Raw genomic sequence first — 42,003 nt, forward strand, 5'->3', positions numbered from 1 at the left:
TTTCAAACTATTCTTTTTTCTAGGTTCAGTTTTTTGCCTTAAGTCCGCGGTGTCAACCGCCTTCTCTTTGGCGCTTTATTAATATATCAACTCTCCCCTGAGTTGTCAAGCTTTTTTGCAAAGTTTTCTGCCTGCCTTGAAAACCATATACAGCAAAGCTTTCCACTGCTGAGTCAAATCAATTTTATTATTGCCGGGCTCTGGTTCTCGGGATATCGCTTCTTTCGATCAGTATTAGTAAGGTTTTTTCAGGGGACTCTTCCGCCAATGGGTAGAATATCTGTACAGACAGATGTTCTATATATATATGTGTTCGATCGCCCGCTCATGAAAAAACCTGCCCCTCGCCCTAGTGCCTTGTTCGTTACCTGCGCTTCACTGCTGATGGCTTGCACTCAGACGAACACTCCCCAGACATCGACTACAGTATCTCCAGGTACTTCGCCCTCTCCGCGAACTTCGCTACAAGGTTCGGCTGCGGGGAACTCTACCGCTATTCCCGTTGGGGTTGGGGTGGCGCAAACTAGCAATGTGGCTTTGCTCGGTCAGGAACAGGTGGCTGGGGCGAAAATTGCTGAGAAGTATTTCAACGATAAGGGCGGTGTGGATGGGACGCCGATTAAACTGGTGTTCCAAGATACGGGTGGAGATGAACAAGGGGCGATCAATGCCTTCAATACTCTGATTAATCAGGATAAGGTGGTGGGTATTGTGGGCCCAACTTTGTCGCAGCAGGCTTTTAGTGCCGATCCGATCGCCGATCGCGCCAAAATTCCCGTACTCGGACCATCCAACACCGCTAAAGGCATTCCCCAGATTGGTGATTATGTGGCCAGAGTCTCCGCGCCTGTCGCCGTGGTAGCACCTAATGCAGTTAAAGCGGCCCTGAAGCAAAATCCCAATATTAAGAAAGTAGCCGTGTTTTTTGCTCAGAATGATGCTTTTAGCAAATCTGAAACTGAAACTTTTCAGGCAACGGTTAAAGATATGGGACTGGAATTGGCAACAGTCCAAAAATTCTTGACTACTGATACAGATTTCCAATCTCAAGCCACTAATGGGATAAATGTCAAGCCCGATTTGATAATTATTTCTGGGTTGGCCGCCGATGGAGGCAATTTAATTAAGCAGTTGCGGGAGTTGGGCTACAAAGGCGTTATCATTGGGGGCAACGGTCTGAATACTTCCAATGTATTTTCGGTTTGCAAGGCTCTTTGCGAGGGGGTCTTAATTGCCCAAGCATACAGCCCGGAATATCAGAATGAGATTAATAAGGCTTTTCGTGATGCTTATCGCGCTCAATTTAAGAAGGAACCTCCTCAGTTTAGCGCTCAAGCTTTTACTGGCGTACAAGTTTTTGTTGAGTCATTAAAAGAAATTAATGCTAAGTCTAAGGTTAGCCAAAAGCCTTTGGCAGAATTGCGTACAAATTTGAATCAGCAGTTGTTGAGTGGAAAGTACGATACGCCTTTGGGGGAAATTTCTTTTACGCCTGAAGGTGAAATCAATCAGAAAGAGTTTTATGTGGCACAGATAAAAATGGATGCTGATGGTAATAACGGTAAATTTGAGTTTTTGAAATGAAGTCAGCCACGACACGGATACACGGATGATTTATTGAGTGTGACTCTGAAGTCTCCCCCCGCCCCCCCAAGGGGGGAAGTCAGAAGTCAGAGTAAAAATTGTATGTTTTTTGTTGTTGAATGATTTCGATGTGAGGCTCAATTCTTAACTGGTGATGGACTTAACTCTGTTTCTGCAACAATTTTTGAATGGTTTGTCGATCGGCAGCGTGTATGCTATTTTTGCCCTGGGATACACCCTAGTGTTTTCTATTCTCGGAATTATTAATTTTGCTCACGGTGCAGTGTTTACTTTGGGTGCTTATTTCACTTATGCGCTGATGGGCGGTGCTTTTGGTTTTAACGGGTTGTTGGCTAATGCGAGAATTCCCGTACAGTTTCCTTTTGCTGTGGCCATAATTTTGGGCAGTACGCTGGCTGGTTTGGTGGGAGTAATTGTTGAAAGAGTTGCTTTTTTGCCTTTGCGCCGCAGAAACTCAGATCCTCTGCTGACGGTGGTTTCTAGTTTGGGGGCGGCGGTGGCGATCGCTAATATCATCCAGTATCTTGTCGGTGCTGAAATTTACACTTTTCCTACTAATACTTACGGCAATTTGCCGGCAGCTATTAACTTTGGTACGGCAGATAAACAGATTCCTATTCGCACTGTTCAAATACTGATTTTTGGCGTAGCTATTGCGGTTGTTAGTCTTCTAACTTACTTAATAAATTTCACTAAATTTGGTAAAGCAATGCAGGCGGTGGCTGAAGATGCTACTACTTCTAGTCTGTTGGGTATTGATACTGACAGATATATTGTTTTGACGTTTTTTGTGAGCAGTTTTCTGGCTGGTTTGGCGGGGAGTTTGGTGGGTTCTAGTGTGAGTATTGCTGGGCCGTATTTTGGTATTGCTTTTGGTTTGAAGGGTTTGGCGGTGATTGTACTTGGTGGATTAGGGAGTATTCCTGGGGCTGTTTTGGGTGGGTTTTTAATTGGTTTAGTGGAGGCTTTCGTACCGGGGGATTTTTCGGCTTATAAGGATGCTGTGGCTTTTGCTATATTGTTTATTATGCTGTTGGTTAGGCCGCAGGGTTTGTTTGGACGACGTTTGATTCAAAAAGTGTAGAATTATTTGCCATAACTCTAGTGCCTCAGTTGCTAAATGGATATTATATGAAATTAGAAGTTCCATTAATTGTAAGCGATCGCCTTTTGTTGCGATTAGCAAATCAAGACGATATCTGCGAAATTATTAAATTTTATAGTGAAAATCAAAAGTTTTTTACTCCCTGGCACCGACATTGGGCGGAGAATTTTTTAACGGAAAGTTATTGGCAAAAACAAGTAGAGAAAGATTTCCAAGGATTTGAGTCTGACAAATCTTTAAAGCTGTGGATTTTTGATAAGGCTAATCCTGAGTATATTCTCGGCAACGTTAACTTTGATAATTTTGTACGAGGTGCCGGTCAGTTTTGCTTTTTGGGATATAATCTGGCAGAAGCGCAACAAGGTAAAGGTTATATGACGGAAGCTGTGCGAGTTGCAATTCAATATGTTTTTGGAGAGTTAAATTTACATCGCATTATAGCAAATTATATACCTCACAATCAGCGTAGCGGTAATCTACTTAAAAGATTAGGATTTATGGTAGAAGGTTACTCTAGAGACTATTTGTTGATAAATGGTCGGTGGGAAGACCATATTCAGACTAGCTTAATCAATCCAAATTGGAAACCAAGCTAACCCGATTTTCCTTAATAAATTCTAATCTAAAATATCTAAAATCAAATGGCTACATTTTTTACTACTTATGGGTTTCTGATTGTCTCGATGTTGCTGGGTGCAATGTTGGGAATGTCACTGTATTTGCCTCTAATGACTGGACAGTTGTCTCTGGCTAGCCCTGGTTTTTATGCTTTAGGCGGGTATATTGCGGCGATTTTGTCTACAACGGTGTTTCAACAGACAGGGGGTTTGTTTCCTCTGCCATTGTTGTTATTGGAGATGATAATTGCAGGGGCTGTTTCGGGGTTGCTGGGGATTTTAGTGGGAATTCCGGCCCTGCGGTTAAGTGGCATTTATTTGGCGATCGCAACTATTGCTTTTGTGGAAATTTTGCGGGTTTTATCGCTGAATTTAGATATCACTGGCGGGGCTGTGGGGATTTTTGGGATTCCGCAACCGTTTGCGACGCCGATCGAGTATTTGTGGATTGTACTACCTTTACTGTTGGTAAGTATGGCGATTGTGTATCGGCTGGAACGGATTCGGGTGGGGCGGGCTTTTGCTGCAATCCGCGCTGATGAGTTGGCGGCTGATGCGATCGGCATTAACCCAACTTTTTATAAGGTTTTGGCTTTCACGTTAGGTGCTGTTTTAGCTGGGGTTGTGGGTGCAGTTAGCGCTCATTTCCTGAATACTTGGAACGCCCGTCAAGGTACTTTTGATGCTAGTATTATTTACTTGACTTCTGTGTTGATTGGTGGTAGCCGAACGTTTCTGGGAGCAGTTTTGGGTGGGATGGTGTTTACTGCTTTGCCGGAGGTTTTGAGGGGAATGGCGACTATTCAGGGATTGCCGCTTTGGTTGGCACAATTTCTGCGGGATGGACGGTTAATTATTTTTGGGTTGCTAATTGTTTTGGGGACGATATTTTTTCCGCAAGGTTTGGTGACGCCGGAGTTGTTGAAGAGGTGGAGGAAGGGCGATCGTACTTCTGTTTAAAAACAGATAGTATTACGATTTTGCCCCATCCTCATCAATGGCTATATCAATGATGTACAATTATTAAGAATTTTATTATTTAGGTGAGAAGAATCATATTACTTTTGCTTGACTAGGGCGTTATTGTTGGTGGAATCCTTACCTTCTGCTTTGAACCGATCGCATAAGTTTTGTGCCATAAGTTGAGCAACTTGTTCATGACCTTGACTATTCCAGTGACCGTCACAGCGCATAGCATTGGGAAAGCCATGTACGCAAGTTTTATTTTTTTCTGCATACTCTCGCAATCGCGGGACTGTATCCAATGTCGTAATATTGAGGCGATCGCCAAGGGCTTTGATCCTCTGATTCGGATAATACAAGTCCTTAATCCTAAATCGTTTCACATAGCTTTGACGCATCATAGGCTCAGGATTGACTTGAACTCCCGAACTGACAATCAAAATCATAAAATCTGCTTTTTGGGTCTTGACTTCCCGATTCATTAGTGTAATTAATCCTTCTGTTACTTGCCAAGCCTCTTTCCATACTGGATCGATAGGTTCTTGAAAGTTATGACCTGAGCGCTTTCTGTCTATCGTCTCAACTAGACGTTTCTTATTATTTAAATCAATTTGTCTGACTAACCGCAAGATGCGTGAATGATTGACCAACCAAGTCGGAAGATAATCAACAGATGAAAACTCTAAATAGTTATGTTGTCTTTGTGAAATGTTCAACCCAGAATCATCTAGAACTAATTCGCCATTATTATAGACAAAAAATGGCTTACGTTTAGAAAATTCAAGTTTTTTTGAATTATTAATGATATCGTTGCCAGGAAGAAAAGCTAAGAGCACTAAATCTGGAGAATATTGCCAGACTTTATGGCGCAGAGTGATTAGTTCTTGATCCGTCCCATAGCCCTGAACGCCAAAATTAATTACCTCTACTTTGCGATCGCCTAAAGCAGTACATTGTTTATTGAGTTGCTTTCTCATTTTCCACCAAAAAGTATTTTCCATCGGTACTTGTAAAGATTCGGCAAAGGAATCTCCCAACACTGCGATCCGAAAAGTTTTTGGTGGTTTTTCTTTAGTATGTTCGCGATCGCGCAAACCATCTTTATTTGCGCGAATTAAGGAGCGAGCGCCTTCCCCCTGCCACTCGAAAGACGCACCCGGTTTCAATGACCAACCAGCGGGATCGTCTAATGTGTAACTTGCAAAAGAAGCAAGATCGCTTGGTTTTTCTATACCTTTAATTCCCCCCAGATGCAGAGCTAATTCTCCCATAAAAACACCAGCCATAATTCCTCCCAAAATTAGGCTGAGTTTTTTCGCCCATAAACTTAGTTTTTTCATTTTAGTTTTTTTATAGATAAAAATCTCGTCTAAATCGCCGTGACTATCTCAAAAAGACAATCCCTATAGACAATTAATGTTTGTCTTACGAAGCTAATTTTATACTTTTGAGTATCATATATCGATCGCCCAAAACTGAAAAGAGAAAAAAGACGGAAAAAGACGGGTCTTTATAAAATGTGGATGCAGGGCGGAAAAAGACGGAAAAAGACGGAAAAAGTCGGCTATACTAACCGTAGTTCTCTGACAACCCTACTGATGGACACTGCCCATATATTGCAATTTGTAGATGAAGTGCTCAGCGCGAAGACAGGCAAACGTCTAAATGACTTGCAGCGTAAAATTATAGAGGGAATACTTAAGCGACAAAAGTATTATTATATTGCAGATACTTATGGCTGTACGGCTGGTCATGCTAAGGATGTAGGTTATAAGCTTTTACAAATGTTATCTAATGTTTTTGGTGAACCAGTTGACAAAGGTAATCTGGAATCTGTTTTAGAACGGCAATTAAATCTGAAGAGCAATTTGGTCGATCGCACTACTAATTTTGGTCATAGCAACACAATTAACTATATCAATGGTTGCTCAGAACTACCCACTCCTACGCCATATAAAAGTCAGCCTGCGACTCCCGACTACCATGACGGCACGAATCAAGGTAAAACTGAAATGGTTGGTAAATTACGGGAGTTGGGCTTGAAGGATGAGCAAATTGCAGGGGTGCTAGGACTAGCCTTGGAGGTGGTGAAGCAGGTAGATTGAAAAGAATGAGTTTATTTGTAGTCTCAAACCCTTTATCTGAAACAGTGACAACTCTGGGTTGAAACACATATAATTCAGTCAGGAGGTATAAGTTTTATGTTCGCAGTCGTCACCCCAGAAAAGATTCATTTACCACCAGGAACACTGATAAAATTTCCCGGTAGTTGGCAGGATTACCAAGCGCTTGTAGAACAATTGGGCGATCGTTCAATTCCGCGCATCAAATATCGACCAGGAGAGATTTTATTAATGTCCCCTTTACCCGTACACGGAAAACAAGCAAATATCATTGCTGATGTCGTCAAAGTTTTGCTAGATTTCTTGGGCAGAGATTATGAAGCGTTTACACCAATTACGATGGATTTGCCGGAAGAAAGAGGAATTGAACCCGATTATTGTTTTTATATCGATAATTGCGCCGCCATTCTGGGTAAAGATCGGATTGCTTGGGGTGTTGAACCGCCACCCGATTTAGTAATTGAAGTAGATGTAACTAGCTACACGGACGTAGATGATTACTTGCCTTATCAAGTGCCGGAGGTGTGGCTGTTTAAGCAAAATAGGCTCATAATTTACTGCTTGCAAAATGGTCGATATGTCGAAAGTTCAGTTAGCCGTTATTTTCCCAATTTTAATGTATCAGAAATTGTGGAGGAATGCTGGCAAATGTCGCGCGATCGCCATACAAGTACAATAATTCGGGAGTTACGGCAAAAAATCGAAAGGGAGAACGGTTGAATCATCGTGTCCGGTGAATGGATTGTAATTCCTGTAGGGGCAGGCGATGCCCTGAACGTAGCCGAAGGGTTCACCAACAATAATGGCCTAAAACAGAAAATTATCATAAACCTGCCCCCGCCCAACGACTATAAATAATTTTGATTGTGGGTCATCAAACAAACATCATATTCTGCCAAATCTTAATAGTTTTGTCACTACTGCCGCTAGCCAAAAACTCTCCTTCCGGGGTGAAATTTACGGAATAAACAGAATTTGTATGACCTAAAATATTACAAAGTTCTTGACCATTTTTTACCCGCCAAATCTTGATAATTTGATTGCTACTGCTGGCAATTACTTCGCCATCGGGACTAAACGCGATCGAATCTACATACCAAGAATGACCTGCAATTGTTAAAATTTCTTGCCAATCTTTGACCCACCAAATTTTGATAGTATTGTCGTGACTGCCACTCGCCAGAAACTCTCCGTTGGGACTAAAAGCTACACAACGCACGCAGTCTGTATGACCAGTCAGCGTGCGAATTAGCTTGCCATCTTTGACTCGCCAAATCTTAATAGTTCTGTCCCAACTGCTGCTAGCCAGAGTTTCTCCGTCAGGACTGAAGGCGACGCAGTAAACTAAGTTACTGTGACCGCTAAATGTGCGGATTTCTTGCCCGTCTTTCACGCGCCAAAGCTTAATTGTTTTGTCCCAACTGCTGCTAGCCACAGTTTCGCCGTCGGGACTGAAAACTAAGCCATAAACTGAGTTGCTGTGACCTGCAAGCGTGCGTATTTCTTGCCCGTCTTTCATCCGCCAAAATTTGATTGTTTTGTCGTGGCTACTGCTGGCAAGTATCTTTCCATCGGGGCTAAAAACTACTGTATGAACTGAGTTGGTGTGTCCGGCGAGAGTTACTATTTCTTGCCCCTCTTGTACTTGCCAAAGCTTGATTGTTTTGTCATCGCTACCGCTGGCGATAACTTCTCCGTTTGGGCTGAAATCTACAGAGGAAATTAAATTTTTGTGTCCGGTTAAGGTGTGAATACATTGCCAGTTATGAGTTGGCTGAGGAGGCGGATTGGGATTGGCGGCAGGCTTGACTGCTTTGGTAATTGTTTGAGGAATGGTGAGTTTACTAGCTGCTTCTGGATTCAGTTGTGTTAAGACTTCAACAGCCGTTTGATAGCGATGGTTCGTAGCATTTTCAATCATTTTGTCTAAGATTTTGCCCGTTTCTTCACTCACCGGGTTGTTTGCCAAATATTGCCGCCAAATCCAGGCATCTTCGCCCGGATCGAAGAGATCAAAGGGAGAAACTTGAGTTAGCAAATACAGGCAAGTTACGCCTAAACTGTATAAATCGCTGGTAAAAAATGCTTTACCTCTGGCTTGTTCGGGGGCGATGTATTCGGGGCTGCCGATGCTGGTTCCTGTTTTGAGTAAAGCCGTACCTGTAGCTATTTTTGCTGCACCAAAGTCTACTAAAACTAATTGTTTGTCGGCGCGGCGGATGATGTTTTCGGGTTTGATATCTCGGTGAATTACGTTGTGGGAGTGGATGAAGTGAAGTACGGGTAATAAGCTGTTGAGTAAGTCTTGAATTTGAGTTTGTGTAAATGTGCCTTCTGTTGCTACAATTTGTGCTAGATTTTGTCCATCGATAAATTCTTGGACTACATATTGTCGGTTGTCTTGGATGGAATATGCCAAGAGTTCGGGAATTTGAGGATGTTTCCCTAATTCGTCTAATCGCATTGCTTCTTGTTCAAAAAGTTCGGCTGCTTTTTTGCTATTGCGATTGCTGGCTGATGGGATGAGTGGAGTTTCTGGGGGTAAGAATTGTTTGATGACGCAGCGGGGTTTTGATGGTTTGTCTTCGTCAACGGCGAGTAATGTTCTGCCAAAGCCTCCTTGTCCGATCGCCTTTATGGCCCGATATCTGTCGCGCAACAGCAGTTTTGACCGGCAATTTCGGCAAATTTTGGCTGTATCCGGGTTTTCGGGCTTGGAACAGTTGGGGTTTAGGCAATAACTCATTCGATTTTAGATGGTGGATTTTAGATTATTTGTATCAGGCAGTAAATATTATACCTGTTTCCAGAGTCTAGATAATTTAGTTTGTAGTGAGGACTTTAATCCTTCTATCTTAGATAAAGAAAGACTTCAGTCCTCATTACGAACATTTAAAAATTAACATAAAATACCAAATTTGGTTTGTAGTGAGGACTTTAGTCTTATTTTTTGAGTTGAGAAAAGAAGGACTTCAGTCCTCACTGTCAACAGCGAGAAATTAACTATTTTAGAAGTTCCACATGACTGGGTTGTCATCTAAACTATCGGTGACTGTTCGCCCGATCGCGTCTATTGCTTTTAAGTCCTCTTGACTCAGCTTTACTTCGGCAGCTTTGGCATTAGCGGTGGCTTGTTCGGCATTGCGCGCGCCAACAATTGCGTTGGTTTGCGGCTGGGCGATTAACCAGGCTAATGCTAAATTGCCCAAGCTTGTTTGGTGGCGATCGGCAATTGGCCGGAGTTGATTTAATGCTGTTTGCACTCTGGCGTAATTTTCCTTGATAAACAGCTTGCTTTTGGCGCGGTGATCGCCTTCTTCAAATTTGTGTTCTGGCCCAAATTTACCTGTTAATATTCCTTGAGCTAGAGATGAGTAGGCAACGATTGAGATATTATTTTCTACACAGTAGGACATGGCCTCTTTTTCTACCCAGCGCCAAAACAGAGAATAGGGCGGTTGCAAGCTGTCGATGCGTCCGTATTGGGCGGCTTCTGCTATTTGGGCGCGGGAGAAGTTGGAAACGCCGATCGCCCGAATCTTCCCCTGTTCTTTTAATTTGTTCAGCGCGTCCATTGTTTCTGCAACGGGCACTAATTCGGAATTCCAAGTCCCGGCGGGCCAGTGGATTTGGTAAAGGTCGATATAATCGGTGTTGAGGTTTTTTAGCGATCGATCGCACGCCTCGACTACCAAATCGGGTTTGAGATGATTGGCAAAAACTTTGCTAGCATAAACTACTTGCGATCGCACATCTGAAAGCGCTTTGCCGATAATTTGTTCCGAATGTCCTTCTCCGTAGACCTCCGCCGTATCAAAGGTGGTAATACCGGCCTCAAAAGCGGCGCGCATTGCTTTGACAGTTTCGGCATCCTCAATTCCCACCCACATCCGCTTTCCAGCTTGCCAAGTCCCCATAATTATCGGGCTAATTTGAATTCCCGATGTTCCCAATTGTCGCTTTTCCATAGCTATAGCCCTAATTTGAATTTTTACTATTTACCCTCAAACCATCTAATTTTAACAGAAAAAAGTTGTTATAATTGCTGTAAATTACCGATTTTGTTACTTTGGTTAAAACCAAACTAAATTCTATGAAATCAACTACTCGCGCGCTGAAAGAATGGAATGTAGCGGTTAATGCTTTGGAAGAGGGCAAAACGATTGTACTGTTGCGAAAGGGAGGCATTCGCGAGCAAGCAGGACAGTTTAATGTTGCTGACAAGCAGGTTTTGCTTTATCCAACTTTTGAACACCAACAGCCGGATTTATTAAAGCCAGATTTTGCGAGTCAGGTGAAAACGGTAGAATCTGGTTGGCATCCAGAATTTATTAAAATTAGCAGTTGGGCTGAGATTACCGATGTTTTTTTGGTAGCTTGTAAACCTGCAATTACGGCGCTTTTTCCTTACCATATCTGGAATGAAAAATTTGTCGGCGACCGCCTGAAATGGCAACAAAATCAGCCAATTTATATTTTACTACTGCGGGCTTATCGGTTAGCCCAAAATCTAGAAATTCCGTACATTTCTGCCTACGGCGGTTGCCGTTCTTGGATAGATTTGGCTAGTCCTATTTCCCTGGAGGGAAGCGAAGCTGTTTTATGCAATCGAGAATACCTTGAACGTTCAAATGAAATCCGCAATCTGATGGCGAATCCTCCGAATGCTTCTGGTTCGCAGAAAATCACAAAACTGACAATTTGATCGTTCGCACTTCAGTCTTCATTAATACTTTTTAATGTACTTTTCGAGAGGCGTCCTTCTACTAAACCCAGCCCAAAATCTGCTGCTAATGCCATTAAAGCTGACGGAATTGCCCCAGCTAAAAGTAACTGATTGTTGACTGTAGCAACGCCGCGAAAAATAAACACGCCCAAGCCGCCGGCACCAATTGCAGCGGCAATAGTTGCTAGCCCGATCGCAATTACCGCAGCAACTCGTACTCCCGCCAAAATTACGCCCAGCGCTAGGGGAAGTTCTACTTGCCATAACAGTTGCAGATCCGTCATTCCCATACCTCTCCCGGCTGCTACGATCGCCGGATCGACACCGACAATCCCGGTATAAGTGTTGCGGATAATGGGCAGTAGGGAATAAAGTGTGAGGGCGATGATTGCCGTGCGATCGCCTATTCCTCCCACAACGGGCATCGGAATGAGCAAGCCAAACAAAGCTAAACTGGGAATTGTTTGCATAATATTTGCAAATCCCAAAATCGGCTTTTTCAAGTGGGGTTTTCTCGTTACTAAAATCCCTAGGGGAATCCCGACAATAATTGCGATCGAAATTGCGACAGTTACTAAATATAAGTGTTCGAGTACGCGCTGAATTATTTCAGCGCCATAGCGGTTGATAAAAATTATCATCGGGTTATTGGTTATTGCTGATTGCTGTCAATCTTATAAATCATTTTCCATTTCAGGACTTTCTTCACCAGGATAGAAGCGAAAGTCCAGAATTTCCTCTAAGCTGTAAAAGCAGTTTGGAGGAAATGTTTTAAGAGGTAAATCGGTTTCTCCTACTGCCAAATCTCTACCGTTTTGATAAGCTTCTTGGAAAGCTTCTTGCAAGTAAGGTTTCAGACTTGGGTTATCCTGTATCAGTCTCTGAGTGTCCCGCCGCTGCACTCGAATTGTAGACAGCCAGCTACGACTGCGCTGCTGGGGCTGATATTGCCACTTCAGCAAATGTCCCAGCAAAATGCTCAAACGATTTCTAAGTTCTTGACGTTCCTGTTTGCCCAAAGATTCAATCTCCTCAATTAAATTTGGCAAGTCAAGTTCACTCCACTGACACTTGCGAAGTAACTTGGCTTGTTCTTGCGTCCAAGCATAGAAGTCTGTCTCGTAAAGACTGTGCATCGTTTGATTATCAGCTTAGTTACTAAAACTATATTATAGAATTTTTGCGAAAATCATTCAAATCTAGCTACTTGCAAACATTCAATAAATGCCCTAGCTTCTGGATGCTGAGATTTTAAAAAATCGTCGGGCGATCCCAATTCAACCAATCGTCCATCCTGCATTAAACCAATTTTAGAAGCTAACAAAAAAGCTTCTTGAATGCCGTGAGTCACAAAAATCACAGTTTTGCCTAGTTGCTGCTGCAATTGACCGAATTCCCGCTGCAATTCCAGGCGAGTAATGGGGTCTAAAGCGCCAAACGGTTCGTCCATTAACAGCAGTGGAGGGTCAGCGGCCAGGGCTCTGGCGACACCCACGCGCTGCCGCTGTCCGCCAGATAACTGATGGGGATAACGTTTGGCGAAGTGCTGCGGATCGAGGTTGACTAATTCTAACAGTTGGCGGACGCGAGATTGAATGCGCGAGCCTTCCCAACCTTCCAATTTCGGGACTAAACCGACGTTTTGCTCGACGGTAAAATGGGGAAACAAACCGATTTCTTGAATTACATAGCCAATTTTTCGCCGCAGTTGAATGGGGTTCCATTCAGTTGTCGGTTTTCCCATGACGAGCACTTCGCCGCTAGTTGGCGCGAGTAAATTGTTAATCAATTTCATGGTAGTAGTTTTGCCGCTACCGCTGCGTCCCAGCAATACTAAAACTTCTCCTTGCAGCACTTGAAAATTGATTTTTTCTACTAAATACCTGCGGTTGAGACGGTATGTCACTTCAAGGCATTCAACAGCAACTTCATGATTATTGACAGCCATGATTAATTTCGGTGATGTTGGTTGTAATAAATCGTCAATCGGCTAGCGTCGCGAAACAATTTAAAATCTAAAATCCCAAATCTAAAATCTAAAATTGTCGTGGTTTTGCCATTCTAGCAACAAGGCTCGACATTGGAGGCAAGTTAATTTTTTGAGCAAGTCTCGAATTCCGTCGGGGGTGACAGGATATACAGCGCCGAGAAGTTCGGGGTTGACTGTGGCTGTCGGGTGCAATTCTGCCACAAAACCGTAGAGTTTTTGATTGGAGAATGAACTGTTGATTGCCCAGCCTGTGGTGTTGAGGGGTTGGATGCGGGCGATCGCACTTTCTGTCACGCCTAGTTCTTTTTTGATTATAGCTGGAACTGCCGCTTCTGGCGTTACTGCTTCTGGTACGCGACCGCCGGGAAAATCGAGGGTTGCGGATGCTACGCCGGGGCGATACGTCGGTGCGGGAAACAGTAATTTGTCAGCTTGAACAGTCAAAATTACAACTGAATCTGCTCTTTCTACTCGCCAATATTCTACTATTTTTCCTTCGGTTGTTTCGAGATGTTCGGCGATTAGCTTTACCCAATGAGAGTTGATTTCTACAAACCGATCTAGGGTTTTCCAGTGGGATTCTTGGTCTTGGTTCATGTTGTTAGTTGTTAGTTATTAGTTATTGGTTGTTAGTTATTGGTTATTAGTTATTGGTTATTAGTGCTGTCTCTCCGAGCTTTCCGTCCAACTTCATCAGGAAGAAGGCAGAAGGCAGAAGGCAGAAGGCAGAAGGCAGAAGGCAGAAGGAAGAAGGAACAGGCAAAAAATAATTAAGAATATCCTAAGCGTTGGCTATGGTTGCTATAAATCAGAGGTTGTTGGCTATGGTAGTCGAAAGGTCGATCGCCCAAATAGCCGATCGACCTTTCGACCTTAGAGCCACTTTTGCCCTCTCGATTGTAAATTTTTGCAACAAACTACACGTTCACCCTGATAATTCAGTAACATAGACTACATAATCAAAATTTATCTGCAGCTCTGGGTTGTTAAAACCCCGCAAGGAGTGCAGACTCTTAGCTCGACAGACAGGAATAATTATGCAACTTCAAACAGATATTCGTACTTCGCAACCACCAGCCGGCATCACGAGCGATCGCGATCGGGAAAGATTCGGCTGCGCCGTACCTGCACCAAAATTGGCTCCTGACCTGTGGGTAAGATTGTTCAATCCCCCAACAGCATTCAGTTTTGACGAAGCGCGGCTGTTGTGTCAGCACTCAGAGGACAAGTGGCTAGCTTGGATTCCCGATCATGGGGAAATTTTGCTGAATACGAATGAATTTTGCGCTACTTAATCAAAAATTAAAGTGTGGAAACCCATATCTTTCAGGCTTCAAAGCATATTTTTGGAAAAAACCAGGTCTTTTCGGAATTATCTCGTTTGTAGTGAAGACTTCAGTCCTCAAGGATTAAGCAGGACTACAGTCCTCACTACAAACCAATTAATTGAACTTTTTACAACAAAAAGAGCAGTAGAAAACCTATTGCTCTTTTTGTTTTGTGCAAAAACACTCTCTAGTTTTTGTCTTCAGACAGCGGAACTGACTCGCTTATTTGCAAACAGCACGGTTATTGGCGTTTCTGACAATGGTCCCTACTCTGCCATTAATCATAATGGGGTTTTTGGTGCTGGCTCGAATCAAGCGGGGCTGTTTACCCAGGCATTCTTTGATTGATTCTGACCAGGCGGTGAGAGCGCTGGTGTATTCTGTACGAGTCGCTGGTGCGCGAAACTGATCGGTAATTAGAAAATCCGAGGTGATGCTAGTGTCAGTAGCAACATTGGTAATAATTGGAAAGTCAAAGTTTTTCGGCAAGGTTCTGTCAGGTATTTTGCCCGGTACTATCTGGTAGTTCATCGAGCCACCCTTGTAGTCAATACTTGCTTCGGGGGTTGTTTGAGCGAAGGCTGGAATAGGTAAGCTAGCTACCAAGACGGTGCAGCAACTCCAAAATAATTTCGATTTCATCCGATTCATCTCCTCAACTGTATGACGATTAGCACTAATTAGATAGGCTCCAAAAACATTAGCTTATATTTATAAAAAATAGGATGCTAATGAGATTTTTATCGGGAGTTTGACCCACCTAATTTTTTAATATACATCCTCAAAAATGTGAAAACTGGTTTGCCTGACAAACTGTAAAATGGTTTCAGTTGAGTAAGACATTTACACATCTGAAGTTGTTACAGTATTGGAGACTCGATTTGACCAGAATGATTCATTTTAGATCGATGTCATTGGAACTTTATCAAATTTTGTCTCAGATATCAAGTTTTGTCGATCGCACATCACATCTTAACACTGTCCCAGCAGCTCGATCGCCCTTTGAGTGTTATGCGCTATACCAGGGCTTTGAAAGATGCTACAGTGCATCGATGGGCGTTTGAGTGTTTTCAAGCGACAATAGGCAGAGAAGGGGCTTGAAAATAGGTGAATTTAGTGGAAGATAGCAAGATTATAGACTTATCGGAAATCATGGGTGTTCCCGCGGCTCCTGCGGGTTACAAATCGGGCTTTGTGGGTATTATCGGGCGGCCGAATGTTGGCAAATCCACGCTGATGAATCAGTTGGTGGGGCAGAAAATTGCGATTACTTCGCCGGTGTCTCAGACGACGCGCAACAGGCTGCGGGGCATCCTGACGACACCTGAAGCACAAATTATTTTTGTCGATACTCCCGGAATTCACAAGCCGCACCACCAATTGGGCAAGGTTTTGGTGCAGAATGCGCGCACCGCGATTCAGTCTGTGGATGTGGTGCTGTTTGTGGTGGATGGTTCGGTGGAATCGGGTGGGGGCGATCGATATATCATCGAAATTCTCAGCAATTGCAAAATTCCGGTGATTTTGGGGATGAATAAGTTGGACGAACAACCGGAGGATTCCGTGTTGATCGATCGCACTTACGAGCAAATTGTCAATCCTGAGTGGCCAGTCGTCAAGTTTTCCGCTCTCACGGGCGAGGGTGTCGAACCGCTGCAACAATTGTTAATCGAACATCTGGAGGTTGGGCCCTATTATTATCCGCCCGATTTGGTGACTGACCAGCCGGAACGCTTTATTATGGGCGAATTGATTCGGGAACAGATTTTGCTGCTGACGCGGGAAGAAGTGCCGCATTCCGTAGCAATTGCGATCGACATCGTTCAAGAAGAAGCCAAAATTACGCGGATTCTGGCGACAATTCACGTCGAACGGGATTCCCAAAAAGGTATTTTAATCGGTAAGAGCGGCAGTATGCTGAAGTCGATCGGCAGTGCGGCCCGCGAACAGATTCAAAAATTAATTGAAGGCAAAGTATATTTGGAGTTATTTGTCAAGGTGCAGCCGAAATGGCGGCAGTCCCGCACTCGTTTAGCAGAATTGGGCTATCGCGTGGAAGAATAAAACTTTGGTGCTTTGCGGGATGTTCGCGATCGCATCCCTCTTTAAAAACTGTCCAAATTATTCTAAAAAGGCTTTCTGCAAAAAATGTTTGTGTGAGACTAAAATAGGGAATATAAATAAACTCCATTACCTATTACCTACCACTCATTACCTAAAACAATGATGGCCGGAAAAGAAAACTTTACTCAAATAACCCCAGAAAAATACTTTGCTTGGGAAGAAAAGCAGCTAGAAAAGCATGAGTATATCGACGGTCAAGTGTACGCTATGAGCGGCGGTAGCGTCAATCATGGTCGCCTTGCCATCAAACTTACTGCCATGTTTGATCGTCATTTAGAAAATAGTGGTTGTATAACGGGCAATTCTGACATCAGAATTAATATTGTCGAAACAACTAACTACACCTATCCTGATGCAAGTGTCACCTGCGACGATCGCGATAAAACCACAACCCAATACATTACTTACCCCTGCTTAATCGTGGAAGTTCTCTCTCCCAGCACTGAGGGATACGATCGCGGTGGCAAATTTAGAATGTACCGCAACAACCCTGTCTTACAAGATTACCTATTGGTTAGTTCCACCAGTATCGAAATGGATTTGTATCACAAAAATGATGCTGGTGAATGGCTCATCATTAACTACAAAGAAGGTGATACTATAGAACTAAAAAGCATCAATCTCAGTTTTGCGATCGAACAAGTCTATCGCAACCTCGACCTTACTCCAGAAACAACACCTTAAAATTGATAGAGCGATTAAATTAGGAGATTGTTATGATTGCAGCTAGAGAGCAGGAGCGGTACTTTACGCCTGAAGAGTATTTTGCTTGGGAGGAGCAACAATTAGAAAAACATGAGCTAATCGATGGTCGCGTATATGCGATGAGTGGGGGTACGCAAAATCATAGTGCGATCGCTATCAATTTCTTATTATCGATTAGATCTCACTTGCGAGGAAATCAATGTAGAGTTTTTAATTCGGATTTAAAGGTTAATATCCTCAATACTCGCAACTATACCTATCCCGATCTGAGTGTCACTTGCGATCGGCGAGATAATTCTAGCCCTCAATATATTACCTATCCCTGCTTAATCGTTGAGGTTTTATCGGATAGTACCGAGGCTTACGACCGAGGCAAGAAGTTTGAAAAATATCGCCGCAACCCGAATTTAATTGATTATGTTTTAGTGAGTTATGATGAGATGGCGATCGATATTTATCACAGAAATGATGCGGGGGATTGGTTGATTCTGAGCTATCGAGCGGGCGATCGCGTCGAGCTTAAAAGTATTGGGTTGAGTTTGGCGATCGAGCAATTCTATGAAGAAATTGTTTTCGAGCAGCAATCTTGAATTTATTATGCTTAAGTAATGTAGTCTAATCGTGGCGAGTAAGAACGGGTTGACATACATCATTAAGCTGCGGTATTATTCGATTAGATTCAGTATTATACTGCAACTGCGATACAATTATAAGTTAGGCTACCTTGAAAGTTTCTTTTGTCAGCAGAAAAATCCTGTTTATAGTGCAATACGGTTCACTTAACATATTTATGCCCCGGAGATCCCCCTAAATCCCCCTTAAGAAGGGGGACTTTGAGAGCATTCTTGTCCCCCCCTTTTTAAGGGGGGTTAGGGGGGATCGTCTTAAGTAAACCGTATTGGTTTATAGTGTAGTTATGCCCCTTTGTGGTAAGTGAAGAGAATTAGCTTTATGACAATAGACTTCGGCAGTATCAAAGGCTACAATCCTGATAGAGGATTTGGGTTTGTCGGTCATACTTTTTTTAATCCTGATGGAAAAGTTTTCTTCCATATTAAAAAAATCAGGAGAAAACATCCTGAATTAGCCCAAAAATTGGACAGTGGCGAAGCTTTTGAAACATTCAATTTCTGGTATGAAATTGAAACCACCGAAAAAGGCGAACAAGTTAGTAAGCTTTGGCTAAACGCAGACCATATCCCTCAAAGTTACACAAATGAATTATGTGGTTTGAACCAAAAAGTAGAGAGTATCTGGAAAAATATAGGCTCTCCAAAACCTAGTTGGCTTGACCTTGTAACGATAGAGTTGGTTGGAGTTTATCGCAAACATGAACTAAGTGTTGAGCGAGATAACTTAGAGAGTCAGCTTAGAGCGGCAGAGGAGGAGCAACGCAGGGAAGCAGAAGCTTTACTCCACAATGAAATTGTAAGAATAGCTAAGAAGTATGACTTAGATGCAGCGGAGGCTTATGAAATTGTAAGAATAGCTAAGAAGTATGACTTAGATACAGCGGAGGCTTATGAAATTGTAAGAATAGCTAAGAAGTATGACTTAGATACAGCGGAGGCTTGTGAAATTGTAAGAATAGCTAAGGAGTATGACTTAGATACAGCGGAGGCTTATGAAATTGTAAGAATAGTTAAAATAGCTAGGAGGTATGGCTTAGATACAGCGAAGGTTGATGAAATTCTAAGCATAGCTAAGAAGTATGACTTAGATGCAGCGGAGGTTGATGAAATTCTAAAAATAGTTAGGAGGTATCGCCGCTTACATACAACGATGGCTTATGAGTTATATCGACTACTAAAGGAGCTAGGTCCTTTAGGTTTTACACATAGTGGGCAACTCTCGATACATATTAGAAGATATCAGCTTGGTTATAGGTATCCAACTATCTCAGGTATTGTGACAATGGAAGATGGAGGTACAGGATGGGAGTTTACTGGGGGATTTCCTCCAGGAATTTATACAATTATTTGTCAGGAACTCCGTTTGGCAAACCAGGGGACGAGTGCTAGAGCAATACATTTTGAATCATTTCAAGAGATCTATTCAAGAAATCAAGAATAATGGAAAACTCAATCAACAGTAAATAGGATGAGACAGAAATGAGTAAACCCTTTTACAAAATTAAAGGTACAAACGATTATGGTGTTCTTGAAGGGCCGGTATGGCAAAATCCGTCTTTCTACCTCCAACTTAGGCTTGTAAGCGCTGTTGGCGGAGAGATTCAGTTGAGTTACCAGTACAAATCTGTCACGACTGAAAATCTAGTTGAAGTCTCACGGGAGGAAGTTCAAAAGGCTCTATTGGGTTTTTAGTTAAGTTGTTGAAGCCCGCCTAACACTGCGTTGGTGCGGACGGAACAGAGCTTATCGGTGGGTACTCTAACCTGTCTGCCGCCGCTCACTTTAGCCGTTATCTCGTAAACATTGCCTGACCTTGGAGATGATTCGGAATCTCGATCGAGAGCTTGACCTACAGAAAATTGGTAGAATAAATAGAGACGCTGGATCGGGCAATGGAGGAGAACGATCGAGTGATTCGGGGATTTTGTGAGGAGTTGGGGATTGACGTGCCGTTTTAGGGAATGGAGGAGTATTTTCAAAGATGGAGACTCAACTATACGAGAAATTTATTCAAAAGGTAATTATTTTAGGTCAACGAAAGGAATTTTCATTAACCTCTTCGATCGACAACTATTTAATGATGAATTATCGGCTTAAATTAGAACGAATTGATAAATTAAAAGCTTGGCTAGATGAGTTTAGACCGTTCGATTCCACCCTCGTAGCCGAACTCAAAAAGCTCTATGATGTTCGCTTTACTTATAACTCAAATGCCATTGAGGGTAATACTTTAACCCAAAGTGAAACGGAATTAGTTTTAACGAAGGGCATTACTGTGGGGGGCAAAACCCTTGACGAACATTTAGAAGTTATTGGACATAAGGAGGCGATCGATTATATTGAAAATTTAGCCCAAAAAGATACGGAGATTAATGAATGGGAAATTAAGCAAATTCACAATCTTATTCTTCGCAAAATTAACCCGGAGGAAGCGGGTAGTTATCGCACTCTGGACGTGATGGCGGCAGGAACTAATTATCGTTATCCTCCCCATTATTTATTGTCTCAATTAATGGGAGATTTTGCGAGCTGGCTGAATTCGGAATCTGCTTTAAGGCTCCATCCGGTTGAATATGCAACGATCGCTCATTATCGGTTTGTTTCGATTCATCCTTTTCGGGATGGGAATGGTCGAACGGCTAGGTTATTAATGAATTTACTTTTAATCCGTGCTGGCTATCCGATTGTGGTGATTAACAACAAAATTCGTAATGATTATATTAATGCTTTAGCCTACGGGCAACAAAACCAAGATGATTTAAGCCAGCTTTTTGCATTGATTTTTGATAGTACGATTAGTTCGCTTGTGGAAGTTTTAAGATTATTGGTGACTGCAAGTAGCAGCAGGGGAAAGGGACAGGCTTTTTATCAGGAGATTACTGATTTTCTCGCTCGCAGCGGTGGTTTAGGGAATGGGGAATAGCTAATGGTAGGATGTTAAACAAAAATGTTCGATCGTACCAACGCTATCTCGTAAACACTGCCTGACTTGGGAGATGATTCGGAAGCTCAATCGAGAGCTTGACCTACAGAAAATTGGTAGAATAAACAGAGCTGTAAGGCAATGGCAGCCGGTTGGACTTGTACGAATGAGAAAGGTAATGGCTTTTTCTTGAATCGTGAAACATGGCGGGCATTTTAAGCCTGCATAATATTTGCCAAAACTATCAATCGGACATACTCGCCAATGAAGAAATTCCTGACTATCCTCGCCAGTACGATCGCGATCGCGACACCCACCCTATTCTTAGAACACAGTACCCTACTCGCCCAAGCCCAAACCCAAGAATCACAGCTCAAAAACCACGCGATCGGCAATCTGACCTTCAAAGCACCCCGAAATTGGCTCGAAAATCCCAGGGGCGCAAGTGCGAATAGCCTTGAATTACACAACAAAAAGTTCCCCGACAGAGGCGGTGGATTTGCCCCCAAGGGTTTGATTCGCGTGGTTGCAACCATCAGTGAAGAAGACCTGGAAACCGCGACCGAGACAAAACCGAATTCTAGAGTTTGGCCTAAGACCACGACTAAAACCGAACGTCTAACGATTAACGGCAAAAAAGCAGTGCGCTTGTATGAAGACTATAACGACGGATTTCCCGCAGGCATTGTCACCTATGTTGCCACAGGGAAAAAAGAAACAATTATGCTAGGAACTTTCTACTCCGACAGTGATACAGAAAAACAAGTTCAGCAAATTCAAGATTCGATTCGCATTACTCAATAGCACTCAAGGACTTAAATTCGGCACGTTTAACAAAAAGGCTTTTTCCAACTGGTTGAGCCAACAATCCCCGTACCTTGATAGTCGGGGAGTGTCAACAACAACTATTAAGGCAACTCAACCGAATTCGGTTTGGCAATGTGAGGCAATCCCCAGCCTAATTTTTCCCGCAAAATGTGGAAAAACTCAAAAGACTGTATCCGAACAAAGCGGGCTGGGTAGGGCGATCGCTCGACTTGTACCCAATCCTCCGGCAAAACATAACATCCGCCGTTCCCATCTACCACCATTACCAGGCGGCTCGGACTCGCCGGCAAAATTTTGACCGGTTCAGTGTTGGAAAACACCAAAGCCCGCGAAGCCATCGAATGGGGGCAAATAGGGATCAATTGCAGCACCGGTATTCCGGGAATAATTACAGGCCCGCCGGCAGAAAGGGCGTAAGCTGTCGATCCTGTCGGAGTCGAGATAATTACTCCATCTGCGGCAATGTCAATAGAGGCGTGCTGACCGATCGCCACTTCAAAATGACACATACAAGTCAGCGGTTCGCGGTGCAGAACCATTTCATTGAGACAAAGGGCTTCCCAGAGGCAGTCATTGTCTCTAAACAGCCGCACGGCCAGCATTGACCTTTCTTCTATTTCGTATTCTCCGGCGATCGCCTTTTCCAAAGCTTGCGGGAGCAAGTTTAGGTAAGTTTCTGTTAAAAAGCCCATATGACCGGTATTGACAGTCAGCAGTGGCACTCCGATGGGAGCAACTTGGCGAAATGCAGACAGCACCGTACCGTCGCCACCCAAAACCACTGCAAACTCCATGTCACTGTCAAAACCGGGAGGGACAAGTTGGTCGATAGGAGTGTGGCACATGGGGCGATCGGGGCTAGAATAGCCCAAAATTCCCCCAGAACCGGAAACCGCGCAGACCTCCCAGCCGCGGGCAGTCAGCTTGTCTTTCAACTCTTCGGCGATGCGACAAGAGACTGGTTTAACGTCGTTGTATATAATCCCAGCTTTCGGCACTTTAAAATGTAAAGGGCATTTTTTGTTTACTCCGTTTTTTAGTTTTAAGCTGCTCGTACTCTATTTCCTTGAGCTTCTTCAGAATCAGATTAAAGTATTCTTCCAGATAAGACTCCAAAGTAGTAGTTTCTTTGGGGTCGATTCCGAAGACACTGTAAACATCATCCATTGGAGCTTTCAAGGGTTTTCCGGCGGCCAAAACTTCTGAAAAAGCCAATCTGTCAGCTACGTTCCAACTCCACTGAAAGAACTTAGCAAGTTGACGGGTGGCTTGCAACAAGGCATCTGGGGTGCGCGTAATTTTCGCTTGCTTCCCAGAAAGCCGCTCGCACAACCGCACGATTTCTTCAGCATCCCAAGCTCGATTTCCCACTACCGGAAAGGTTCTTTTCTCGGTTTCGGGAACCGAAAGCGCCCGGACGGCAAACTTCGCAACGTCCTGAGTGTTCATGTAGGCAAGGGCTGACGGCTTGTTAGGCAGCCAGACTGCCTGATTGTCCAAAATCGGCATGGCGTACAGGTTCACCAGTCCTTGCAAAAAGCCGCAAGGTCTCAAGATTGTGTAATCTAGACCGGATTCTGCTAAAAACAGCTCTGTACAGCGCTTAATTTCCAACAAAGGGACTTGCGGATATTTCTCGGCATCGAGAAAGGAAAAGAAGATGTAACGCTTGATACCTGCTGCTGCTGCTGCTTGGATCAGCGATACTTTTCCATCCCAGTCTACTCTTTTGATGCTGACAGAATCGCCTGCACTGGCTGTTGCTGCATCGATGATAGCACTGACGCCTTCTAGTGCAGGAATCAGGCTGTCGGGCTGGCAAAGGTTTCCCGGTACCAGTTCGGCGCCCCATTCTTTCAAAAATGCAGCTTTTCTGTAATTTCTAACTAAACAGCGCACCTGGTAGCCCTCGTCTAGGGCGCGGCGGGCTATTTGGCGGCCGAGAGTGCCGGTGGCACCTACAATCAATAAAGTCATCTAGGGATTTATTTATGAATCTTAAACTTTCTATACAATAGTATCAGGTCTTTCTCATTTTTTTATAAAAACTTAACAAAAACCTGAAATCGTCTCTATATATAACGATCGGTATCCGGCAGGCGAGAGAGTCCCAGAGTCCCAGACTCCCAGAGTTTGAGAGAAAGCGTTGCGTATTTATCGACTAATAAAAATTTTGCTTGTGGCTTGGATACTGATGTCTTGGTAACGATATGTTGTAATAACTCAGGACTCTGACACTAAATTTTAATAAACCGGGTTTTTCTAATCTTGCCAACGATCCTGCACGATTTTTATAGTAAAAAAACCCGGTTGCGGCGATCGGTACGATCGCCTATTCTTCGCCGCCGCCTTGGAGTTTGAGCAGCAAGAAGCCTCCACCGATACCGACGAAAATTAGGGAAAATGACAAAAAGGCTGCGCTGATAAATTCAGGGTTCATGTGTTTTAGAGTTCCTTGACGATCGCAAATTAAATAAACATACTTTGACACTCTCGGCTTTGTTAGAGTCGGAGATTCTCAATTCCTTGATTCACCGAAAAATTAGCTATCTCTTGCGAGCAATTTCCGAACAGTTCGATTCTACCCAAGTCACAACCAAACAGTCGAGTTTAGACAATCTTTGCCGGTTCATCTGAATCAAGCCTACTAGGATACTGACCTAGAGTTTGGGCGTGTCCCACCCTACTTTTGAATTGAAAATTTGAGTTTTGCTGGTCTCTGGGTCAAGTTTCGCCGTACTGTTTTGAGAGCGGCTGGGTATCTCACTTGAGATTGCTACTTCTGGTTGACCAATTGTTCCACTTGCCGATCGCGCTTTAACGTATCAACGGTGTTATGGCCTGTGTCATGGTGGTATTTTACTGTATCAAGTTACTTAGATCAACGATCGGTATCAAAGAACTTCACAGCCTGGGTTAATCCAGCAGCGAGTTTTCATCCGCAGTCGGGGATTTCCGGGATTTTCGGCTGGTCTCGGATAATTTTAGAAAATTAGCTACTTAAATGTTAAAATTTCATTGCCGAAATTCCTGTATTTTGTGGGAGAAAACTGCCTTGAGTCTGGATCGGGAATCAAAACTAGCTGTAACTCTCGGAGATCCGGCGGGAATAGGCCCGGAAGTGATTCTCAAGGCTTTGGCAGATCCGGCTGCTGCTTTGAAAGTGACGGTTTTTGGCGATCGGGCAATTTTGCAGCAAACTTACGATCGGTGGCGATCGATCCATCCTACTGCTGCTGCATCCTTAGCAAATCCCGAAACACTACACATTATTGATATAGCAGCAGACAGCAAATGGGGTTCCATTGTCCCCGGTGTTGGAAGTGCAGCTAGCGGGGCGGCTAGCTTTGCGTATATGGAAGAGGCGATCGCCCGTACCCTTGCAGGGGAATTTTGTGCGATCGTCACAGGCCCAATTTCCAAAACCAACTGGCAGGCTGCAGGTTACAATTATCCCGGACAAACAGAACTCCTGGCCGAAAAAGCCAAATCGCAGCGCTTCGGAATGCTGTTTGCCGCCACATCTCCCTACAGCGGTTGGACGCTAGTAACTTTACTCGCTACTACACATATTTCCCTGCGTCAAGTACCCGATGCTTTGACTCCAGAATTGCTGAGCGAAAAACTAGAATTGCTGGTAGAGTGTTTGCGGGAAGATTTTGGGATAGAAAGACCGAAAATTGCAATTTCTGGCTTAAATCCTCACAGCGGCGAAAATGGCAAACTGGGAAAGGAAGAGCAAGACTGGATGATACCTTGGTTGGAAACGCAGCGCGATCGCTTTCCTCAAGTGCAGTTAGACGGGCCAGTACCCCCGGATACCCTGTGGGTAAAACCGGCTAAAGTTTGGTACGGCTTAGCCAAGGAAGCTCACGACGGTTACTTGGCAATGTACCACGACCAAGGGTTGATTCCAGTAAAATTGATGGCTTTCGACAAAGCAGTCAATACAACAATTGGTTTGCCCTTTGTTCGCACATCTCCAGATCACGGCACGGCTTTTGATATTGTAGGTCAAGGGATTGCCGATGCTTCGAGCATGAAAGCAGCATTGCAGTTGGCTGGCGAGTTGGCCAGTCGCAGAACAGCAGTTAAGATAGGCCGATAGGCGCGAGATCGGCCCAGGGCGAAAAATTAATTGTGTCATTCCTATTAGACAAATCCTAAAAAGCCTGTAAACAGCAGGTATCCTGCCAGTTCCACAAGAATTATTGGAGATGTCTATTGATTTTCGCAGTAGTGAGGCGATAAACCAACAGGTCATTTTTGGCGATCGGTTAAAATCAGATTTTGGTAACAAAGTATGGCAGCATCTAATGATAATTTAGGCAAAGTATATCAGTCAGAACCAGAAGTTGCAGATGAAAATTTGGCAATCCCTAACGCTGGAGACCAACTTCAGGAATTGCTAACAATACTGACTGAATTGCAATTAGTAAAAAACTTTAAAAAAAGACCAAATGAGTTGAAATTACCGCTGTCATCTCAACAACAAATCGAGGATTTTGATCGACAGGAAACTCAGCGAAAGCGATTGTCTTTTATAATCGAATCCTCTGCTGTTGTACCGGAAGTATTGACTAACAATGAAGAAATTCCATCTCAAAGACGACAAATAAATAATGAAGAACCAGGTGTATCTAGTACGGCGAAGACAGCCAAAAATTATCGACCTTCGGAGGAAGAATTAGCACAAGCAGTGGAGGAGTTCAAAAGGTTGCAGCAATTGCTGTTTGAAAGGGATGTGCCGGAATTTTACAGTCATATTTTGAACGCGGAACAAAGGTTAGAAAATTTTGAAAATTTGATGTCTGAACCGAAGGAGTTGATGAATTTAGTCAGACCGTTAATTCCTGAGTTGGTGAGAGAAGAAGTAGAGGGGTTTAAGTTGGAATTAAAAAAGGCGATCGAACTCGCTACCAACGATGGAATTAATCCCCTCGAATTCCAGGCAAAATTAGCGGATTTGGAAAATCAAATTGCTAGTTTCAACCACCAGCAACTACCGAATCCCGAACAATTGATCCAACGGCTGATGCCTGTGGTGGGCGAGTTGCTCAACCGTCGGGTAGAGGAGTCTAAGTTAGAAGTAGCTTCGGCGATCGCACCGACAGTCAATCAAATAATTTACAATCACAACGGGCTGGAAGAGAAAGTAGTAACAATTGAAGATAAACTGGCGAACATTCAGCAGCGTTCCCAGCAGCAACCGGAAGATTTAATCAAGCAATTAGTTCCGGTAGTTAGCGACTTGCTGAACCGCAAAATTAGTGAATTAAAATTAGAGGTTGTCGAAGCTGTCGCACCGTCAGTACAGGTAAGAATAGCTTGGGTAGAAATAGAAGAAAAAGTATTAAACATCATCGAGGGCCGGCTGGCGGCCGGGCAGTCGCCAATTCAGAAGCCAGAAGAGATAATGGCGATGCTGATGCCAGCAATCACTGATTTGCTGAACCAAAAAATTGATCGATCAAAATTAGAAGTAGCAGCGGCGATCGAACCTTTGATAGAATCAGCAATTCTGCAAAGAGAAGTTCAAGGAAAATTGAGCGATGTTGAAAGTAGATTAAACAATCTTCAGCGACAGCAAAAGTCTCAGCCGGAAGAAATCATGGCGCGGTTGATGCCGCTAATGATTGAGTCGCTAAACCGGAAAATTGATGAGACAAAGTTAGAAGTCAGAGAGGCGATCGCCCCGGCTGTCAACACTGCCATTCAAAACAGCGGCATTGCAGCACAAATATTGCAAAATGAAAGTAGGATTGTCGAAGTTCAGCAGCAAGTTTTAGCGGAAATAGAAGGGTTGATGGGCAGAATCATGCCTGCGATCGTAGAGATGGTGTCGGGAAGCCTTCGGGAAGCGAAGCGAGAGATAGAATCTGCGATCGCCCCCGCTGTCGATGCCATCCTTCAGGATCAAAGAATCACTCTAAGACTCGCCAATATCGAAGAAAAGATTGTGGCGATCGAACACCGGATTTATGAATCCACAGACTTGTTTACAGATTTACTGAAACCTTTGATTGACGAGTTGATGGCTAACCATCACGCGCAACTACAAAAATCTGCGATCGAATCTATTTTACCATTGTTAGATGAAGTTGTAGGTTATAATTACAAACTCAACGGTAAAGTAGAGGAACTCGAACGCAAAATAACCGAGGCTCAATGGGGAGGCGATAGGGAAGAATTAGTGAGGCAAATTCAACTGATATTTCCCGAAATGATGCTCGAAACAATAAATAAGTCGAGACAATCATTTACAGAAAGCATAACTCCGATAATTGATGAAGTAATTAATACCAAAACCAGAGAAAATAAACACTCGATGGGAGTAGCCATAGCGCCTGCTCTTCCTGCGGGAATCCGTCACACAGTCGGTGAATCGCCCGATGCAATTGCAATGGCGATCGCACCGGAAATGGCCTCTGCTATCAAACAGCAAATTCATCTCAAACGAGAAGCAATGTCGGATGCACTTTATCCGATCGTCGGTAGCACGATTTTAAAGTACATCGCAGAGATGATGCACCAGATCAATGAAAAAGTCGAATCATCCTTAAGTACAGAGGGAATAACTCGCAAAATTCAATCCAAATTACAGGGAGTTTCTGAAGCAGAATTGCTGATGCAGCAAACAACACCGCTGACTGTTAAAGCTGTTTTTTTAATTCAGAAAGAATCAGGCTTAGTAATTTCAGCAGTACAGCATTCTGAACGCGAACAATTAGAATCAGAGATGGTAGCGGGAATGCTGACTGCTATTCGCGCTTTTGTCAACGATTGTATCTCTCAATCGGGAAACATGGCCGAAATTGATGCCATAGAATACGGCACATCTACAATTGTACTAGAAGTCGCTGGCTCATGTTATCTCGCAGTAGTAATGCAGGGAGAAACGAGGCAGTGGTTTAAGTACAAAATGCGAGCAATATTCAAAAATATTGTTCAAGAATACGGAGATATAATCCAATCATTTAACGGCGATCCCACCGCAGTGCCGCCCGAAATAAACACGAATTTGCAAAAGTTAATTGAGACAGATATAAAAGTCAAATCTCCTAAAAAGCCAATTTTACCAATTATCGGTTTAGCAGCGTTAGGTTTAATTGGCATACCTTGGGGAATTCATCAATACCGCAGCGGGATTGCAGCGAGCATAGAAGCAGATACAAATTTAGCTTTACAATCTAGTCCAGAGTTATCGGTTTATCGCCTCGCGGCAGATGTTAAAGATCGAATATTGGAGATTTCGGGACGAGTTCCGAATCAAAAACTGCGATTGAAAGCGGAAAAAATAGCTCAACAAACTGCTCCCAAATTAACAATTGACAATAAAATTATCGCCGTCGAAGTACCTCCCGATCCGGTTTTAGCTGCAGCCGATGTCAAGCGGACTGCGGAGCTTTTGAATAAATTAGAAAGCATTAATATTTCGGCTCGCTATGCAGAGGGAAAAGTCGCCGTTGCAGGTAGCGTGAGCAAGGCGGCAGATGCTGAGAAAATAACTCAAGCTTTTGAAAAAATTCCGGGGGTGAAGTCTGTAACAAATACAGTGGGAATAGGCACTCAACCTTCCTCACAAGCAATAGATGTTCGCCTTTATTTTGGTGTGGGTTCGGCAATTTTATCGCCAAAAGACATCACACAAAAACTGACAAAAGTCAAGGAATACATGAAGGAAAATAGTACGAAGAATTTAAGAATTATTGGCTACAGTGATTTTAAGAGCAGTCCGGCGGAAAATCAAAAATTGGCACTGGGAAGGGCGGCAAATGTGAAAAATGCTCTGGTTAAACAAGGGATAAGTGGTGACAGAATACAGGTGGCTTCTACTAAGGGCAGTCCTGAAGGTGTGGAGGCTAATCAACCGCTCTGGCTGAGAAGATTAGTAGTATTTGAGGTGGTTAATTAAATTTGGGAATTGTTGGCTGTTGGCTGTTGGCTGTTGACTGTTGACTGTTGGCTGTTGACTGTTGGCTGTTGGCTGTTGACTGTTGACTGTTGACTAATAACTAAGCTGTTGCGGCATTTAAACTGTATGTCAAAAAAAATAAAACTCTTGTGGGGTGGGCCGGAGAACCCGCCCTGAATATACAATGTAAATGCGCGACAACTTAATAACAAACAACAAACAACAAACAACAAATAACAAATAACTACTGACTACTGACTACTGACTACTGACTACTGACTATTAATTCAATCGAACTCGCCCGGAGGTAAAGGCTTGTATTCGATCGCCCGCCAAGCATACTAACAACCGGCCGCTTCCGTCAATGCCGGCGGCTTTTCCGCAGATGGTTTCCGACGCAAGCTCGATCGCCACATTACACCCAATCAACCCGTCGCGGCGGCGCAATTCTGGTAAAAGGGGCGCTAAACCCGACTTTTGGGCTGGCTTGTCTGTGGTGGAAAACATATCGGCTAGTTCGAGTAAATAGTGCCGCAGTCTCGCGAGCAAACAGAGTTCATCGGGCACATTACTCGCAATAGAATGCAAGCTTACCGCATTGCCGAGATCCCTTTCATCCAATCCCGCAGCCGCGAAATCTACGCAGCGGTTGATTCCAATTCCCACAACAGCGCGAGTGCCGAAAGTGTTATCAGAAGTGGCTTCGCAGAGAATTCCGGCTAATTTTTGGCGATGTATCCAAACATCGTTTGGCCATTTCAGGCGCAGCATATCGCGGCATTCGGGAACCAAATCTTCGATCGCGTAAATCGCCGCCAAACCGACTGCTAAACTGAGTCCGGGTAACAGATTGGGATTGAGATTGTCTAGGACAAAGCTAGCAGTAAAAACACCGGGCGGCGAATACCAAGTGCGTCCGTGTTGACCGCGCCCGCTGGTTTGCTGCTTAGTAAATATTACATCTCCGTGGTGGAGTTTGGCCGCGCGGGCGATCGCCCAACTGTTTGTACTCTCGCAGGTTTCTAACGAGTGCAGCCAGTGAGGGAAGTTTGGACTATCGGTTGATTCTGGTGGAATTAATGGCTGTTCAGACAAGGTTTGACTTGTAATATTTGATATCTCAAAGCTGATTATCGCAGGCAGATCGTTTTTTTTTAGATGATTTGGGCGATCGGCATTTTCCTCACTCATATCAAATCCGCTAGTATCAAAATTATTCATCTCTCTCCTCTCTTCCTCTGTGTTCTCTGCGTTCTCTGTGGTTAAATCATTCCCCTACAGCCGTAATTAATATCAATCTTGGACGCACAGAGAGTCAGAAACCCAGTTTCTTATCGTAGAAACCGGGTTTGTTTAGCCTTAGTATTACCCTCAAAAAAAGACAAGCAATCGCCCCACAACTTACGCTGATTGGTCTTGCATTTCCAGCAACTCAGGAACCGTCACAAATCGATATCCCTGCTTTTTCAAACCCGCAATCATCTCCGGTAAAGCCTTAACAGTACGAGATCGATCGCCCCCGCCATCGTGCATCAAAACAATCGCCCCCGGCTTCGCACCCTTCAACACATTATTAACAAAAGCCGACGGTTGAGCGTGCGGATCGGTATCTGCAGAAGTTAGCGACCACATCACGACAGCATAATTCTGTTGCTTGGCATACTTAGCCAAACCATTGTTCAAAAAACCCCCCGGCGGACGGAAAAAAGTAGTCTTAACTCCCGTCGTTTCGTAAATAAGTTTTGCCGTGCGATCTATTTCATCAGCCACCGTCGCCGCATCCATCGTATCGTACCAGTGATGCCACGTATGATTGCCGATCGCGTGACCGGCCGCCACAACTCGGCGAGCAATTTCAGGAGAATTCTTTAGAGATTCACCCATCCAAAAAAAGGTGGCTTTAACATCATTTTGCTGGAAAATATCGAGCATTTGTTCCGTCGTTTCCGGCCACGGCCCGTCATCAACAGTTAAAGCAATAACTTTCTCGGAATCTTTGACTTTTCCCTCAAAAACAGTTTTTCCCTGAAACTGTTCCGGCGGCACAAAAGTCAAAAGTTTTTCTTTTGATTCCAATACAGTGAGAAATTGCTCAATTGTGCGATCGACATTCAACGCTGTGCGATCGTCCGCTACCTGCTTTGCTGACGGATTTACCGTTAAAAATTGGTTGAGATTCTGCACCTGCACCTGAGCGGTTGCAGGATTGTTGCTTCCCTGTTGGTTTCCTGGCATCAGCGTACCGATGACAAAGCTAATCGCAGTCGCTGTCAGGGCGATCGCCACAAAACGCCATTTTTTTCGCAGTTGTTGAAACAGATGATTTCCGCTCACTTGAAATTCCTTTCACTCCACACTGCGGATAATGATAATGGGAATTCCAGGGAAAAAAACTAAATTTTTTATTATGTCTCAGCCGAGATTGACAGCGATCGAATGCGCGCCGACACAGACAAAACCGGCAAGAGTTAAGAGTTTCTTGAGTGCGCTAGGAGTGGACTTTGTTTGTATCGCGGCGATTTCTCATCAAAAGATATCTCAAACATCCCTACAGAAGGCATCGCAGTCCCCGCCACGACTTCCGCCAAAGAAAACTGTTCCGCCAGCAAACCCTCAAAAAACCTCAGCACGGTTAATATCTGTGTGTAGTACAGTCTCACCATCGGATTTATTACGGGCTGCACCACCGGGTTATCAGCCTAATGTCTTGATTTTTGGTAACTCTGGGATGTGAGAGTGTTGGTTTGGGCGATCGACACCCCATTCAAAAAACCAATTTCAAAAAAAGTTGTATTACCCCCTTGACACCCTTGTAGTACGTAATGTAGTATAAATGTAAGGTGAAAGGGAAGGAGCTTCAAAGCTTTACCCTAAGAGCAATACGAACCTTGAAAACCGAATAGAAAATCAATCGTGTCACATAATTGCGGACATCGGCGGTTTAGACTCCGGCAACAAAAGCCCGATCGGGTTGTAGTACGCGGAATCAACCGCCACCCGTCCAAACAGCAATTTCTTGAGGCTGTAGCTCAATTGGGAGAGCGTCGCTCTGTCACAGCGAAGGTAGCGGGATCGAAACCCGTCAGCCTCGTCTCCGTTTCCCGGAGTTGCGAGTAACAAATTATGAGTAACAAATTTATGAGTTTTGAATTAACAATTTTCTTTAACTCAAAACCCATAACTTAAAACTCAAAACTTTCAAAGTCCCGTAGGCAAATTAATTTAAGCCGTCACCCTCTCAAGGTGAAAATTGCGAGTTCAAACCTCGTCGGGACTCCCAGGTTAGGTGGCTGAGTGGCCCAAAGCGTCGGTCTGCAAAACCGAATTTCGCGGGTTCAAATCCCGCCCTAACCTCTGTTCTTACTAATTCGCAAGAGCAATCTCAAATCTCAAATAAATAGTGCTGTAGGCAAATGGTTTAAGCCGCTTGGTTTTCACCCAAGTGATTTGCGGGTTCAACTCCCGTCAGCACTTTGCGTGGGTCGTTGGCAGAATGGTTTTGCAGCCGCCTTTTAAGCGGATGGATCGAGGTTCAATTCCTCGGCGACCTACCAAATTTTCCATCTTGGGTCGGCCCTCCTATTGGCGTGGGTAGCTGTCTGTAAAACAGTAGCTTAAAGCGTTGCTGGTTCAATTCCAGCCCGACCCATTTGCAACTGTATTATGACTTATACAGAAAACCCAGTTTCTGAGAAAAATCTTGCATCTCTACGAGAGATATTAAGAGAAAAACCGGGTTGTTGACCCCCTTGGGTAAGTCCTGTGTATTTAATATGCAGTTGCAATCTTGAGAATGAGTTGTAACTGGACAACAATTCAGTTTGCGCGACTGAAAATTTGGGGGTTCAAATCCCTCCGTTCTCGTGCTCGGAGAAGTGGCCGAGCGGCTTATGGCGCTTTCCTGCTAAGAAAGAGCGGTTTAACACCCGTCGTAGGTTCAAATCCTACCTTCTCCGTTTCCCCCGATAGCTCAGTTGGTAGAGCGCTTGTTTGAAGAACAAGAAGTCGTCAGTTCGATACTGACTTGGGGGATTTCGTTGCCTTATAGCTCAATGGTAGAGCAAGCGGTTGTTAACCGCTAGGTTGTAGGTTCGAGTCCTACTGAGGCAGCCATTTTTCAAATTGCCGGGTAGACAAATTGGTAAAGTCGCCTATCTCTGAAATAGGAGTTTATGTAGGTTCAAAGCCTACCCCGGCATCCAATTATTGGGAAGTCGCCTAATTGGCATGGCACCGCTCTTTGAAAGCGGAACAATGTAGGTTCAAGTCCTACCTTCCCAGTTCTGCTGCAAAAGCAGATCGATCGTACTCCAGTAGCCCAATTGGCAGAGGCCGCAATTTCAAAAATTGTGTTGTGTGAGTTCAAATCTCACTCCCGAGTACCAAATTTTAAACTAAGTTTCTACTTGCTCCTGTGGCGGAATTGGCAGACGCGGCAGACTTAAAATCTGTTCTATTTTGATTGTGAGTTCGAGTCTCACCGGGAGCATGAACGGGATGTAATTCAGCGGCCAGAAGCCATGCTTTGGGAGCATGGAGTCGTTGGTTCAAATCCAACCATCCCGACTTTACCTCTGTGATGTAATTGGAAAACATCGCTCGCTTAGAACGAGTGTTTTGCTGGTTCGAGTCCAGTCAGGGGTATTGGGTATCAAAACCTAAAAGTGCGATCGGTTTTGCCCCTGTAGCCCAATCGGTAGAGGCGCTAGATTTAGGATCTAGTCAGTGCTGGTTCGATGCCAGTCAGGGGTATTTGGTGACATCGCGGGTGAAGTAGCCTGGGTAGGCTTGGAGGTCTCATAAGCCTCTTCATAGCAGGTTCAACTCCTGCCCCCGCTACCAAAAATGCAGGTGTGATGTAATTGGTAACATGAGGCTCTTGTAAAGCTTTCTTGCAGGTTCAAATCTCGCCATCTGCCATTAACAAAAAACATGGGAGCGTAACTCAACTGGATAGAGTGTCGAGCTTCTACCTCGAATGTTGTGGGTTCAAGTCCTACCGCTCCTGCTGTCTGGGGTTCGTAGCTTAATTGGTAAAGCATCTAACTGGCTGTTAGAAAGATATCGGTTCAAATCCGATCGCAATCCACCACACCAATTTTAGATTTTAGATTTTAGATTTACTCGACAGGTGAATCTTTTACGCGGGCTCATAGCTCAATTGGTAGAGCGCTTGCTTTGCACGCAAGAGGTTAGGAGTACCCTTCCCGAAGGCTTCGCCTACAATTCTCCTTGATTCCACTGCGGTGTCTGAAGCCAAAGCGGTAGCGGCGCCCTTTTGTGGAACCAGTAATAGCGGGTTCAATTCCCGTCAGACACCCCTCGGAAGATGCCGCTAAATGGTTGGCAACCAGTCTTGAAAACTGGGGTACAGTTAACTGTAAGGGTTCGATTCCTTCATCTTCCTTTTAATTAACCACCGGAAGTCGAAAAGCGAGAAACCGTGCTGATAACGCGGCGATAGGAGGGGCAGTACCTCCTCGGTGGATGGATTGGTTTATAATAAGTCTAAATTTGGTAGTTATTCAACCTAGAAACCATAAAAATTCAATTTCTTAAATTAGAAATAATTCAGTGTATCTTGTTATTAAAGGATACTCAACTTTTAAACGAAATTCACAAACTGAAAGAAAAGTCACCTGAAAAGACTGATGTCCTCAAACCTCGTCAATTTGGCTGCGGTCAAGGAATTTTTACTTACGTTGCGGATGATTTTGATGAAACACCTCCGGGTTTTGAAGAATAAAGGTTAAATATGAATTTAAAAGATTACACTTACTATCTAGTGCTTGACCTTGAAGCAACCTGCTGCGACAAACAAGGAAATATCAAACAGAGTGAGATGGAGATTATTGAGATTGGAGCCGTTATGCTAGAAGCAGAAACGCTAACTATTATTGACGAATTTCAAAGCTTTATTAAGCCAGTTCGCCATCCTATGCTGACTGAATTCTGCAAATCGCTAACATCTATTTCTCAGGCACAAGTCGAGGAAGCTCCCACTTACCCGGAGGCGATCGCACTTTTGAAAAAATGGCTGTCTGGTTACTCAAACGGCGTGTTTGGTTCTTGGGGTGATTTCGATCGCAAACAATTTCAACAAGACAGCAATTTTCACAAAGTACCTTTTCCGATTGCTTATCCTCATGTCAATCTCAAACAATTGTTTGCAGAAACACAAGGTTTGCGAAAACGGTATGGCATGGCGAAAGCTCTGCAAATCGTGGGTTTACCGCTAGAAGGAACTCATCACCGAGGCATAGATGATGCTATAAATATCGCCAAACTGTTGCCTTATATTCTGGAGCGAAAACAGTTGTCCTGATTTGCTATCATACATATAGCGAGCCAAATTATGGGGAGGTCGCCTAAGTGGAATGGCACCGTAAAAACTTTGGAAAAGCGGCTCCCAAAAGGACGATCGGGTTGGTTGAGTAGGGTAAAAAGTTGCTTCGCGACGTTCCCTGAAAGCGCAAACGGGCAACAGGTTGCAGATGCACTGAAAGGAATTAACAGTCCGAGATGGGGGCAGTTCCCGTCTGCTTGCGGGCAGTAAGGAAGCGCGTTTCCTGAAAGTTGCTGTCGATCGATGCGGGTTCGAGTCCCGTCCTCTCCATTTATTTTCTTTCATTTTAACAAAATAAAGGTGAAATATGAGAAAACTAAAATATTACATTGCTTGCACTGTTGACGGTTTTATTGCTCGCGAAGATGGCTCGTTTGATTGTTTTCCGATGTCAGGAGAGCATTTTGCTGATTTATTCGAGTTTTTTCCTGAAACTATTCCGGCTCACGTTCAGAAAGCACTAGGCATTAGTCCAGAGAACAAGCAGTTTGATGCTGTTTTGATGGGACGGAACACCTATGAGGTAGGGCTAAATGTCGGTCTGACTAATCCTTATCCCAGCTTGAAACAGTATGTCTTTTCGCGCACTATGGAAACAAGTCCCGATGAAAATGTTAAACTCGTTTCAGACAATCCAGTTGCATTCGTTAAAGAATTGAAAAAGGAAGCGGGTAAAGATATCTGGCTGTGCGGCGGTGGCAATTTAGCTGCAACTCTTGTTTCTGAGATTGACGAGATGATTGTGAAGTTGAACCCGGTAGTCATTGGGGCGGGAATTCCTGTGTTTGGGAGGGCGATCGAACCGACGAATCTGGAATTGGTCGATCGCAAAATCTACAGCAACGGTTTCATGTTGCTTCACTATCGATTGCATAAATGAGGTGTTTGGGCGCTAGCGTTAAAAGGGTTTTATCTGAGGATTTTTGAGGATTTTTTGATGAATGTCTCAACCGCTGATGTCAGGCAGATAAACGCAGATAAACGCAGATAAATTTTAAATACAGCCTATTCTATCTATATCCTGTAAGTCGAGATTTAGGTGGTTTTGGGTAAGTTTTAGAGAGCGGTTTAGCCTGCTGACGCGCCTTATTTATTTTGGGATTGAGTGAACTCGATCGCCCTTACAGAAAACTCGCACTAGGCGATCGCCACAAATTTTTACGAAAAAACTTGATTTTTCAGAAGAGTTGTGTTATAGTAACTCCGATGCGGGAGTATAGCTCAGTTGGTTAGAGCAGGTGACTCTTAATCTCAAGGTCGAAGGTTCAAGTCCTTCTACTCCCATCCCAAATCCTTAACCTGAATCGATCGAAACTCACGAGTGCAATCAACTGCTGTAGGGGTTGGATTACTGTGAGTGTTGGCGTTTTGGGATTTTTAATGTCGATCGACCCGATCGCGCGATCGCCCAAGCTATTTTTAAATTGAATAACAACAGGAAATGGTGATTAGCTATGATGGCAAATCTCTCGGGGCGCTGCTATGGAGGCGATCGCGATTTAAGTGCGATCGTCCATTTAATCGATACTTGCGAAGCAGTCGATCGGCTCGATCAAGGCACTTCCATCTCCCAATTGCAACAAAAAATCAACCAACCGTGCCGAGATTTAGCCCGCGATATCCGCCTTTGGGAAGATGCCGAAAACAAATTAATCGGTTTTGCCGAGTTGTCGATTGCGGAAACTGGAGAGCCGATCCAGGGTTTGCTGTCGTTTCGCGTCCACCCCGACGCCCGATCCAGGGGTGTGGAAGCGGTAGCCGTCGCTTGGGGCGAAACGCGGATGCGCGAAGTTGTAAAAGAGCGGGGCGCGCCTGTGAAGCTGCGATCCTGGGCTAGGGCACAGGATGCAGATCGCATTTCTGTGCTGGAAAGTTGCGGTTTTCGAGTCGATCGGCATTTTTGCCGCATGGCGCGATCGCTCTCAGAATCGATCGCACAACCCCAATTCCCAGAAGGTTTTGTGCTGCGTCTATTCCCCGGCGTGCAGGATTCGGAAGCTTGGGTAGAAATGTACAACCAATCGTTTATCGATCACTGGAACCACCGCGATTTAACAGTCGAAAAATTCAAATACGATTTAGCCCAACCCAATTATAGAAAAGATTTAGACTTGATTGCAGTTGCTGCTGACGGGACTTTTGCAGCTTTTTGTTATTGCGAAATTAGCCCGGAAGAGTGCGATCGCACAGGACGAAATGAAGGCTGGATTACTGTTCTCGGTACAAGGCGAGGTTTCCGCAAAATTGGATTGGGACGGGCTATGTTGCTGGCTGGTTTGCATCGACTAAAAGCTGCCGGTGTCGAGACTGCGATTATCGGCGTAGATGCTGCAAACCCTTCAGGTGCATTGCGACTTTACGAGTCAGCCGGCTTCCACAAAATTCGCGATAGCATTTTTTATGTGAAGGATGTTTGAGCGATTTGAGACTTACGCGCAGAATTTGACAAACCGGGTTTCTTCCTGTATCCCTAGTCGCCCAACCACATTTTTCAGAGAAATTGGGTTTCTTGATTTTGGATACAATTCGCGGCGGGCGCATCGAAGTTAGCAAACGTCTCGCTGCTATGATTTCGGGCATTTGCGAAGCTGTACTGTTCCTCTGGGCCTTTGACACGATGCCGTACCAAGTCCAAGCAAACGGCAGCGAATTGATTGATTGGGAACGCGCATTCGAGCACATTAGACCTCTTGCAAAAGTCAAATTTACCCCCCGCAAGTCCCTCCTCCCGCGGGGAGAAACAAGAATAATCTTGCTCCCTCCCCGCGGGAGGGGAGGGTTGGGGTGGGGTGCTTTGGATTTTTGCAAGAGTTCTATTAACGCAGGCTGCCGCACTAGCTGCTGTTGCGCGATCGGTGGAAGCAATGCGACTTAAAAAGCAGGTTGTCGAGCAGTTCATTATGGTAACAGATGAAGGCGAAAATTCTGCACCTTATTTTGTTGATGCCGATAGGAATTACTGTCGCAGTTGGGGCGTAATTCTGAATGTGGTGTCAGAACAAGTTATGCTAGAGGGAATGCGTCAACATCATCGACATTTGGCAGAAACAGAATGGTAATTTTCCGAGTGCAGTGCGATCGTCCCCGCTGGCGACAAATAATCGCGTTCGAGGACGATCGCACTACTGTATAATTCCCATCTAACCATATTTAAGATTACTCCCAAACATCTCCCTCAATATCCTCAAGCGATAAATTTTTCCCGCTTTTCAATTCTTCTCTAGTTTGCTCGACAATTGCTAGTAACTCTGGATTGGCGATGGATGAAATTAACTTTGAATCAGCAGCAGCCAAAGCCTCGCGCAACTGAGACGAAGTGAGTGCGGGATATTTTTCTAATACCTGTTGTTCCGTCCATCCCGCCGCAAACAGCCCCAACAAGAATTCTACAGACAATCGAGTTTCTGGCGCTGCTGGTGGACTTGTTGAAGTTTTCCGGTTGGGATGAATGAGCTTTCGCCAGTCCATTTTTTTACTTAAACGATTTGGGAAGATTTCGTCGATTATACTGCAATTTGGGCACAGTATAAATACGGGTATCCCTAACTGATTCTGTAACACTCCTACCCAATATCGGAGGATTTTAGATTTTATATTAAATAATTGAATAATTGGGAATCACTTATGAGTTAAGGGTTTGAAGCTTTGCTAAACTTACATTTTTTGTAAACTGGTGTCATTTCCCGATTTGGCAATTAAATTGTTATTACGATCGCACTGCAGCACTTTCTTGTAGACTACACTGATAGGGTGTTGACAAGGCGATTCCCTAGGGGACAAGCCCGCTTCACCACCTTTTTTTGTTCGTTGAAATACCAAATCGGGTTAGCGAAGCTTGGAGCTATGGGATCGCGCGTTAACCCCAAGCCACCGTGCAATCGACAGTACAACTACTTTAACTTCTTAAAACTATGGGAAAAAAGTCAAAAACCCAAAAATCCCTGGTCAAAAAATCCAGTTTGCTCTTCCAGCGACTGCAAGAAGCTCTCGATCGAGGCAGTAAAGTTTGGATTAAAACAAATAATAGTAGTTTCGGCGGCATCCCGATTAATTTGTTTGGAGAATTTATCGAACTTTTGGTAATTGTTCCCCCAAACGAACAAGGAGAAAATACTGATGCTTACGGACAAGTTACGTGGCTGATTCGACTCTCTGATATTATTGGACTCGCCTATCCTACTGAATACTGGTCAAAAGATAGATTAGAAAGTTTACTGCCACCCGATCCAGTTACTTCCGAAATAGGTGATTAACTGGGTAAGGTGCTTGTGGCGCACCCAAGTGGTTTGTAGTGAGAGCTTTAGTCATCAGATTGTCAGGACTAAAGTATTCACTACAAGCCTTTTTTTTGCATAACTGACCGGATATAATATAGATATTTTTTAAGCTGTTTTGCGATCGGAAATATACATCCCTCCGACCGATTTTTATCAATTCAATTACTTGTTGCAAGCCGAAAGCTGCACTTTGCAGTTGCCGCCTTCTAGTTCGCTGCAACCAGCCAGAGCTTGAGCTTCTGCTGCTGATTTATCCTCGCCCCAACCAGCCCCCGCTCCCCCTTTACCTACTGCGATCGCTCCACAGTTATTCGTATTAGATGTCAGGGGTTCGCAGTCGTTAGCCCCATCACTTTGCTTATTGCACGCGGCGACTGCTGCGTCTAGTGCTTCTTTCTCTGTAGCATGATCCCAACTAATACCCGTAGCGTCAGAAGTCGGAGAATAAGCAGTAGCTCCATGAGTATTTTCAGCTCGAACAACTGGGGCATAGCCCAAGATGGAAACTGTCAAAACTGTCACTCCAACCAACTTAAAAAAGAGATTTTGCAACATATTCGATTCAGAGCTTTACAAGATTTATCTTTGCGATGGCTCAATATTATATTAGGATATTTATTAATGTCAACAATCTTTATAAAAATTAATACTTGATTAATTTAAAAGTCGTTAGTTGGAGTAGTTGAAGATAGATAATGGGCATGGGAATGGGGCAAACAGGGCATGGGCCAAACAGGGCAGTGGGGCATGGGGGAACATCTAATAGTTAGTTGTTAGTTGTTAGTTGTTAGTTGTTAGTTGTTAGTTGTTAGTTGTTGGTTGTTAGTTGTTAGTTGTTGGTTGATCCTAGTTTTTATAATAACCAATGCCCAATGCCCAATCCCTCCGCAACGCTAGAGCCCAATGCCCCCATGCCCAATGCCCCATCCCTCCGCAACGCTAGAGCCCAATGCCCAATGCCCAATTAAGATGAGTATATTTTTTCACAAACAAGTTTACAGAAGTTCCGCAGTAATGTCGCTGCTAAAAAACTTTTCGGTAACGGTTTGCGGCGCGGGCGCTTTGGGTGCGAATATTGCCGAGAGTTTAGTGCGATCGGGCTTTGGACAGTTAAGAGTCATCGATCGCATCGAAGAGCGCAACCTTTCCACTCAACCTTATTATCGATCGGACATCGGCGCATTCAAAGCCAAAATTCTCGCCAACAACCAGTACCGCGCTTTATCCGTCAGCATTGACGCGCACTCCAAAGAATTGACACCCGCAAATGCCGATCGACTGCTTGCCAATAGCGCCGTCGCGATCGATACTTTTGATAACAGTATCGGGCGGCAAGCCCTGAAAGATTACTGCGCGAGTGTCTCCATGCCCTGCTTGCACGTCGGATTAGCAGCCGATTACTCCGAAATAATTTGGAACCAACACTATCGGGTTCCTTCCGCGACAAATGATGACGTTTGCGATTACCCCCTGGCGAGAAACTTGGTAATGCTGACGGTTGCAGTCGCCTGCGAAGTAATTGTTACCTTTGCTGCTACCAAACAGCAACAAAATTTAACTTGCACGATCGGAGATTTTGCAGTCAAGCCACTTATATTGTAGAATGTCGGTTGACTGCAGCCAGAAACCCGGTCGAGCGAGATTGGACACCTCCATTCCAGAAACCCGGTTTCTCACTCTCAAACAATCGTCAAAGTTGCAGAAAACGCTTGAGAAAATTAACAGGGAAACTATGTCCGCAAAAGTTTGTACTGGTACTATTGCACTAGAATGCAACCCAAAACCGCCCCCTACCC

41 protein-coding genes and 22 tRNA genes are annotated in these 42,003 nt (G+C 44.1%); 47 read left to right on the forward strand and 16 right to left on the reverse strand.

Annotated elements, in window-relative coordinates:
• Positions 1 to 267 precede the first annotated feature (267 nt).
• The 4 genes from AACV78_RS23225 (at position 268) to AACV78_RS23240 (ending at position 4,287) form a co-directional block, all read left to right on the forward strand.
• Positions 268 to 1,584 (forward strand): ABC transporter substrate-binding protein, encoded by a 1,317-nt coding sequence (locus tag AACV78_RS23225; protein WP_339383783.1) that lies wholly within the window; start codon positions 268 to 270, stop codon positions 1,582 to 1,584.
• 154 nt (positions 1,585 to 1,738) lie between these two features.
• Complete coding sequence (locus AACV78_RS23230; RefSeq protein WP_194009963.1) at positions 1,739 to 2,689, forward strand: branched-chain amino acid ABC transporter permease; 951 nt, start codon at positions 1,739 to 1,741, stop codon at positions 2,687 to 2,689.
• A 47-nt stretch (positions 2,690 to 2,736) separates the two neighbouring features.
• A complete protein-coding gene (locus AACV78_RS23235; protein WP_194009929.1) occupies positions 2,737 to 3,306 on the forward strand; it encodes a GNAT family N-acetyltransferase in 570 nt (189 codons plus the stop codon).
• A 45-nt stretch (positions 3,307 to 3,351) separates the two neighbouring features.
• Positions 3,352 to 4,287 (forward strand): branched-chain amino acid ABC transporter permease, encoded by a 936-nt coding sequence (locus AACV78_RS23240; protein WP_194009930.1) that lies wholly within the window; start codon positions 3,352 to 3,354, stop codon positions 4,285 to 4,287.
• A 98-nt stretch (positions 4,288 to 4,385) separates the two neighbouring features.
• On the opposite strand, the gene AACV78_RS23245 is transcribed toward AACV78_RS23240, so the two are convergent.
• Positions 4,386 to 5,630, reverse strand: coding sequence for an SGNH/GDSL hydrolase family protein (locus AACV78_RS23245; RefSeq protein ID WP_194009931.1), 1,245 nt, complete (start codon positions 5,628 to 5,630; stop codon positions 4,386 to 4,388).
• Positions 5,631 to 5,888: 258 nt separating this feature from the next.
• On the opposite strand from AACV78_RS23245, the gene AACV78_RS23250 reads away from it, so the two are divergent.
• Positions 5,889 to 6,395 (forward strand): helix-turn-helix domain-containing protein, encoded by a 507-nt coding sequence (locus AACV78_RS23250; protein ID WP_194009932.1) that lies wholly within the window; start codon positions 5,889 to 5,891, stop codon positions 6,393 to 6,395.
• Between the two features lie 96 nt (positions 6,396 to 6,491).
• Complete coding sequence (locus AACV78_RS23255) at positions 6,492 to 7,133, forward strand: Uma2 family endonuclease (RefSeq protein WP_194009933.1); 642 nt, start codon at positions 6,492 to 6,494, stop codon at positions 7,131 to 7,133.
• A gap of 154 nt (positions 7,134 to 7,287) precedes the next feature.
• On the opposite strand, the gene AACV78_RS23260 is transcribed toward AACV78_RS23255, so the two are convergent.
• On the reverse strand, positions 7,288 to 9,159 hold the full coding sequence (locus AACV78_RS23260) for a serine/threonine-protein kinase (RefSeq protein WP_194009934.1): 1,872 nt from the start codon (positions 9,157 to 9,159) through the stop codon (positions 7,288 to 7,290).
• Positions 9,160 to 9,421: 262 nt separating this feature from the next.
• Positions 9,422 to 10,381 carry an aldo/keto reductase gene (locus AACV78_RS23265; protein WP_194009935.1) on the reverse strand — a complete coding sequence of 320 codons (960 nt, stop codon included), beginning with the start codon at positions 10,379 to 10,381 and terminating at the stop codon, positions 9,422 to 9,424.
• A gap of 125 nt (positions 10,382 to 10,506) precedes the next feature.
• Between AACV78_RS23265 and AACV78_RS23270 the strand changes: the two genes are divergently transcribed.
• Positions 10,507 to 11,118 (forward strand): DUF1802 family protein, encoded by a 612-nt coding sequence (locus AACV78_RS23270; protein WP_194009936.1) that lies wholly within the window; start codon positions 10,507 to 10,509, stop codon positions 11,116 to 11,118.
• Positions 11,119 to 11,129: 11 nt separating this feature from the next.
• Here AACV78_RS23270 and AACV78_RS23275 read toward each other — a convergent pair whose 3' ends face one another.
• The 4 genes from AACV78_RS23275 to AACV78_RS23290 all read right to left on the reverse strand — a co-directional run bounded on the left by AACV78_RS23275 (position 11,130) and on the right by AACV78_RS23290 (position 13,726).
• Positions 11,130 to 11,780 carry an ABC transporter permease gene (locus tag AACV78_RS23275; protein WP_194009937.1) on the reverse strand — a complete coding sequence of 217 codons (651 nt, stop codon included), beginning with the start codon at positions 11,778 to 11,780 and terminating at the stop codon, positions 11,130 to 11,132.
• A 33-nt stretch (positions 11,781 to 11,813) separates the two neighbouring features.
• Positions 11,814 to 12,275 carry a DUF29 domain-containing protein gene (locus tag AACV78_RS23280; RefSeq protein WP_194009938.1) on the reverse strand — a complete coding sequence of 154 codons (462 nt, stop codon included), beginning with the start codon at positions 12,273 to 12,275 and terminating at the stop codon, positions 11,814 to 11,816.
• Between the two features lie 53 nt (positions 12,276 to 12,328).
• Complete coding sequence (locus tag AACV78_RS23285; protein ID WP_194009939.1) at positions 12,329 to 13,087, reverse strand: ATP-binding cassette domain-containing protein; 759 nt, start codon at positions 13,085 to 13,087, stop codon at positions 12,329 to 12,331.
• Positions 13,088 to 13,168: 81 nt separating this feature from the next.
• On the reverse strand, positions 13,169 to 13,726 hold the full coding sequence (locus AACV78_RS23290; protein ID WP_194009940.1) for an NUDIX hydrolase: 558 nt from the start codon (positions 13,724 to 13,726) through the stop codon (positions 13,169 to 13,171).
• 39 nt (positions 13,727 to 13,765) lie between these two features.
• Between AACV78_RS23290 and AACV78_RS23295 the strand changes: the two genes are divergently transcribed.
• The 3 genes from AACV78_RS23295 to AACV78_RS23305 all read left to right on the forward strand — a co-directional run bounded on the left by AACV78_RS23295 (position 13,766) and on the right by AACV78_RS23305 (position 14,424).
• Complete coding sequence (locus AACV78_RS23295) at positions 13,766 to 13,903, forward strand: hypothetical protein (protein ID WP_194009941.1); 138 nt, start codon at positions 13,766 to 13,768, stop codon at positions 13,901 to 13,903.
• Positions 13,904 to 13,923: 20 nt separating this feature from the next.
• Positions 13,924 to 14,079: a hypothetical protein gene (locus AACV78_RS23300; protein ID WP_194009942.1), complete on the forward strand. Its 156-nt coding sequence runs from the start codon at positions 13,924 to 13,926 to the stop codon at positions 14,077 to 14,079.
• A gap of 87 nt (positions 14,080 to 14,166) precedes the next feature.
• On the forward strand, positions 14,167 to 14,424 hold the full coding sequence (locus AACV78_RS23305) for a hypothetical protein (RefSeq protein WP_194009943.1): 258 nt from the start codon (positions 14,167 to 14,169) through the stop codon (positions 14,422 to 14,424).
• Positions 14,425 to 14,679: 255 nt separating this feature from the next.
• Here the strand turns inward: AACV78_RS23305 and AACV78_RS23310 are convergent, their stop codons facing one another.
• On the reverse strand, positions 14,680 to 15,099 hold the full coding sequence (locus AACV78_RS23310) for a hypothetical protein (protein WP_194009944.1): 420 nt from the start codon (positions 15,097 to 15,099) through the stop codon (positions 14,680 to 14,682).
• Between the two features lie 510 nt (positions 15,100 to 15,609).
• Between AACV78_RS23310 and era the strand changes: the two genes are divergently transcribed.
• The 6 genes from era (at position 15,610) to AACV78_RS23340 (ending at position 21,645) form a co-directional block, all read left to right on the forward strand.
• Positions 15,610 to 16,521 carry a GTPase Era gene (era, locus tag AACV78_RS23315; RefSeq protein WP_228042427.1) on the forward strand — a complete coding sequence of 304 codons (912 nt, stop codon included), beginning with the start codon at positions 15,610 to 15,612 and terminating at the stop codon, positions 16,519 to 16,521.
• Positions 16,522 to 16,680: 159 nt separating this feature from the next.
• Positions 16,681 to 17,265, forward strand: coding sequence for a Uma2 family endonuclease (locus AACV78_RS23320; protein ID WP_194009945.1), 585 nt, complete (start codon positions 16,681 to 16,683; stop codon positions 17,263 to 17,265).
• A 32-nt stretch (positions 17,266 to 17,297) separates the two neighbouring features.
• On the forward strand, positions 17,298 to 17,876 hold the full coding sequence (locus tag AACV78_RS23325; RefSeq protein WP_194009946.1) for a Uma2 family endonuclease: 579 nt from the start codon (positions 17,298 to 17,300) through the stop codon (positions 17,874 to 17,876).
• A gap of 361 nt (positions 17,877 to 18,237) precedes the next feature.
• Complete coding sequence (locus AACV78_RS23330; protein WP_194009947.1) at positions 18,238 to 19,359, forward strand: cold-shock protein; 1,122 nt, start codon at positions 18,238 to 18,240, stop codon at positions 19,357 to 19,359.
• Positions 19,360 to 19,899: 540 nt separating this feature from the next.
• Positions 19,900 to 20,841, forward strand: coding sequence for a Fic family protein (locus tag AACV78_RS23335; protein ID WP_194009948.1), 942 nt, complete (start codon positions 19,900 to 19,902; stop codon positions 20,839 to 20,841).
• Positions 20,842 to 21,105: 264 nt separating this feature from the next.
• Positions 21,106 to 21,645 carry a hypothetical protein gene (locus tag AACV78_RS23340; RefSeq protein WP_194009949.1) on the forward strand — a complete coding sequence of 180 codons (540 nt, stop codon included), beginning with the start codon at positions 21,106 to 21,108 and terminating at the stop codon, positions 21,643 to 21,645.
• A 104-nt stretch (positions 21,646 to 21,749) separates the two neighbouring features.
• Here AACV78_RS23340 and AACV78_RS23345 read toward each other — a convergent pair whose 3' ends face one another.
• The 3 genes from AACV78_RS23345 to petM all read right to left on the reverse strand — a co-directional run bounded on the left by AACV78_RS23345 (position 21,750) and on the right by petM (position 24,160).
• Positions 21,750 to 22,667: an NAD(+) kinase gene (locus AACV78_RS23345; RefSeq protein WP_194009950.1), complete on the reverse strand. Its 918-nt coding sequence runs from the start codon at positions 22,665 to 22,667 to the stop codon at positions 21,750 to 21,752.
• A gap of 1 nt (position 22,668) precedes the next feature.
• Positions 22,669 to 23,646 carry an SDR family oxidoreductase gene (locus tag AACV78_RS23350; protein WP_194009951.1) on the reverse strand — a complete coding sequence of 326 codons (978 nt, stop codon included), beginning with the start codon at positions 23,644 to 23,646 and terminating at the stop codon, positions 22,669 to 22,671.
• Between the two features lie 355 nt (positions 23,647 to 24,001).
• On the reverse strand, positions 24,002 to 24,160 hold the full coding sequence (gene petM, locus AACV78_RS23355; RefSeq protein WP_370528839.1) for a cytochrome b6-f complex subunit PetM: 159 nt from the start codon (positions 24,158 to 24,160) through the stop codon (positions 24,002 to 24,004).
• A 513-nt stretch (positions 24,161 to 24,673) separates the two neighbouring features.
• On the opposite strand from petM, the gene pdxA reads away from it, so the two are divergent.
• Together pdxA and AACV78_RS23365 are read left to right on the forward strand one after the other, a co-directional pair.
• A complete protein-coding gene (pdxA, locus tag AACV78_RS23360) occupies positions 24,674 to 25,777 on the forward strand; it encodes a 4-hydroxythreonine-4-phosphate dehydrogenase PdxA (protein ID WP_194009952.1) in 1,104 nt (367 codons plus the stop codon).
• 195 nt (positions 25,778 to 25,972) lie between these two features.
• The gene (locus AACV78_RS23365; protein ID WP_194009953.1) at positions 25,973 to 29,584 is read left to right on the forward strand and encodes an OmpA family protein; all 3,612 of its coding nucleotides are present in this window, start codon (positions 25,973 to 25,975) and stop codon (positions 29,582 to 29,584) included.
• 282 nt (positions 29,585 to 29,866) lie between these two features.
• Here AACV78_RS23365 and AACV78_RS23370 read toward each other — a convergent pair whose 3' ends face one another.
• From AACV78_RS23370 to AACV78_RS23380, 3 genes are all read right to left on the reverse strand, one after another.
• On the reverse strand, positions 29,867 to 30,805 hold the full coding sequence (locus AACV78_RS23370; RefSeq protein ID WP_228042424.1) for a biotin--[acetyl-CoA-carboxylase] ligase: 939 nt from the start codon (positions 30,803 to 30,805) through the stop codon (positions 29,867 to 29,869).
• A 180-nt stretch (positions 30,806 to 30,985) separates the two neighbouring features.
• Positions 30,986 to 31,918 carry a polysaccharide deacetylase family protein gene (locus AACV78_RS23375; RefSeq protein WP_339383784.1) on the reverse strand — a complete coding sequence of 311 codons (933 nt, stop codon included), beginning with the start codon at positions 31,916 to 31,918 and terminating at the stop codon, positions 30,986 to 30,988.
• Between the two features lie 134 nt (positions 31,919 to 32,052).
• A complete protein-coding gene (locus tag AACV78_RS23380; RefSeq protein WP_194009954.1) occupies positions 32,053 to 32,268 on the reverse strand; it encodes a hypothetical protein in 216 nt (71 codons plus the stop codon).
• A gap of 334 nt (positions 32,269 to 32,602) precedes the next feature.
• Here AACV78_RS23380 and AACV78_RS23385 point away from each other — a divergent pair.
• From AACV78_RS23385 to AACV78_RS23515, 27 genes are all read left to right on the forward strand, one after another.
• Positions 32,603 to 32,675, forward strand: a tRNA-Asp gene (locus tag AACV78_RS23385).
• A gap of 111 nt (positions 32,676 to 32,786) precedes the next feature.
• Positions 32,787 to 32,864, forward strand: a tRNA-Glu gene (locus AACV78_RS23390).
• A tRNA-Cys gene (locus AACV78_RS23395) sits at positions 32,865 to 32,938 on the forward strand. It abuts the tRNA gene before it with no gap.
• 45 nt (positions 32,939 to 32,983) lie between these two features.
• Positions 32,984 to 33,058, forward strand: a tRNA-Glu gene (locus AACV78_RS23400).
• 5 nt (positions 33,059 to 33,063) lie between these two features.
• Positions 33,064 to 33,138 (forward strand) — tRNA-Lys (locus AACV78_RS23405).
• 13 nt (positions 33,139 to 33,151) lie between these two features.
• A tRNA-Tyr gene (locus AACV78_RS23410) sits at positions 33,152 to 33,233 on the forward strand.
• Positions 33,234 to 33,453: 220 nt separating this feature from the next.
• Positions 33,454 to 33,540 (forward strand) — tRNA-Ser (locus AACV78_RS23415).
• Positions 33,541 to 33,543: 3 nt separating this feature from the next.
• Positions 33,544 to 33,616 (forward strand) — tRNA-Phe (locus AACV78_RS23420).
• A 6-nt stretch (positions 33,617 to 33,622) separates the two neighbouring features.
• Positions 33,623 to 33,697 (forward strand) — tRNA-Asn (locus AACV78_RS23425).
• A 10-nt stretch (positions 33,698 to 33,707) separates the two neighbouring features.
• Positions 33,708 to 33,786, forward strand: a tRNA-Gln gene (locus AACV78_RS23430).
• 5 nt (positions 33,787 to 33,791) lie between these two features.
• A tRNA-Gln gene (locus AACV78_RS23435) sits at positions 33,792 to 33,865 on the forward strand.
• 127 nt (positions 33,866 to 33,992) lie between these two features.
• Positions 33,993 to 34,073, forward strand: a tRNA-Leu gene (locus AACV78_RS23440).
• A gap of 4 nt (positions 34,074 to 34,077) precedes the next feature.
• Positions 34,078 to 34,150 (forward strand) — tRNA-Pro (locus tag AACV78_RS23445).
• A gap of 4 nt (positions 34,151 to 34,154) precedes the next feature.
• Positions 34,155 to 34,228 (forward strand) — tRNA-Leu (locus tag AACV78_RS23450).
• A gap of 34 nt (positions 34,229 to 34,262) precedes the next feature.
• Positions 34,263 to 34,336, forward strand: a tRNA-Leu gene (locus tag AACV78_RS23455).
• An 11-nt stretch (positions 34,337 to 34,347) separates the two neighbouring features.
• A tRNA-Met gene (locus AACV78_RS23460) sits at positions 34,348 to 34,426 on the forward strand.
• A 5-nt stretch (positions 34,427 to 34,431) separates the two neighbouring features.
• Positions 34,432 to 34,503: transfer RNA gene (locus AACV78_RS23465), tRNA-Thr, on the forward strand.
• 15 nt (positions 34,504 to 34,518) lie between these two features.
• Positions 34,519 to 34,592, forward strand: a tRNA-Arg gene (locus AACV78_RS23470).
• 7 nt (positions 34,593 to 34,599) lie between these two features.
• A tRNA-Ala gene (locus AACV78_RS23475) sits at positions 34,600 to 34,676 on the forward strand.
• Positions 34,677 to 34,730: 54 nt separating this feature from the next.
• Positions 34,731 to 34,825 (forward strand) — tRNA-Ala (locus AACV78_RS23480).
• Between the two features lie 83 nt (positions 34,826 to 34,908).
• Positions 34,909 to 34,991 (forward strand) — tRNA-Ser (locus tag AACV78_RS23485).
• Positions 34,992 to 35,165: 174 nt separating this feature from the next.
• On the forward strand, positions 35,166 to 35,330 hold the full coding sequence (locus AACV78_RS23490) for a hypothetical protein (protein ID WP_228042425.1): 165 nt from the start codon (positions 35,166 to 35,168) through the stop codon (positions 35,328 to 35,330).
• Positions 35,331 to 35,339: 9 nt separating this feature from the next.
• The gene (locus AACV78_RS23495) at positions 35,340 to 35,909 is read left to right on the forward strand and encodes a 3'-5' exonuclease (protein ID WP_194009955.1); all 570 of its coding nucleotides are present in this window, start codon (positions 35,340 to 35,342) and stop codon (positions 35,907 to 35,909) included.
• Between the two features lie 328 nt (positions 35,910 to 36,237).
• A complete protein-coding gene (locus tag AACV78_RS23500) occupies positions 36,238 to 36,810 on the forward strand; it encodes a dihydrofolate reductase family protein (RefSeq protein ID WP_194009956.1) in 573 nt (190 codons plus the stop codon).
• Positions 36,811 to 37,140: 330 nt separating this feature from the next.
• A tRNA-Lys gene (locus AACV78_RS23505) sits at positions 37,141 to 37,214 on the forward strand.
• 170 nt (positions 37,215 to 37,384) lie between these two features.
• The gene (locus AACV78_RS23510; protein ID WP_194009957.1) at positions 37,385 to 38,347 is read left to right on the forward strand and encodes a GNAT family N-acetyltransferase; all 963 of its coding nucleotides are present in this window, start codon (positions 37,385 to 37,387) and stop codon (positions 38,345 to 38,347) included.
• A gap of 372 nt (positions 38,348 to 38,719) precedes the next feature.
• A complete protein-coding gene (locus AACV78_RS23515; protein WP_228042426.1) occupies positions 38,720 to 38,989 on the forward strand; it encodes a hypothetical protein in 270 nt (89 codons plus the stop codon).
• Between the two features lie 97 nt (positions 38,990 to 39,086).
• Here the strand turns inward: AACV78_RS23515 and AACV78_RS23520 are convergent, their stop codons facing one another.
• A complete protein-coding gene (locus AACV78_RS23520; RefSeq protein WP_194009958.1) occupies positions 39,087 to 39,398 on the reverse strand; it encodes a DUF433 domain-containing protein in 312 nt (103 codons plus the stop codon).
• A gap of 443 nt (positions 39,399 to 39,841) precedes the next feature.
• Here AACV78_RS23520 and AACV78_RS23525 point away from each other — a divergent pair, with 443 nt between their 5' ends.
• Entirely contained in the window at positions 39,842 to 40,183 is a 342-nt protein-coding gene (locus AACV78_RS23525; RefSeq protein ID WP_194009959.1) for a hypothetical protein, read from the forward strand.
• Positions 40,184 to 40,369: 186 nt separating this feature from the next.
• Here AACV78_RS23525 and AACV78_RS23530 read toward each other — a convergent pair whose 3' ends face one another.
• A complete protein-coding gene (locus AACV78_RS23530; protein ID WP_339383785.1) occupies positions 40,370 to 40,729 on the reverse strand; it encodes a DUF4189 domain-containing protein in 360 nt (119 codons plus the stop codon).
• Between the two features lie 447 nt (positions 40,730 to 41,176).
• Between AACV78_RS23530 and AACV78_RS23535 the strand changes: the two genes are divergently transcribed.
• Entirely contained in the window at positions 41,177 to 41,809 is a 633-nt protein-coding gene (locus tag AACV78_RS23535) for a HesA/MoeB/ThiF family protein (RefSeq protein ID WP_194009961.1), read from the forward strand.
• Positions 41,810 to 42,003: the final 194 nt, after the last annotated feature.

Origin of the sequence: Tychonema sp. LEGE 07196, assembly GCF_963890365.1 — a bacterium.
GTDB lineage: Bacteria > Cyanobacteriota > Cyanobacteriia > Cyanobacteriales > Microcoleaceae > Microcoleus.

Coding starts and splice junctions, on each gene's coding strand:
- AACV78_RS23260 (WP_194009934.1), bottom strand. CDS start 9,159: ATGAGTTATTGCCTAAACCCCAACTGTTCCAAGCCCGAAAACCCGGAT.
- AACV78_RS23245 (WP_194009931.1), bottom strand. CDS start 5,630: ATGAAAAAACTAAGTTTATGGGCGAAAAAACTCAGCCTAATTTTGGGA.
- AACV78_RS23320 (WP_194009945.1), top strand. CDS start 16,681: ATGATGGCCGGAAAAGAAAACTTTACTCAAATAACCCCAGAAAAATAC.
- AACV78_RS23510 (WP_194009957.1), top strand. CDS start 37,385: ATGATGGCAAATCTCTCGGGGCGCTGCTATGGAGGCGATCGCGATTTA.
- AACV78_RS23240 (WP_194009930.1), top strand. CDS start 3,352: ATGGCTACATTTTTTACTACTTATGGGTTTCTGATTGTCTCGATGTTG.
- AACV78_RS23500 (WP_194009956.1), top strand. CDS start 36,238: ATGAGAAAACTAAAATATTACATTGCTTGCACTGTTGACGGTTTTATT.
- AACV78_RS23535 (WP_194009961.1), top strand. CDS start 41,177: ATGAGTATATTTTTTCACAAACAAGTTTACAGAAGTTCCGCAGTAATG.
- era (WP_228042427.1), top strand. CDS start 15,610: ATGGGTGTTCCCGCGGCTCCTGCGGGTTACAAATCGGGCTTTGTGGGT.
- AACV78_RS23310 (WP_194009944.1), bottom strand. CDS start 15,099: ATGAAATCGAAATTATTTTGGAGTTGCTGCACCGTCTTGGTAGCTAGC.
- AACV78_RS23280 (WP_194009938.1), bottom strand. CDS start 12,275: ATGCACAGTCTTTACGAGACAGACTTCTATGCTTGGACGCAAGAACAA.
- AACV78_RS23325 (WP_194009946.1), top strand. CDS start 17,298: ATGATTGCAGCTAGAGAGCAGGAGCGGTACTTTACGCCTGAAGAGTAT.
- AACV78_RS23255 (WP_194009933.1), top strand. CDS start 6,492: ATGTTCGCAGTCGTCACCCCAGAAAAGATTCATTTACCACCAGGAACA.
- AACV78_RS23290 (WP_194009940.1), bottom strand. CDS start 13,726: ATGAACCAAGACCAAGAATCCCACTGGAAAACCCTAGATCGGTTTGTA.
- AACV78_RS23330 (WP_194009947.1), top strand. CDS start 18,238: ATGACAATAGACTTCGGCAGTATCAAAGGCTACAATCCTGATAGAGGA.
- AACV78_RS23525 (WP_194009959.1), top strand. CDS start 39,842: ATGGGAAAAAAGTCAAAAACCCAAAAATCCCTGGTCAAAAAATCCAGT.
- AACV78_RS23305 (WP_194009943.1), top strand. CDS start 14,167: ATGCAACTTCAAACAGATATTCGTACTTCGCAACCACCAGCCGGCATC.
- AACV78_RS23300 (WP_194009942.1), top strand. CDS start 13,924: ATGGTTGCTATAAATCAGAGGTTGTTGGCTATGGTAGTCGAAAGGTCG.
- AACV78_RS23520 (WP_194009958.1), bottom strand. CDS start 39,398: ATGGACTGGCGAAAGCTCATTCATCCCAACCGGAAAACTTCAACAAGT.
- AACV78_RS23285 (WP_194009939.1), bottom strand. CDS start 13,087: ATGGCTGTCAATAATCATGAAGTTGCTGTTGAATGCCTTGAAGTGACA.
- AACV78_RS23335 (WP_194009948.1), top strand. CDS start 19,900: ATGGAGACTCAACTATACGAGAAATTTATTCAAAAGGTAATTATTTTA.
- AACV78_RS23265 (WP_194009935.1), bottom strand. CDS start 10,381: ATGGAAAAGCGACAATTGGGAACATCGGGAATTCAAATTAGCCCGATA.
- AACV78_RS23495 (WP_194009955.1), top strand. CDS start 35,340: ATGAATTTAAAAGATTACACTTACTATCTAGTGCTTGACCTTGAAGCA.
- pdxA (WP_194009952.1), top strand. CDS start 24,674: ATGTTAAAATTTCATTGCCGAAATTCCTGTATTTTGTGGGAGAAAACT.
- AACV78_RS23225 (WP_339383783.1), top strand. CDS start 268: ATGGGTAGAATATCTGTACAGACAGATGTTCTATATATATATGTGTTC.
- AACV78_RS23230 (WP_194009963.1), top strand. CDS start 1,739: ATGGACTTAACTCTGTTTCTGCAACAATTTTTGAATGGTTTGTCGATC.
- AACV78_RS23235 (WP_194009929.1), top strand. CDS start 2,737: ATGAAATTAGAAGTTCCATTAATTGTAAGCGATCGCCTTTTGTTGCGA.
- AACV78_RS23250 (WP_194009932.1), top strand. CDS start 5,889: ATGGACACTGCCCATATATTGCAATTTGTAGATGAAGTGCTCAGCGCG.
- AACV78_RS23270 (WP_194009936.1), top strand. CDS start 10,507: ATGAAATCAACTACTCGCGCGCTGAAAGAATGGAATGTAGCGGTTAAT.
- AACV78_RS23370 (WP_228042424.1), bottom strand. CDS start 30,805: ATGAATAATTTTGATACTAGCGGATTTGATATGAGTGAGGAAAATGCC.
- AACV78_RS23365 (WP_194009953.1), top strand. CDS start 25,973: ATGGCAGCATCTAATGATAATTTAGGCAAAGTATATCAGTCAGAACCA.
- AACV78_RS23275 (WP_194009937.1), bottom strand. CDS start 11,780: ATGATAATTTTTATCAACCGCTATGGCGCTGAAATAATTCAGCGCGTA.
- AACV78_RS23340 (WP_194009949.1), top strand. CDS start 21,106: ATGAAGAAATTCCTGACTATCCTCGCCAGTACGATCGCGATCGCGACA.
- AACV78_RS23350 (WP_194009951.1), bottom strand. CDS start 23,646: ATGACTTTATTGATTGTAGGTGCCACCGGCACTCTCGGCCGCCAAATA.